Origin of the sequence: Mesorhizobium sp. M1182, from assembly GCF_040318335.1 — a bacterium.
Classification (GTDB): Bacteria; Pseudomonadota; Alphaproteobacteria; order Rhizobiales; family Rhizobiaceae; genus Mesorhizobium.
Genome location: NZ_JAMYMD010000022.1, coordinates 1 through 57,671, shown reverse-complemented (window position 1 = coordinate 57,671; position 57,671 = coordinate 1). Strand labels below are relative to the sequence as shown.

The window sequence follows — 57,671 nt, the reverse complement described above, 5'->3', positions numbered from 1 at the left end:
TTACCGCGCCCGTGTCGACTTCGTGAAGATCCCCAGCGTCATCAAGCTGCGCAACGGCGAATACACCTCACTGGAAAAGGACATCGATCTGCATGAGACGCTAAGGATGCGCCAGTCGATCATCCGCCATACAGCTGAGACCTTCCGGCCCGATATCTTCATCGTCGACAAGGAACCGCTCGGCCTGCGCGGTGAGATTGAGGACACGCTGTCCTACCTCAAGACGCGGGGCACCACGCTGGTGCTTGGCCTGCGCGAGGTGATGGATGCGCCGCATCTGCTCGAAGCAGAGTGGGCGCGCAGAGACGTGATGCGCAAGATAGGCGTCTTCTACGACAAGGTCTGGGCCTATGGTCCGCCGGATTTCTACGATCCGTTGACGGGCTTGGATGTGCCCCCGGCTGTCAGGGCAAAGATGAGGTTCGTCGGGTTCCTGCAACGGAGCCTGCAGCGGAACGAGTTGCCCGGCCACCGGCCCGAGGGCGACTATATCCTCGTTACTACCGGTGGCGGCGGTGACGGCGCCGATCTGATCCACGACGTCATCGATGCCTATCAGCAGGATCCGCAATTGCAGCATAGAGCCCTGATCGTGCTTGGGCCTTACATGCCGGCGCGCAAGCGCAACAAGCTGCTCAAGAAGGGGTCCAAGATCCCTTACATCAAGATCATCGAGTTCGACAACCGCATGGAAGACCTGATTGCCGGCGCCAAGGCGGTAGTGGCGATGGGCGGCTACAACACCTATTGCGAGATACTGTCTTTCGACAAGCCGGCGCTGATCGTGCCGCGCGTCGAGCCCCGCCGGGAACAACTGATCCGCGCACGGCGCGCAGCCGAACTCGGCCTCATCGAGATGCTTTTGCCGGAAGAAGCCGAGGACTCCCGGCGGTTTGCCGATGCACTGAAGGTGCTGCCGGACCGGCCCCGCCCATCGCAGAGCAATCCGCATCTGACGCTCGAAGGGCTGCCTCATATTTCCGAAATCGTCGCGGAACTGCTCGACCGGCGGGCCGGCCATCACCTTTCGGTCATTGAAGGAATGACCTGAGTTGCAACATCGCAAGATCGTCGTGGTTCTGAAGGGTTATCCGCGGCTGTCCGAAACCTTCATCGCGCAGGAACTGCTCGGTCTTGAGCGTGCGGGGTTCGACCTGATACTCGTCGCGCTCAGGCGGCCGACCGACGAAAAACGCCACCCCGTGCATGACGAGATCAAAGCCCCCGTCCATTATTTGCCGGAATATCTGCATGAAGAGCCGCTGCGCGTGCTTCGCTCGCTGTTTGCCTGTCTGCTGCGTCCGGGCTTCTGGCGCGCGCTCGGATCGCTGGCTGCCGATATGCCCCGCGACTTTACGCGCAATCGCGCACGGCGCTTCGGGCAAGCGCTCGTGCTGGCGGCCGAATGGCCGGAAAACGCGGGCTGGCTGCATGCACATTTCGCGCACACGCCTGCATCGGTGACGCGCTATGCCAGCCAGCTTCGTGGCCAGCCCTGGACCTGCTCGGCCCATGCCAAGGACATCTGGACTTCGGCGGACTGGGATCTGGCCGGCAAGCTTTCCTCGGCGCGCTGGACGGTCACCTGCACGAAAACCGGCTTCGACCGTCTGAAAAAACTCGCTAACGGCAACTCGTCTGTGCATCTGAGCTATCATGGGCTCGACCTTGATCGCTTCGGCAGTTTCGGCGAGGCGCGAAAGCAGCATGACGGCTCGGCTCCGGACGAACCGGTTGTCGTTCTGAGTGTTGGGCGCGCCGTTGAAAAGAAAGGTTACGATACGTTGCTGGAGGCCCTTGCCCTGCTGCCCGGCGATTTGGCGTGGCGTTTCGAGCATATCGGCGGCGGCGAAGAACTGGAACGGTTCAAGGCGCTGGCGCAAAAGCTCGGCCTGGATGGTCGCGTCTCTTGGAAAGGCGCGCTTGCGCAGGAGGAGGTGCTTGAGCACTACCGCCGCGCCGACATCTTCGCCCTGGCCTGCAGGATCACCGCAAATGGCGACCGCGACGGTCTGCCGAACGTTCTGGTGGAGGCGGCTAGCCAGCGGCTTGCCTGCGTGTCGACCGATATTTCCGGCGTGCCGGAGCTTTTATCGCCGGATGAAACCGGGTTGCTGGTTCCGACGGAAGACCCGATTGCCCTGGCACAGGCGCTGGAGCGCCTGATCCGAGATCCCGTGCTCCGCGACCGCCTCGGCGACGCCGCAGAGCGGCGCGTGCGCGCCAATTTCGATCACATGGCAAGCATTGGACAGCTCAAGGAACTGTTCGAGCGGGAGTGGCGGGCCGCCGAATGAAGCGGCTGCGCGCTTTCTTCTATGTCCAGCACTTGCTCGGCATCGGCCATCTCGCGCGCGCCAGCCGCATTGCGGCGGCTCTGGTCGATGACGGGTTTGACGTTACCGTCGTGACCGGCGGAGCGCCGATCGCCGGGTTTCCGGGACTGGGTGTACAATCTGTAACCCTGCCACCTGTCACCTCCGGTGATGAAGGATTTTCGGGACTTGTCGACCTGCAAGGCAACCCGATCGACGATGATTTCAAGAAATGGCGTTCAGAGATGCTGCTGCAGGCATTCCGGGATTGCAGGCCTGATATCGTCATTGTCGAGGCGTTTCCATTTGGACGCCGGCAGATGCGTTTCGAACTCTTGCCGCTGATCGAGGCCATCGACGCGACGTCGCCCAGACCGCTGCTGGCGACGTCCGTCCGTGATATCCTCCAGGAGCGCGTCAAGCTGGGCCGAAACGAGGAAACGGTCGATCTCATCAACGGGCATTTCGATCTTGTTATGGTCCACGGCGATCCGGCTTTCGCAACCATCGACAAGACATTTCCACTGGCTGGGGCGATCAGGGCCGAGGTCACCTACACGGGGCTCGTTGCCGCGCCGCCGTCGCCCGCGGCCTCCGAGCGCTTCGACGTTCTGGTGTCGGTTGGCGGCGGGGCTGCCGGAAAGAGCCTTGTCAGATCCACCATCGCAGCGGCGCGGAATGCCAACAACGCTTGGAAATGGTGCTTGATCACCGGCCCAAACCTGCCGAAAGACGAGTTTGACGCGATCGCACGCGATGCCACGCCGGGCCTGTCCATCTTCCGGTTCCGCGAGGATTTCGCCAGCCTGCTGACCGGCGCCCGCCTGTCAGTCTCGCAGGCGGGTTACAACACGGTCTGCGATGTCCTGCGCGCGCGTTGTCGCTCCCTGCTCGTCCCATTTGCAGCCGGCGGGGAAACCGAACAGACGGTTCGCGCCCTGATGCTCGAAGAACTCGGTCTTGCAACGGTGCTTATGGAAGAGGACCTGACGCCTGAAGGTTTGGCGCAAGCGATCGAACAAGCGCTTGTGGAACCGACGCCATCCGCGCATCGTCTCGATCTGGAAGGCGCGCGTCGCTCCGCGCAAATCCTGCGTGAGCGGCATCGAACATGGTCCCTAAATGTGGGGCCCGGTTTCGGAAAAGTTCATGATTAAACAGACGATAGATCCTAGAGCGGTTCATCGTTTCACGCAGAACCGCTCTGTCTCTTTGTTTTGACGCAATTCCGGACGGAAAGCCGTTTCCACACTTTCCTGCAAATGCTCTAACGCGCGTCGCGCCTGGTGAGATTCGTGCGACGCGCTTCAAGTCCTGTTTTTATGCGTGTCGTTGTCCCAAACCGCTACGCGCTTTTGGGCGAAATGCATTAAACAGTTCCAATCAGCATGAAGCGCGTATAATTTTTTGTCGGCAGTTCGCCGGAGAACCGCACCTCCCGTAGCGCCGCCATTTCCTCGAAGGCTGCAAGCGAAGCCACGCAGTTGATGTGCGTCGGCTCGCTGAAATAATCGTTCGATTGCAGCAGTACATTCGTGCCCGGCGGAAGCAGAGCAAGCCAGGCGCGCAGATCGGCTATGTGTTCGCAGCTCGTATTGATCATCAGATCGGGCCGCCCGGCCGCATAGTCGAGTGCGTACATATCTGCCGTCAGCGCCCGGAACCGGTCGCCGGCTTCCCGGTTGAGGGTCCGGGCGACCGGCGCGACTTCGGGATCGATGTCGATACTATCGACCGCCGCGATGTCGAAGCGGGCGTCGTTGAAAAGCATTGCCGGCAATACGCCGTACCATCCACCCAGAACCCATATGCGTCCGAAGCGGCCGCCGCCGCTTTCGAACAGCCTGTCGAGCGCCCACATCTTGCAGGCGACCTGCTTGGGGTTGAAGGCGTTGGCGATATCGGCCTTCGGATGCTTTGCGACGACCCGCGCCAGCCCTGCCACGAGAGGGCAGTTGACATAAGCAGCAATTCCCCGCGTGAGGTCTAAGGCTTGCTCGTGCCAGTCCATGGCATTGCGTGGTTGCGTGACATCCATCATAATTCGTCTTGTATGTTGGGATTTTGGGCGACACAACGCAATCTTGCCTCCCGCAAGACTGTTTGATTCCGCGGACGTGATCATGCTGCAAGCCGCTTGGCTATTGCCCGGTGCCGGAGAGAGCCTGTTGCATCTGTCCGGATCATCGGCGTCCATCCGCCAGCACCAGCCGCGCAGCTGCGGCCTCGTGCCGCTCGGCTGTTCGCCAAAGCCCTACGAAAGCCGCGGACCGTTTGGCCAGCCGCTGTCTTCGCCGATCAACAATCGCCATGTCGATGCCATCGACCATGCGTCGGAACTGGATCGCGCCGCCTCGCAGGTTTCTTGCATCGTTGAGCGCAGGACAATGTCCGTGCACAGCAGCTTCGAGCTTGTCGTTGGCGATGAAGAAATTGCCGATACGCCATTCGCCGGCAGGTGCTTTTACATCCTGCATCCTTCCAACTGAAGGGTCCACAGTCGCATATGGAAGCCAGCCTAGCCCGCTATATCTGGACGCACACCAAGAAGCAGCAACTCTGGATATTGATGATCGTCGTGCTTTCGATGATCCCGTATTTCATGTCCTTCGACCTGCCGAAGCTGATCGTCAACGGACCGATCCAAGGTCGCGGCTTCGAGCAACCGGGCGCGACCCAGCCATTCATGAGGCTACACTATAACCTGCCGTTCGTTGGAGAGGTCCAGTTCTTCTCCGGTTTTCAGCTCGACCGCAAGGAGACCCTGTTTGCCCTGAGCCTTGTGTTCCTCTTGCTAGTCGTCATCAACGGCCTGTTCAAATTCTACATCAACACCTACAAGGGCCGCCTCGGCGAACGCATGCTGCGGCGTATCCGCTTCGATCTGGTCGACCGTGTGCTGCGTTTTCCGCCGGTTTATTTCAAGCGGGTGAAATCCGCCGAAGTGGCGACCATGGTGAAGGACGAGGTGGAGCCGCTGGGCGGCTTCATCGGCGACGCCTTCCTGCAGCCGGTACTGCTCGGCGGCCAAGCGCTGACGGCCATGCTGTTCATCATGATCCAGAACGTCTGGCTCGGAATGATAGCGGTCGTGATCGTGGCGATCCAGATCGTGCTCATCCCGCGAATGCGGCGGCGGCTGATCGTGCTCGGGCGCCAACGGCAGTTGACCGCGCGCGCGCTTTCGGGCCGGGTTGGCGAAATCGTCGACGGCATCGGCGCGGTTCACGTCCACGATACATCAAACTACGAGCGCGCCGACATAGCTGCCCGGCTCGGGCTCATCTTCAAGATCCGCTTCGATCTTTACCAATGGAAATTCATGGTGAAGTTCCTCAACAATTTTCTCGCGCAGCTCACGCCCTTTCTGTTCTACATGATCGGCGGGTATCTGGTCCTCGAGGGGCGGCTGGACGTCGGCCAGCTCGTGGCCGTGATCGGCGCCTACAAGGACCTGCCCGGACCGATGAAGGAACTGATCGACTGGGATCAGGATCGGCAGGATGTCCAGGTCAAATATCAACAGGTCGTTGAACAGTTCACCGTCGAGGGTCTCATCGCGCCGAAAATCGGGGCATTGACGATCGACGATCCCGATCCGATGACCAAGCCGCTGTCGGCGATCAATCTGTCCGTAGCAGACGATGGCGGTGCAATGCTCCTCAACCGTATCTCCCTCCAGGTCAAGCCGGGTGAGACGGTGGCACTGGTCAGTACCGCAACAGGTGGAGCGGAGGCGCTTGCAGAAGCCTTCGCGCGGCTGACCTGGCCGGACAGCGGAAGGGTCGCTTCGGGCACCGACGACCTGCTTGAACTCCCCGAAGCAGTAACCGGCCGGCGCATGTCGTATGCCTCGTCGGATGTTTTCCTGTTCCAGGCAAGCCTCCGCGACAACCTGCTCTACGGGTTGAAGCATGCGCCGCTGACATCGGTGCCTTATGACGGTGCTGCGGCAGATCAGCAACGCTGGAACATTCACGAGGCGCGCCGGTCGGGCAATCCGGATCTTGATATCCACAGCGACTGGATCAACTATGCTTCCGCTGGCGCTACCGGCCCGCACGACCTCTTTGAAGCCGTGCGCCGGGTGCTCGACGCGGTTGTTCTGTCGCGTGACATTCTGGATCTCGGCTTGCGCTCTTCGGCCGACCTCACGCGTCACACGGAGCTTGCCAGGCGGATCGTCGAACTGCGTGCGGCGCTGCGGACCCGGCTGGAACAAGAGGGGCTGAGCGGACTGGTGGTTCCTTTCGAACCGGGCGCCTACAACAAGGAAGCAACGATCGGCCAAAACCTGCTCTTCGGCGCTGCCGCCGGCCCTGAACTGGCCGACAGGGCCCTGGCGGCCAATCCCTATTTTGCTTCCGTGCTGAGGCAAGCCGGCCTCGACCGAACGCTCTACGAAATGGGCTTGGAGATCGCCAAACAGGCGATCGAGCTGTTTGCCGACCTGCCGCCCGATCACCAGTTCTTCCAGCAGCTCGCCTTCATGAGCGCGGAGGAGATACCCGCCTACGAAACCTTGCTGCAACGGCTCAAGAACCGTCCCTACGAGGCGGTTTCGGAAAACGATCGCGCCATGATCGTTACCTTGAGCTTTGCCTACATCGAGCCCCGGCACCGCTTCGGCCTGCTGAGCGACGAGCTGATGAGCAAGATCGTCGCTGCACGCAACCGGTTCTATGAAGACCTGCCGCCCGAGCTGCACAATGCGGTCGAACGGTATGATCCTGCCAAATACATTGCCGCGGCCACCGTCATGGATAATGTCCTGTTCGGGCGTGTGGGCAACAATCATCCCGACGCGCCCGACCGCATACGCTCCATCGTCTATGACATTCTTGACGAACTGGGGCTTTATGGCGAACTTCTGGATGTCGGCCTGGACTTCAACGTCGGCTCCGGCGGCAGGCGGCTGACCGGTGGACAGCGACAGAAGCTCGATGTTGCCCGAGCCTTGCTCAAGCGTCCCGATTTTCTCATTCTCAACCGGCCGCTATCGGCGCTCGACCAGCGCATGCAGGATAAGGTGCTGCGAAATGTGCTCGAGGAAGCCAGGCGCGACGGCCATTCGCCGGCAATTGTGTGGGTCGTGACGAGTCCGGCAATGGCGATGATGTTTGATCGCGTTATCGTCTTCGACTCGGGTCAATTGGCGGAAGACGGAACACACGAGACACTTTTGGCAGGGAACGGTATCTTCAAGGAACTGTTGTCATAGAGCAACGGATATTCAGCTGGGATCATTCTGCCGGTGCACGACATCGGGCTCGCCACCTTTCGCGTGGTTTGTCTCGCCATCCCGGAAAGAGAATTGATTCCATCGGGGCGTCCGTTGCTCTAGTCTGGCAAACGCGAATTTTGGAAGGTTTGCGACAATGCTGCTCAAGGATGAAGTTGGAATGCTGCAACGCGTTCCCTTGTTCTCTGCCATCGAGCCGACAAAGCTCAAGCTGCTTGCGTTCACATCCGATCGTGTGAGCTACAGCGCCGGCCAGATCCTTTTCCGGCAGGGCGACGAGGGAGACGCCGCCTATGTCATCCTTTCAGGCAGAGCGGATATTCTTGTCGATTCCGACAGCGGACCGATAAAAGTTGCCGAACTGGAGCCAAATTCGATCGTTGGCGAGATCGCCATATTGTGCAACAGCTCCCGCACTGCCACCGTCAGAGCGGCAAGTCCGCTGGAAGCCCTGAGAATCCGCAAGGATCATTTCCTGAGGCTTATGAGGGAGTTCCCGGAAATGACCATCGAGATATTGCGGGTTCTTGCCGATCGCCTAAGCCATACGACCGCGGATCTGATCGACGCACGAAGCGCCAAATAACGAAGGACGTGCGCTCGATCCTCGCAGTCGTGGCGGCACTGTCCTCTCGCTGAGAAGATCACCCGGAGAAAGCCTGTCTGTCTCGCCTAGCAGCAGTTGTTTGGATATGATGGGCGAAGGGGTAGCATGGACGACAACGTTTTCCTGGTCAGGTTTTGGGGTGTCCGCGGCAGCATTTCGGTATCAGGGCCAGAATTCTCTCGCTATGGCGGCAACTCAATCTGCGTCGAGATGCGATGCGGCAAGCACACGCTTCTGTTCGACGCAGGCTCTGGCCTACGGCCTGCCGGCGCGGCGCTTCAGGCGTTGGGCGTGACCGATTTCGACCTGCTTTTCACCCATTGCCATTACGATCACATCATCGGGCTGCCGTCTTTTGCGCCGATCTATGACCGGGGCGCCAAGGTTACGCTTTGGTCCGGGCATCTTGCAGGACACATGACGACCCGGCAGATGGTCGATGAGTTCATGCGGCCGCCGTGGTTTCCGGTGAAATTGGAGGCCTGCAAGGCAAGCCTCGACTATCGCGATTTCGTATCCGGAAACGTGCTTCGCCCGCGCGAAGGGGTGGTGGTCCGAACCGGCAGTCTTATGCATCCGGGCGGCTGCATAGGCTACCGGGTCGAATGGGGTGGCGGCGTCGTGGCGGTGATCACAGACACTGAGCACGACCCGGACAAACTCGATCAGACGGTGCTCGGCCTGATCGAAGATGCCGACCTTGTCATCTACGATTGCACCTACACCGAGGAGGAAATGGAACGCCGCCGCGGTTACGGGCACTCGACGTGGCAACAGGGCGTCAAACTCTGTGAGGCGGCAGGTGCGCGGAGGCTTGCGCTGTTTCACCACGATCCGACACGCACCGACAAGGAACTGGACAAGATCCAGAAACTGGCCAAGGACAGGTTTACCGGCGCTTTTGCCGCGCGGGATGGCCAGACGCTCAACATTCCAGTCTCATTGCGCAAAAAGCGCTGAGCTATTTTCCTCTATCTCTTTGTCTTGACGCAATTCCGGACGGAAACCGTTCACACTTTCCTGGAATTGTTCCACCGGCGCTGCGCCCGATCAATGTCCTGATCGGAAGCCATGCGCAGGCTTCAGTCTTTGCGGTGACTGTGAACAGCCGTTCGAGGAAGAGCCAGGCCGATTCATCATGTACGAGATGGTGGGTGAGCAGGCCCACCGGTTCGCCCCTATCGAATGCATGCTGCAAGTGCGCGATGATAGCCTGAACCAATAGGCCATGATCGCGGCAGCCGTGCGTGCCATGCCAATCCATGATGTCGACATTGCTGTTGATGACCGCAAGTGAAGCCGGCCTTGGCGGCCCATAGACCGACAATGCCGAAAATCCTATCGATCCAAGGTCGGATACCAAGCCGGCGTCGATCCTGTTCCAGGGTGGTACCAGCATCGGAACAGCACGTGCGCCGTGCAGGCCGGTTACGTGCGCCAGCCCGCGAGCCAGATCATCGAGCACCGCCTCGCGTGGCCGATGCGCGCCGAGCTCCTGCTTCTTCTGGTCCTCGGGCGCATGATTTCGGTGCGCCCAGCCATGGATGGCGACCGTGGCATGCGGCGCCTCGTCAAGCCGAACGACAAGCTTCTCGTCAGTCAGGGCGGGAATGACGGCCAGAGTCACCGGAACCGCGAATTCACCGGTGAGGTCGAGCAACCGATCAAGCGCAGGCGTCGGATCCACGGCGTCATCGTCGCGCAGCCAGAACTCTGCCTTACGGTCCGCCCGTTGCCGGCTCGCCAGTTCCTCCACCAAGGGTTGCCAGATCTGATCGGATGTCATGAGACCGGGATCTTTGCAAGAAGTTCGGCCAGACGCGCCGCCGCAGCACCGATAGAACGTTCTTCGAGGATGAAACGTCTGGCTTCTGCGGCCATGATGGATCTTTCGTCGTTACGGGCCAGAAGCCTTTCAACGGCAGAAGCGAACGCCGCCACATCGCCCGGCGGGGTGAGAAACCCGGCCTGGCCATCCCGCACGACCTCCGGCACGCCGGCGATGTCCTGAGCCACAACCGGAAGGCCGGCGGCCTGTGCTTCAAGATAGGCAACGCCATAGGCCTCGCCGAAACCCGGCCAGACGTAAATTCCCCCACTGTAGAGGACATCCGGCACGGCGGCTGGCTCAATCGCGCCAAGCCATTCGATACGGTCGGCGGGCAAGCCGGCGAATTGCGCTTTGATCTCCTCGCGGGCAGGTCCGTCCCCGACGACCGACATCGTCCAGGGCAGGTGACCGATCGAACCGAGCGCCTGCGCCAGCATGCCATAGCTTTCGACTTTGTCGCCCGGGCGCATCATGGCGACGGTAACGAGGCGCGACGGACAACCCCGCGCCGGCGTTTCCCGGAATAGCGATGTGTCGATGAAGGGCGAAAGCATGCCGAAAGCGGCGTCGGGTACCGCATCTGCCAGTCCCTGACGATCCCTTTGCGTGAAGCAGATGTTCAGCGCCGCCTGTTCGACGGCTCGCGCCACCAACGCTTGCGTATCGGCCCACAAACCGGTGTTGCGCCGCCTCGAATAGGAGGCTTCCGCTGTCACATAGGGGACACCAAAGGCCAACGCCAGTTCGGGCCCGATCAGGTCGGGTGCCTTGTAATAGGGATGATAGGTGAACCACAGATCGGGCTTGCCGTCACGATCCCAAAGCCTTGCCAGCCGCGCGGCTTCCTCCCGGGCCTCGATCTTGAGCGCATCGAAACTTTTCGAATCCGGTTCGCGTAGATAGAAGCGCAATTCGGATGCCAATTCGACGCTATGCCTTCCATGCTCCAGTGCCTTGACCAGCATCCGTGCCATCTGGCGGTCGCCGGAGGCAACGGGATGATTGGGCGACTTCAGCGGCGCATAGAAGGCAATTCGCATCGCCGGACCCTATCATCGGAAAGCCTGCGCAAGTCAAATTCGAAGCATGATCGACTTCACCCTCAAGCACTGGAATGTGCTATCTGATACTCATGGAAACAGCTGCCGCGTCCGATCCGTTTGTTGCTTCTCTGCCGGTCTTCGCAAAGTTCGAAAGCGTTGCCGATATCGATAACTATCGGCCTCTCCCCGATGGCTGGGCGCTGGCCACCGCAGACATCGTCGGCTCGACCAAGGCGATCGAGGCGGGGCGCTATAAAACCGTCAATATGGCCGGTGCCAGCGTCATTTCGGCGCTGCTCAATGCGCTGGGTAGGCAAGATCTTCCCTTTGTCTTCGGCGGCGACGGTGCGCTCGTGGCGTTTCCCGGCTCGGCGCTGGAGATCACCCGCAACGCGCTGGCGGCTGTCCAGAGATGGGTGGCGGACGAACTGGACCTGACCTTGCGTGCCGCAATCGTGCCGATAAAGGATATAAGAGCGCAAGGCCTCGACGTTCGCGTGGCGAGGTTCCAGGCCTCCGATGCGGTCTTCTATGCCATGTTCGCCGGAGGTGGCGGCAGTTGGGCGGAAGCCGAGATGAAAGCGGGGCGCTACCGCATCGATCCTGCGCCGGCCGGCGCGCGGCCGGACCTGACCGGCCTCTCGTGTCGCTGGAACCCGATCGAAGCCCGGCATGGCGAAATCGTCTCGATCATAGCCATACCGGGGGCGTCGCGCGACTTGCGCGGTTTTCAGTTTCTGGTTTCCGACATCATCGCCCTTGCCGGCAGGCAGGAACGCGATGGCCACCCGGTGCCGGTGAACGGGCCGGACTACAGTTTGCTGCCCGCCGGCCTCGATATCGAGGCGCGGGCCACGGCGCCGGCAGGACGGCGGTGGCTGTCGAAGCTGTGGATAGTGTTCCTGATGACGCTTACGGCTGTTACGGATAGATATGGCTGGACGATCGGCAGATTCGATCCGAAGATCTACAAACGCGAAGTGGCCAGCAATTCGGATTTCCGGAAGTTCGACGATGGCTTGAAGATGACCATCGACGTTGACGCGGATGTGTTGCAACGGATCGAGGACCGGCTGAAACAGGCGGAAGAGGCGGGCATCTGCAACTATGGCCTGCACCGCCAGAAATCGGCCTTGATGACATGCCTCGTCGCATCGCCGCTGCAGCGCGATCACGTTCATTTCATCGATGGCGCCGCCGGCGGCTATGCGATGGCTGCCGCAAGCCTTAAGGCGAAGGTGCCGGCCTGACGCTTGCGGACATCGATTTTCCGCAATATGCCTCGGGGCTCTTGTGAGCGGTGAACCTCACCATGGAAGCGGACGGCCTGTCCGAATTAACAGAAAGCAGATTGTTGGACGCCTCACGATCGATATATGACCGTCTTCTGACCCGGATTTCGACGCGCGCCGCGCAAGTCGGCGTGATCGGACTGGGCTATGTCGGGTTGCCGCTGGCGGTTGCGATCGCACGCGCCGGCTTCCCGGTTTCCGGCTTCGACATCGAAGGCCAGAAGGTCGAGAGCCTGAACAACGGCCAATCCTACATCGAGGCGGTGACGTCGACAGCTCTTGCCGGCCAGGTGGCAAGCGGACGGTTCCGCGCCACTGCGGATTTTGCCGAACTGGCCGTCTGCGATGTCATCATCATCTGCGTTCCGACACCACTGACGAAACACCGCGAGCCGGATCTCTCCTTTGTCAGGAACACCGCAGGCACCATCGCGAAGCATCTGCGTTTCGGCCAGCTGATCGTGCTGGAATCGACCACCTATCCCGGCACCACCGACGACGTGATCAAGCCCATCCTGGAAAAAACCGGCTTGCAGTCGAGAATAGATTTCTTCCTCGGCTTCTCGCCCGAACGCGAGGATCCCGGCAACCGCAGCTTTGAAGTCGCGACGATCCCCAAGGTCGTGGCAGGTGACGGCATTGAAGCGGCGACGCTCGTGCAGGCTTTCTACCATGGCGTGGTCAAGACCGTCGTTCCGGTTTCCACCACGGCGACCGCCGAGGCGGTCAAGCTGACGGAAAACATCTTCCGCTCGGTCAACGTAGCCCTCGTCAACGAGTTGAAGATCGTGCTCGGTGCGATGGGAATCGACATCTGGGAGGTGATCGAGGCGGCAAAGACCAAGCCCTTCGGCTACATGCCTTTCTATCCCGGCCCTGGACTTGGCGGGCACTGCGTTCCGATCGATCCCTTCTACCTGACGTGGAAGGCTCGCGAATACGAACTGCCGACCCGCTTCATCGAGCTGGCGGCAGAGATCAACACGGCCATGCCGCGTCATGTGGTCGATGAACTGGCGAAGGCGCTGGACCGGCGCTGCGGCAAGGCGCTCAGCCGCTCGAGCATTCTCATCATCGGGCTCGCCTATAAGAAGAATGTGCCCGACATCCGCGAAAGCCCCTCATTGCGGCTCATTGAACTCATCGAGGAATGGGGCGGCAAGGCGGAATTCCACGATCCGCATGTTGCCGAAATCCCGGCCACACGGGAGCATATGGCGATCAAGGGGCGTCGCTCGGTCGAATTGACCGAGGCGGCCTTGAAGGATTTCGACGCTGTCGTCGTTGCAACCGACCACGACGCGATCGACTATCAGGCGATCGCGGATCACGCTCTACTGATCGTCGACACACGCAATGTTTTTGGCCGCCTCGGGCTAGCCCGAGAGACGGTGGTGAAGGCCTGACGGCGTCCGAGCCGGCGAATTTGTGGCAGATCAAGGAGATTTCGAGATAGCATGAGCACAGCGCAAGCAGAAATTTCTGCCATTCTCATGGATAAGGTTGCCGATTGGCTGACCCAATCGGCGTTGGCGGGCAACGACCTGGAAACATTGGTAAGGGGCTTTTGTGAACGGCTGGCTGCTGCCGGCCTGCCGTTGAAGCGGGTGCATTTGAGCTTTTCGATGCTTCATCCGCTTTATGACGCGCTCGGCTTCACCTGGCTCCGCGGCCAAGGCCTGGAAGTGGAAGGCTTCCGCAAGGAGAACGGCGTTCATTCCGACAGATTCCTGACCAGCCCATACTACCATCTGCTCAGCCACAAGCTGGACCATCTGCGGCGCCGGCTCGACCCGTCGGTGCCGTCGGAATTTCCTGTTTTCGATGACCTCAAGCTGATGGGCGTCACCGATTACATGGCTTTTGTCCATCCCTTCAGCGGCAACACCAGTCAGGGCATGATCGGGTCTTGGTCCACCGACAGTGCTGCAGGCTTCAGCGACAGCATGATTTCGGCGCTGCTGCGCATCCAGAACCATCTCGCTATCGCAACCAAGATGGCGGTGCTCACCAAGCTTGCCGACAACATGATGACCACTTATCTCGGCGGCGACGCCGGCAGGCGCGTGCTCGAAGGCCAGATCAAGCGCGGCGAGGGTGATACAATCCGGGCGGCACTGGTCATGGGCGACATGCGCGGGTCGTCAAGACTTGCCGAAACCTCCGGCCGCGAAGTCTATATCGATACGCTGAACCAGTTTTTCGACGCCGCTGCTGCACCTTTCAATCGCAAGGGCGGGCAGATCATGAGTTTCATAGGGGATGGCTTCATTGCCGTCTACCCTTGCGCAAGGCACCGTTCGCAGTCCGAGATCGCCTGCCAGGCTGCTCTTGCGGCAGCGCACAAGGCCACCGCGCGCATGATGGATCTCAATCTGCGCAGAAAGCAGCAGGGATTGAGCGACATAAACTATGGTATCGGCCTGCATGTCGGCAATGTGATGTTCGGCAATGTCGGGCTTACCGACCGGCTCACATTCTCTGTCTTCGGCTCGGCTGTAAACGAGGTCCAGCGCCTCCAGACCCTGACCAAGAAATATCCGCACAGCGTTCTCGCCAGCAAAGACTTCGCCAGCTATTGCGGCGCCAACAACTGGCTGGCGCTCGGCATGGAGGAACTGGCGGGCATCAGGCAGAAGCTAACGGTGCTTTCACCCGATTTGTCGGGTGCTCTCGCACTCGATGAAGACGGTGCGCTGGAGCCGATTTACGACCGAATATCGGACGCCGAGCAGGTCATGCTGCTTCATCGCAATGCCGCGCGGCCGTCCGCGGGCGACCCGAGGAAGCTCCAGTAACCGCCACGATCTGATCCGAACGCGTTTGGTATGCAGTTCGGTCGCCGGTTCCGCCAGGGAACTGGCGACTGTTCGAATCCAAGTTGCTCTAGGCTGGCAATGCGTTAGTCTCGCCTTCTGGACGTGCCAGAGTGGGGGCTGGTGTGAGAATGAATTTGGGCGTTGATCTGCTGCGGATCGAGGATGTTGGCATCTCTTTTGCCATTATAGGGGGACCGTTGCATGCTGTCAGGCGTGCAAATCTTCGCGTCCTGCCCGGCAAGGTTACCGCGCTTGTGGGCGAGTCCGGCTCCGGAAAATCGGTTCTCAGCCAGGCAGTGATGGGCATTTTGCCGAACACAGCCCATGTTCGCGGCCGTATCCTGTTTTCCGATCCAAAAAAGCCCGGTACGACGCAGGATATCCTGCAGATGCCGCGTGACGGAACCGAAATCCGGGCGTTGAGAGGCAGCCGCATCGGCAAGATATTTCAGGAGCCGATGACATCGCTGTCGCCGCTGCATACGATCGGCAATCAGGTCAGCGAATCACTGCAGATTCATACGCCCATGGCCCGGGTGGAGCGCAAGGCGCGGACCGAGGAAATGCTCGGCCTTGTCGGCTTTCCCAACCCCAAGCGCGCCTATGACATGTATCCCTTTGAACTTTCGGGAGGATTGCGTCAACGCGCCATGATCGCCATGGCGCTTATCTGCCGGCCCGCCCTGTTGATCGCCGACGAGCCGACGACGGCGTTGGACGTGACCATCCAGGCGCAAATCCTGCAATTGCTGCGCGAGCTTCAGACGAAGCTGAACATGGCGATGCTGCTGATCACGCACGACCTTGGCGTAGTCGCCAATGTCGCCGACGAGGTGGTGGTCATGTACCATGGCGAGATCATGGAAGCGGGACCCGTGGAGGCGATATTCCGCCGGCCGGGCCACCCTTACCTGAAGGGCCTGATGGCAGCCGTTCCGCATTTCGACCTGAAGCCCGGCGAAAGGCTAAAGGCGCTCCGCGAGGTGCCGGTGAATGTCGGGAACCTGCTCGGCAAGCAGACGGCGCCGGCATCGAAGGGGCCGAACGACCTCCTGCTATCGGTCAGCGATCTGACAAAGACCTTCACGATCCGCAAGTCCGGATGGTTCGGCGGAGATCATCAAACCTCTGTTCGCGCCGTGGACGGCGTGAGCTTTGATATCAGGCGGGGTGAGTGCCTGGGTCTTGTCGGCGAAAGCGGCTCCGGCAAAACCACCGTCAGCAAGATCCTCATGCGGGCTGTCACCCCTACCGGCGGCTCTGTGATCTTCAATGGCCGCGATGGTCCGATCGACGTCTTGGAAGCCGAGGGAGACGCCCTGCGCATGCTGCGCGCGAAAATCCAGATGGTATTCCAGGATCCGGTTTCGTCGCTTTCACCCCGCATGACGGTGGAGAACATTTTGAGCGAGCCGCTGGAAATCCATCGACGTGGCAATGCCGCGTCCCGACTCGCCACGGTCAAGAGCCTGATGCAGGCAATCGGGCTCGACCCGCGCTTCATAAAGCGTTATCCGCATAGTTTCTCCGGCGGGCAGCGTCAGCGTATCGGCATCGCGCGCGCGTTGGCGCTGGGGCCTGAACTCCTGATCTGCGACGAGCCGGTTTCGGCACTCGATGTCTCTGTCCAGGCGCAGATCCTGAACCTTCTGAAGGACCTGCAGAAGGAACTGGGCCTGACCTACCTGTTCATATCCCACAACCTCGCGGTGGTGGACTACATGGCAGACCGTATCGCGGTGATGTGCGGCGGGCGTATCGTCGAGCTCGCGCCGCGCGAAATTCTGCTTAGGAAACCGGTCCACCCCTACACGCGCTCATTGGTCGCCGCAGTACCTTTCCCCGATCTCGACAGGCCGATGGATTTCAAGACGCTGAAACTCAGCGGCGCTTCCGACACCAGCGCATGGGGACCGCAATTCCGCGACGAGGGCGACGAGGATATGCTGTCGCCGCTCGATCTTGGCGGCGGCCACCTCGTGCTGGCCCGACGTTCGGCCGATTTCAGCGAGCTACGCCATTGATCAGCCGGCGCACCGTCCTTGGACTCATGGCTTCGGCATTTCTGCCGGGCACGTTGCGCGCCGGCGATCTGGAGCCGGAATTTCTTGAGCCGCAGCTGAAGGCCAGAGCGCTGCCGGCACTCGCCGAACGCCTGCCCAAGCGCCCTCGCGCGTTGAATCTCGCCGCGATGGGCCGGCAGCCCGGCCAATATGGCGGCACGCTGCGCACGATCATCGGCAGCCAGAAAGACATCCGGATGATGACAATCTACGGGTACGCTCGCCTGGTCGGCTATGACGAAAAGCTTAACCTGCAAGCCGACATTCTCGAAAGTTTCGATGTAGCGGATGATCGTGTCTTCACTTTCAAGATACGAGAAGGACATAAATGGTCTGACGGTAGCCTGCTGACGTCGGAGGATTTTCGCTATTGCTGGGAAGATGTCTGGCTTAACGATGAGCTTTCGCAAGGCGGGCTCGCCCCGGCCCTGCTGGCGGACGGCAAGCCGCCACGCTTCGAGATCGTCGATCCGTTGACGGTCCGCTATAGTTGGGATGCGCCCAATCCCGACTTCCTGCCCAAGCTCGCCGCTGCTTCGCCCCTATCGCTTGTTCTGCCGGCCGCCTATCTCAAGCAGTTCCACAAGAAATACCAAGATCCATTCCGGCTCGCCGGCCTAATGAAGGAGAACCGGGCCCAGAAATGGACGCTCTTGCATATCCGCATGTCGCGGCAGTATCGCCCGGAGAACCCGGAACTGCCGACGCTCGATCCCTGGCAGAACCGGACCAAGCCGCCGGCTGAGCAGTTCGTCTTCGAGCGGAACCCGTTCTTTCATCGAATAGACGAGAATGGCCGGCAACTGCCTTATGTCGACCGGATTGTCATGAATGTCAGCTCGTCGGCGATCATTTCCGCCAAGACCGGTGCGGGCGAGAGCGACCTGCAAGGCATGGGAATTGACTTCACCGATTACTCCTTCCTGAAGGATGCGGAGAAGCGCTACCCGGTGAAGATGCATCTCTGGAAACGCACACAAGGTTCGCGGCTGGCGCTGCTGCCCAATCTGAATTGTGCCGACCAGGTGTGGCGTGGCCTTTTTCGTGACGTGCGCGTGCGCCGCGCACTTTCGCTCGCTGTGGACAGGCGCGAGATCAATTTGGCTGTGTTCTACGGATTGGCGCAGGAAAGTGCCGATACGGTCCTGCCGGAGAGCCCGCTCTACCGGCCGGAATTCGCGAAAGCCTGGGTCGCCCATGATCCCGACCAGGCCAATGCCCTGCTCGACGAGGTCGGGCTTCAGGCGCGTGACGATGACGGCCTGCGGATACTCCCCGACGGACGCCCGGCGCAGCTCGTAGTGGAAACGGCCGGCGAAAGCACGCTGGAAACCGACGCGCTCGAGCTCATCACCGATCACTGGCGCAAGATCGGCATCGCCCTGTTCATCCGGACTTCGCAGCGCGACATCTTCCGCAGCCGCGCGCTTGGTGGCCAGATCATGATGTCGATGTGGTCGGGCATCGACAATGGCGTGCCGACCGCCGACATGAACCCCTACCAACTCGCCCCCACCGTCGATGACCAGCTGCAATGGCCGCTCTGGGGTGCTCACTACTTGTCCCGTGGCAAGGTCGGCGAAGCGCCCGATCTTCCGCCCGTGGTCGAGTTGATGGCTTTACTCAAGCGCTGGAACGCATCGACCGAAGCCACGGAGCGCGCCGAGATCTGGAATTCAATGCTTTCGATCTATACCGATCAGGTGTTTTCGATCGGCACGGTAAACGGAACGCATCAGCCGATTCTGGCATCCTCGCGGCTGCGCAATCTGCCTGACAAGGCGCTCTACGGCTACGACCCGACCGCCTATTTCGGTGTCTATATGCCGGATACATTCTGGCTTGGAGAGTCCTGAGCGTGCTTCGATATTTTGTCTGGCGTATCGCCGTGATGGTTCCAACGCTGCTGGTCATATCGGCACTGGTGTTCACGATCATCGAACTTCCCCCAGGCGACTATTTCGACAGCTATGTTGCCGAGCTTCGGGCTCAGGGCGAAGCGGTGGATTCCGATCGCATCGAGATGATGCGCAAGGAATATGGTTTCGACAAGCCACCGGTCATTCGCTACTTCTACTGGGTCGGCGGGATGCTGCACGGCGATTTCGGCTATTCCTTCGAATATGAGCTGCCGGTTCGCGACGTCGTCGGGGACCGAATGTGGCTGACGGTGCTGGTTTCCTTCGTCACGATCATCTTTACCTGGCTCATCGCCTTTCCGATCGGCATGTACTCCGCCACGCATCAATACAGCTGGGGCGACTACGGCCTGACTTTCTTCGGCCTTCTCGGCCTTGCGATTCCGAACTTCATGCTGGCGCTGATCCTGATGTATTTCGCCAACATCTGGTTCGGAACGTCTATCGGCCATCTCATGGACCAGCAATATCTCGGCGAGCCGATGAGCTGGGCCAAGGCGAAATCGATCCTCGCCCATCTCTGGATTCCGGTCTTGATCATCGGCACCGGGGGCACGGCAAGCATGATCCGGCGGCTGCGCGCCAATCTGCTCGATGAGCTACATAAGCAATATGTCGTGACCGCGCACGCCAAAGGCCTTCATCCCTTCAGGGCGCTGGTCAAATATCCGCTGCGCATGGCGCTCAATTTCTTCATTTCGGATATCGGCTCTATCCTGCCGGCCATCATCTCCGGTGCCGAAATCACGGCGATCGTGCTGTCTTTGGAAACGACCGGGCCGATGCTGATCAAGGCGCTGCAAAGCCAGGACATGTATCTCGCAGGGTCGTTCCTGATGTTCCTCGCCTTCCTGACGGTCATCGGCGTCCTGATTTCCGACCTGGCGCTGGCGCTACTTGATCCGCGAATTCGTTTGCAAGGCGGCAGCACCAAATGAACACGCAATCGCCGCTGCCCGCTCCGGGTGCCCCACTGCAACACTACGTTTCCATCGAGCCCTTTGACCTGCAGTCGGTCGAGGCGATGACGCCGGAGCAGGAGAAGGTCTTTCAGGCGTCGCAGTTGCGGCTGATGTGGTGGAAATTCCGTCGGCACCGGCTTGCCCTTGTATCCGGCATATTCCTGGCAGCGCTTTATTTCGGGATACTGATCTGCGAGTTCCTGGCGCCCTACGATCTGCACACGCGCAACATGGACTACATCTATTCGCCGCCGCAGCGGGTGCACCTGTTCCACAACGGCGAGTTCGTCGGGCCGTTCGTCTATGGCCGCCAGATGACGCTGGATATGGACACGCTCAAGCGGAACTACATCGAGAAACAGGATGATGTTCAGCGGATCCGTTTCTTCTGCAAGGGCGATAAGTACCGGTTCTGGGGCCTGATCGAAGGTGACAGGCATTTTGTCTGCCCCGCCGAAAACGGCCAGCTCTTTCTGGCCGGCACTGACAGGCTGGGGCGCGATGTGCTCTCGCGCATCATCTATGGCGCCCGCATTTCACTGACAATCGGCCTCGTCGGCATCAGTTTCAGCTTCCTGCTCGGCATTGTCATCGGCGGACTGGCCGGCTATCACGGCGGTATCTTCGACCTGATCGTCCAACGGATAATCGAAGTTCTGCAATCGATCCCCAGCATTCCGCTATGGCTGGCTCTGGCGGCGATCATGCCGATAACCTGGAGTCCGATCCTGATCTATTTCGGCATCACCGTCATCCTCGGGCTGCTCGACTGGACCGGACTGGCGCGGGCCGTGCGTTCAAAGCTTCTAGCTTTGCGCGAGGAGGATTACGTTCTGGCCGCGCAATTGATGGGCGCCAGAAGCAGCCGCATCATCGGGCGGCATCTCATTCCTGGCTTCATGTCGCATCTGATCGCGACGGCGACGATCTCCATACCCGGCATGATCCTGGGCGAGACGGCGCTGAGCTTCCTCGGGCTCGGCCTGAGGGCACCGATAACCAGCTGGGGCATCCTGCTCACCGAGGCGCGCAGCGTCAGCGTGATCGCGTTCTATCCATGGCTGCTTTTGCCGATGCTCCCCGTCGTTCTCGTCATCTTGGCGTTCAACTTCCTCGGCGACGGGTTGCGGGACGCCGCGGACCCCTACAAATGACATCGCTGTTCCGCCGCGCGCTGCGCCGCCGATTCCACCCGGTATGATCCTTGTCGGCAGCCTGTTCGCTTGTTGCAGTGTTCATCGTTCGCCTCTACACGCGGCAAGACTCGATCGGGGTTTAGCTCGTCGGCTTGGGTTTCAGCCGCGAAACGCTCTGGTCGGGGGCAGTTGATTTCGTGAACTGGTTCTGGACATACAATCGCACATGAGTCGCCTTGACAGTTTCATCCGGAGGATGACCGCACAGCGCGACATACTCGATCATGTCTGCGCCGAGGTTGCGAAGATGGAGGGGCCCGTGCTCGAGCTCGGCCTCGGCAATGGCCGGACGTTCCACCATCTGCGCGAGCGCCTGCCCGGACGCCGGATCGTAGCGTTCGATCGCGCACTTGCCGCACACGCCAGCTCAATTCCCGAAGCTGAAAACCTCGTGCTCGGCGAAATACGCGAGACGGCGAGCAGGTTCATTGGCATCGACGCCGCTCTTGTTCATGCCGACATCGGCACCGGCTATGAAGATCGCGATGCAGTGACCTCTACCTGGCTTCCCGATCTGACCGCGCGCCTGCTTCGCGTCGGCGGCATCGCGGTCAGCGGCACGCCGCTCGATCACCCGCAGTTGCAACGCCTCTCGCCGCCACCTTCGATTGCCGCCGATCGTTATTTTATCTGTAGGCGCGTGTGAGGGGCCGGGACGAGCCAACTCTTCAGGGGCCAAGCCTTCAGGGGATCGTGTATACTGCTATCTCCCGGTCAATGCCGCGCAGCGAGACCTCGTGGGGCACGGGCGTCAGCGCGTTCCTATGTAAGAGATCGGCGGTGAGATTGTCGTCGACCACCGCTCGAGTGGCGAAGATCGCCTGTGCGTTGGCAAGGTTCTGCACCCGCGAAGCAATGTTGACCGTCTGGCCGAAATAGTCCTGTCGCTCATTCATCGACACGGCGATGCAGGGGCCGGCATGGACTCCGATCTTGAGCAGCAGATCCTCGCGGCCGCTCTTGTCGTTGAGCGTACGCATGGCATCGCGCATCCTGAGGGCTGCAGCAATCGCACGATCAGGCGTCGCGAAGGTCGCCATCACCGCATCACCGATCGTCTTCACCACCGCGCCTGCCTCCGCCGTGACGATCTCGTGCAGAACCTGGAAATGCTCGCGCACGAGATCGAAGGCTGAAAGGTCGCCCACCCGCTCGTAAAGCTCGGTCGATCCGCGCAGGTCGGTGAACAGGAACGTCAGGCTGGTGATCTTCAGGCGCTGGTTGATGTCGAGTGTATCCGTGCGATAGAGATCGCGGAACGTCTGGTTGGTGAGCAGGCGCTTGGCGGTCAGGAAGGGCCGGCGTTTTCCCAGGAAATCATGCAATGTCTGGCCGGCGATGAAGACTGTCGGCAGCACGCGGGTGTCGGTCCGGTTTTCCAGCGAAATGCGCAACGGGCCGGGTTGCATCTCCAGCGTCTGGTTCTGGACATGGTCGCGGTCGAAGGCCAAAGAGAGGCTCCGGCGCTCCTTTGTTGGTTCGCCCTTCCCGTCGATGAACTGCGCTGAATGGGTGACCGGCTCGAAGACGATGATGAATTCAGACGGAAGCTGTATGGTCAGAACCGCCTTTTCACCGGGCGCAAGCTCGATATCCTCCAGCGAGAACGCTTCCAGCTTTTTCACGAAATCCTCTTCCGGCAGATCGACGCCGGACGCCCAGTAGATCTGGCGGAAATATTCCGCCACCGGCAGTTCGTGTGGATTGTGTGCGGCAATCCTGCGCACGCGGGGACTGACGGTGAATGTCACCTCGACCATCTCGTCGAGAGTCGGTGAATAGCCCTCGGAGCACAGCGTGCAGGTGTATTCGTCCTTTTGCAGGGTTTTCAGCGTGGCGTTGGTGTCGAGCACGCCGCCGCAGCCGGGGCACAGAACATTCCAGGAAATGTCGAAGATGCCCACCCGCGCCGCATGGAGAAAGGCGCCTATTACGCGCTCCTCGTCGAGGCCATGCTTGCTGGCGAAGGCTGGCGCATTGATGCGGCAAAGTTCGCGGTCCTCGCCCTCCGCGATGGTTCGCTTGATCGCGTCGATCGCCCGCGGATCGACATCGGCCGATTGTCGCAGAAGTGAGAATAGATCCTGAGCTTCGTTCATCGTGCAGGCTCCGGAAAATGCACCTCGAGGCGTTTTGACCGGACCGATCTTTGTCCGAGTATTCCATCTTACTTCGAAACGGACCGTACGGCCATTCGAATGGACAAGCCTGGTGACCATTCAATTTCCATTCGGCGGATTTCAACCGGCCGCAAGCAGCACTATGATGGTCCATGGAGCATTCATCTTTGGGATTTTCTCCCATGCCGACATCAGACAATCCGCCATTTCCCGCGGTCCTGCGCCTTTTTTCTGCGGGGGTCATCGTCGTCCTGATCGTAGGCGCCGGCCTGTTTTTCATGCCTGCGCTGGTGAAATCGGGCTGGCCTTGGGCCGTCACGCCGTTCAATGCGCGCTTCCTCGGTGGCTTCTACACCGCCGAAATGGTCGTGATGGCGGCACTGCTGGTCTGGAATCGCTGGTCGCCCGGCAGGCTCGTGCTCGTCATGGCCTTCATCTTCACCGTCATCGTGTCGGTGGCTTCGTTCATCAATCTCGGCTATTTCAACTTCGAGCGCAAAGCGCCCTGGCTGTGGTTTTTGGTCTATCTTGCTTCGGCCGCGGTATCCGGGCTGTTCCTGTGGCGGGCCAGGGCCCGTCCTTCTGCAAAAGGCGTGACCTTAAATCCCGCATGGCGCGGCTACATGCCGGCGGAATCCGCGATCCTTGGGCTCTATGGCGTCGGCCTGTTGCTGTCCCCCCTGACATTCAGTGGCATCTGGCCATGGCCGATCGATGCCTTCCACGCTCAGGTCTACAGCGCCATCTTCCTCGCCGGTGCGGGCGGTATATATCTCGTCTGGAGAAGCGCGCCGCGCGAGGAACTGCTGGTGCTCGGGTTGGCGCAGTTTCTGGTTGGCCTGCTTGCCATCCTCGGCGTCGTCATCACCGACGCTGCGGTGCACCGGATCGACTGGACGGCGACCGGGACATTGTGCTGGCTCGCCCTTTTCGGCTGGATAGGCATCAGCGACGTGTTCAAACTCTACGCTGCCTCCCGGTATTTTTAGCCCGCAATCGGTATCATAGGTCAGAGACGGCTGGATTTTCAGGTGGCGTCCGGTGCATCGTACCGGGCCGATTGCCTTCGCCGGGAACGCCATGACCAGCACGACCTCGCCACCCGTCGAGAAAATCCAGCCGCTGCTGCGGTCCGTCCGGTCAAGCGATGCGGAGGCGCTTTGCGCTATCTTCAACATGCCGGGCTTCCGCTGGGGCACGCTCAGGATGCCTTTCGAGATGGTGGAGCAGGTGGCGCGGCGCATTGCCAAGTCCGGCCCGGAAACCACCTGGATCGTTGCCGAGCTGGACGGCAAGGTCGTCGGCCATGGCAGCCTGGTCGTGCAAGGTTCACCGCGCCGTTCGCACATCGGCGAGATCAATATCGGCCTTGACGATGCCTTTGTCGGCAAAGGTATCGGCTCTGCCATACTTGGCGCGCTGCTTGACGTGGCCGACAACTGGCGCGCCCTGAAGCGAGTCGAATTGACCGTCTATGCCGACAACGAAGCGGCCCTCCGTCTCTATAAGAGCCACGGCTTTGAGATCGAAGGCCGGCATGTGAAGGCCGGCTTTACCGACGGGCAGTACCACGACCTCCTGAGCATGGCCCGGCTGCGGTTCTAAGATCCGCTGTTTGCCTTAGCTGTTTGGCCAATCGAGTCAGCGAACAGGGGATTGCTCAAGGAGAACTGCGTAGGATGCGGTCATTTCGTCTCACACCACCTTGATCGAATTGACGATCTATGTGGGCCGGCCGCATCCAGCAAGTCTGGTCTCGCTTGGCGTTTACACCGCAAGCGGCTAGACGGGACCAATGACCGCCGTCTTTGATCCAACCCCTACCCCTCCGCGGGAAATTCTGGCTGTGCTGTCGCTGCTCTGCCCGGAGGTCGTGCGCGACATCGAGCAGAACTGGAATGCACCGGTTTCCGATTACGCCCGCCATCTGTGGCGGCCGGTGGCAAGGCCTGCATCGGGCCCGGCGATCGCCGCCCGCTCGATCCTGCGCGAAGTCCTGCATCAGCGCCTCGGTAGGATCATGCAGCCTGAGGAGATCGGCAAAGCCCTCGACGAGTTCGAGCACAGACCGGTGATTCAGTCCGGCCTGCACTGCCTGCTTCTGATGGACCGGATCACCTTCGATGCCCTTCTGCTTGCCTGGCTCGGCGCGGTCGAAAACGGGCTGTCGGCCTTCGTCGGCTTCATGGGAACGACGATGACCATGGAGACAGTTGGCCGGGAGGGGCCGGGATGGCTCGATGTCGGCGACGACAAGGTCAACCTGTTTGGCATGGGACGCCACAAACTGTGCCGCAAAAGCGCCTGCGTGGCCGGTCCCGTCTCCCTCAACAAGCGCGCGCTCGAAGCGGTGGGCGATGAAACGGATGGCAGCCGCTGGCTGGGCACACTGCTTGCCAGCCGGGACAAGGTGTTTGAAACCGCCGCCGATGCGCTGACTGAACTGAATGAGGATCTGGTCGCCAATTGGGATCGTGCCAGCATGGCCCTGCCGGTTTTCGTCGATGATCGGGTCGCCGCGGCTGCCATGGCGCGGCATCTAGAATATGACGGCAGCCTTCTTTCCAGGCTGCTGATTGAACCCGCAAGACGCCAGCGTCTCGAACATGCCTGGCAAGAGGCCGCATCGAGCCCGTTTGGCAGATTCCTGCCCAATGCCACGGACTATTTCTGGGGCATCCGCGAGGAGCGTGTGCGCAAGCTCGTTCTCGAGAACGGGCACCTGATCGAGCCCGACAGGCCGCAAGGTCTTTCCATCCCGTTCGAGCGGCCGTATCTCAGGCAGGCGCTGCTGGACGGCGTGCTGCTGCCGAACTTGTTCCTGACGTTCCTCGTCCTTGCCATATTGCCGCGCGTGCGGGTCGTGGGCGGCCTGAGACAGATTGGCTATGTAGCGCTTTTCCACTCGATCCTTCTGGCCGTGCTGGACGAAAACGTGCCGGAAGAGCGCGATCTGGCCGCGGAACTGCAGGTTCGGGAAAATGCCTGGGGCATGCGGGTCATCGATGAAAAGATCTCAGTCCGCGAGCAGCTTGCCGTCCTGCCGGAAGGAGCGCTCTTCCCGGACCTGCTCCGGCAATACCGATTGCGGACATTTGCCGAGACGACCGACGACCTGAAACTGGTTCGCGAAAACGCCAGATGGCGCAAGATCGGCCAGGCAGAGATCAAGCCGACCTGAGCCTAATTCGCAACCGCAAGCGACGGCGATCCATCGGGGAGCCTCTGGCGTCTGACCCCGCCGCACAGGCCTCACCTGTCATTGCACCACACCGCCCTTGCGGAGCCCATCCACCACGTGTTCGAAATCGACCGGTTCTTGTGGCAGACCAAGACTTTGTAGCGGTATCCAGCGAATAGTCGCGATTGACGCGAAGCACCTCCTGCCATGGCGCGCGGGCCTCGGCGAAGCGGCCCAGATAACCGTAGCTGGCGGCCAGAAACGCGCGCGAGACGTCGGTGACAGCGTTTGCGAGCCAGCCGTTGCATCAGAGGTCATGGGTAGCGGTCTGCCACCGGACCCACACGGATCGCCCGCTGCCGCTTGCCCGCCGACGGCTATCGGTGCATCCTTGTGAATAGCCTGGCCGTGAAGTGCGAGCGAGATCACGCCGTCACGGCCACTAGTGAGGTCTTGTTCGATGGACTGCTCGGGCTGCGGTTTCGAGATTGAGGGCGGTTACGCCTTCTGTCCGAGGTGTGGCAGGCGGCAGCCCGTGCCATGCGCCAGTTGCGGCTACACCTGCGCACCTGATTTCGAGTTCTGTCCGAAATGCGGGGCAAGCGTCGGTGCGCCCGCAAAAGCCGTCGAACGGCCTGCTCCGGCACCAAGCCGGACCATTGTGTCGCCTTCTCGAACTCCGTCGCTGCTTCCGAACATCGAAAGCGAAGAAGGGCTGCATCCCGTCTCTGACGCCGATCGCCGGACGGTAACGGTCCTGTTCGCCGACCTTTGCGGCTTTACGACACTCAGCGAGCAGCTCGACCCCGAGGTCATGCAAGCGCTGCAGAACAAACTGTTCAAGGAATTGACGGCGGCCGTGCGAAACTTTGGTGGGTTCGTCGACAAATTCATCGGCGATGCGCTGCTCGCTTTGTTCGGTGCGCCGGTCGCGCATGAGGACGATCCGGAACGCGCGCTTCGTGCCGCTCTCGACATGATCGCCCGGACGGCGCGGCTCGGCGAAAGCACCCCCCACTCCGGCTCGCCTCTGTTACTCCACATCGGCATAAACACTGGTCCGGTCGTTACTGGCGGATTGGGCATCGGCACCGCCAGATCCTATTCCGTGACCGGCGACACAGTGAATACGGCGCAACGCCTGCAATCGCTGGCCGCACCGGGTGAGGTGCTGGTAGGCGAGCTCACTCACAGGCTGACCCGGCATGCCTTCTCTTATGAGTCGCTGGGTGATGTCGTGTTTCGCGGCAAGGCTGGCAGCGTGCTCGTTCATCGACTGGACGCACCGCTAGCGGTGCCGCGTGCAGCGCGCGGGCTCGAGGCGCTCGGCCTCAGTGCGCCGCTAATAGGTCGTGGTGCGGAGCTCAATAGAATGATGGCGAGCCTTGACCAGGCGTGCGGCGGCTCGGCCCAACTTGTCCGCCTCGTCGGAGAAGCCGGCATCGGGAAATCGCGGCTGGTGAGTGAGTTCGTCGCCCGCGTCGGCGACGACGAGCGTTTTCGCAACGTCGCCGTGCGGCAGGCCACGTGCTCACCGCTGGGTGAACAATCTTTTGGCGCCTTGGGCGCAGTGGTGCGCAGCGCTGCCGGGATGATGCAAAACGACAATGGGGACGAAATGCGGGGGAAGCTCGCAGGCTTGCTTGCCGATCTCGGCCTGCAGGGCGAGGAGGCGAAGCGGCTGATGCCTTTGCTCTACCATGTGCTTGGCCTTGGCGACCCCGATGCCACCTTGCAGCATGTCGAGCCCGAGCAGCTGCGGCGGCAAATTCTCTACGCAGTCCGCACAATCATCGAACGGCGGCTTGCGTTGTCGCCGCTATTGATTGTCGTCGAAGACCTGCACTGGGCCGACGCCGTGTCGCTCGAGGCACTACGTTTCGTGATGGACAGGTTGGAACGCACGCGGTTGATGTTGCTGGTCACGCATCGTCCGGCGCCGGACAACGACCAGCTCGACTCAAGTCGGGTCAGTCACACAGCGCTCAGGCTTCCGCCACTCAACAATGATGACGGACGCAGCCTGCTGGCAGCGCTTTTCGGCGAGAGCTGGGTAAGCTCCGCGGGAGGGCTTCTCGACCAGATCCTCGAGCGCGCGGGCGGCAACCCCCTTTTTGTAGAGGAAATCGTTCGCGGCCTTATCGATCGCGGTGTACTGGTGCGAGAGGGCCAGCGATGGCGGACTGTGGCAGGCGAAGTCGCAACCGGCATCCCCGCCACTATCCAGGCAATGTTGCTTGCCCGCGTCGACCGGCTGCCCCAAGAGGTGCGCCGGTTGGCCCAGGAGGCCGCGGTAATCGGCCCGCGCTTCGATGCCACACTTCTGAAAACCGTGACAGCCGACCCCGGCCGGCTCGAAGCCGGCTGCGAACTGCTTTGCGATGCGGAAATCATCGAGGAAGTTGCCGGATCAGGCTCGGTCTCGTCTCAAAGCTACCGCTTTACGCAAACATTGCTGCAGGACGTGATCTACCAGAATCTGCTCCTGCAACGCCGGACCGAAATCCACGGGCGGATCGGTGCTGCCTTGGAGCAACTGTGCGGCGACGAGCCGGAACGGCTCGAGGATTTGACCGTGCTGGGTCATCATTTTGCACAGAGCGCCGAGCGGGAGAAGGGCGCGCATTACCTGCAGGCGGCAGGCGATCGCGCTCGCATGATATATGCCAACGACGACGCCCTTCGTTTCTACGAGCGAGCACTGACTGCGTTGGGCGCGATCGGGCAAACACCGCTCAAACTGGCAATTGCAGAGCGCATTGCCGATTTGAGCGGCCCGGCAGGCCGCCGTGAGATCGCGCACCACCACTACGAGACGGTGTTGCAGGCATACCGCGAGTCAGCCAATCGCGTCGCCTCGGCGCGAGTTTTGCGTAAGATCGGTCGGCTACTCTGGGATGTCGGCAAGCGGGACAAGGCAGAACCCCGCTATGCCGAGGCGGCAGCGCTCCTCGATGGAGCGGATGCCCCGATCGAGCAGGCGCATCTGTGGCAAGAACGTGGCCGACAGGCGTTCCGTAGCGGAGATCACGCTCTCGCGGCAAAATGGGCAGACGCGGCGCTGGATTGCGTAGGCACACTGACAACGGAGCATGTCTCCGAGGTAAGGTGTGATGCCACTCTTGTGACCGCCGAGGCACTCAATACCAAGGCTGTCGCGCTGGCTCGCCTTGGGCGAAACCGTGAGGCCGTGCGTCAGGTTGAGCGTAGCATTGAATTGGCCGAAGCCGCCGGTCTGCTGGGCGCGGCCTGCCGCGGCTACACCAATCTCGGCGTGCTTTACACGACCATCGATCCCGCAAAGGCAATGGAGGTCTGTCGGCGCGGTCTTGAAGTGGCGCGCCGTATTGGTGATTTGGGTTTCCAGGCGCGCCTCCTCGCCAATCTGGCGGTCGCTTGTTGTACTTTCACGGATCGCTGTCCAACGGAGGGCGTACCCGCTGCCGAGAAGGCCATTGAGATCGACCGTGCGCTCGACCAGCGCGAGCACCTGCCGGTGCCTTTGATCGTGCTTGGGCAAATCCACCAGTGCAACGGCCGCCCGGACCTGGCGGTTGGGTTGTTCCACGAAGCACTGGACGTAGCTCGCGAAACGGGCGAACCCCAACTGCTGTTTCCGTGTTATGATGGTCTCGCAACGCTTAATCTCGATCTCGACAATCTGGCCGAGGCCGAACGCTACTTTTCCCTGGCGCAGGGTATATGCGCCCAGCACGGGCTCGACCCGGAAGCGCTTGTGGTGCTGCCTTTTCTCGACTAGCCGGGGTTGGAGGTTGGAAATGTCCGCGCGTAGTGACTTGGTGCCGCTTCAACCGGGCGACCGTGCGCCAAACGTGGTACTCGACGCCATTACCCAGGAAGGCAAGATCGCGCTTGACGATTTTCGCGGCCAAAAACCGGTGCTGGTCGGCCTGTTTCGAGGTCTGCATTGCGCGTTTTGCCGGCGCCATATCGCCGCCCAGGCGCGGCTTGATCCGGAGCTGCGCGAAAGGGGCGTGGAGAGCCTGACGGTGGTCAACACGCCGATCGAACGGGCGCGTCTCTATTTCCGCTACCATCCGATGCCGAATCTGCTTGCGGCCTCCGATCCTGAACGCGCTTCACATCGTGCTTTTGGACTGCCCAATCTCGAATTCACCCAAAACGAGACGAACTGGCCGTACAAGGTCTCGATGGCAGCGGCAAAGGATATGCGGGTCGACATACCAGGCGAGTTGCCCGGTCCTATGGATCCTCTTGCGGCCAGTGAAATGCTCAACAAGAGGGACCATTACGAGCTGACCGAAGCCGACGAGCAGATGCTAGCAACGGGACACGGACAATTGGTCGGTCAGTTCCTGCTGGACCGGCAGGGGATCGTCCGCTGGAGCTTCACGGAGGTTCCAGAGGGTGGGCGATACATGTTTGGGGCGCCAAGCCCGCAGGAGCTGATGTCAGCCGTATCGCAAGTCGCCCAATAGACTTGCGAACGAGGTAAGCGGGCGGGACACGGAATAAAAAGCGGAACCAATTTGTTACGAATCTAGACACTGACAAGTTCACGGTTCATGCGAGCACGGCCTCGACAACGGCAACAAAGTCATCGAGCGAACGATCCCCACGAATCTCGATGCGCGGAAGGTCGATGGGATCGCAATCGAGGTCCGCCGGTCCGTGTCTGCCGCCGAAGCCGATTCGATAGCCGCACTCCTTGGCCAGCCTGCCAAGCCGTCGGTCGGTGACAGAGAAGGGTGCCGCGAACGCCGCGGTTGGCCGACCGGTCCACCGTTCGATGAACATACGAGAGCGCAGGAGCTCGGCGGCCAAGTCAGAGCTCGACAGACCATCGATCGCGCGATGCGTCGCCAGATGGCTTCCGAAGAACGCACCTTCGCCGGCGAGGCGTCGCACCGTCCCGGCGTCCATAAGCTGCGTCGGCGGGCCGCTGTAGGCGTCCCACTGTGCACTTTCACCCACCAAGTCCGTCACCAGGAACACTTCCGCGGTCAGGTCGTTCGCGCGCAAGGCCGGCCAGGCATGGTCGGCAAAGTTCTGGAAGCCGTCATCGAAGGTGATGAGCACTGGGCGGCCAACGAAAGGCTGACGGTTGGCGATGAACCATTCCAGCTGCTCGGAGCTAATCGCGTGAAAGCCATTGGCGCGCAGCCATGTCATTTGGCTGGCGAATGCGGCGGGCGCGAGCCGAAAACGGGCGAGCGCGGCCGGACCTTCATCGGAGACACTGTGATACATGAGGACAGGGATACGCTGCCGCCGCTCGCTATGTGCGACGTCGCGGCGCAAGGCCCGCGCCCCGCCCCAGACGATATTTCGCGCGACTCCGATTTCGATGGGGGCGCGGATTGGCACATGATCTATCGTCGGTTCCGTCGCCACGTCGCCTGGTGACAGGCGGCGGAAGCGGTCTATGCGGTAGAGCTCGGTCTGGATCGATTGCTCGAGAACGAGGCCGTGGGTCGCTGCCAGCGTCTCTGAGATCGCTTGTGCACCGAATGTGTTCCAGTCGAAGCCCGTCCTTTCAACATTGTCTCGTAGCACGAATGCGTGTGCGCTGATGAAACTGCCACCAGGCGCCAACGCCTCAACAAGTTTTTTGGCGATGCGCCGCAACTCGGTGAGATCGTCCAGGTAGTAGAGCACTTCCGAACAGACGATCAGATCCATCTCGCCCGGCAGCGTGTCCGCAGAAAAATCCAGTACGCCGAACTCAACGTTCGGCTGATCACTGCATCGCGCGCCCGCCCGCCCGACGGCTACGGCGGAGATGTCAGTTGCGGTCAAATGGCCCACGCGCGGCGCCAGCTGCCGCGTGAAGTGGCCCTCCGCGCAGGCCAGCTCAAGCGCCCGTCCGATGGGACCGGCAGGCAGAATTTCGAGCTGCCGCTCATATTTTTCCTGCTCATAGGGCGAACCGTAGTTCCAGGGATCCTCGATCGCAAAATGGCGATTCCAGAAAGATGTGCGGTCATTGTCGCGCCCATCCGCGGCCCGTGCACGGCGCGGCGCTGCAAAAGGCTCTTTAGTTTCGGCGCTCGACCGAACCAGCGCCTGCGCTTCCGCGGCCAATCCCGCAAGTTTGCCGAAATGGCTGTCCTGATCAGACCGGCGTCCCGCCATGGACAACAATGCCTCGGCTGCAGACATGTTTGACTTGTCGGCACCGGCGCCCTTTTGCGGTGCATCTACAGGCGATCGCCTCGCAAGTCGCGCGGCACTGTGCATAGGCCGCTCAGAGGGCAGGAAATTCAGGATCAATTCAATCCAATGACGCCTCGTCACTCTCCCGAGTACGCCGAACTGCACGAGAGCCTCGATCTGGCCATCCATCATCAGATGGGCATAGATTTGATCGATTCCTTTCGGTACTTCGATCGAGGCCGGATTTCGCACGTCGACACGAATTCCAAGTGTCCGCGCCAGCCTGCGCGGCGCGGCAAGATCGTCGACATCGAGCAGCATTTGCTCAAAGTGATACTGCACGCGGCGAGCCGCGTCCGGATTATTCCAGACCTTGCCGAGTTCGAGGATCAACTCGGTGAGGGAAGCGCCGAACCTGTCCCACCTGGCAGCCAATTGCGCTGGCACCGACAGGCTTCCTACCATAAGGCCATCGACGGCCACCTTGGCGATCTCACGCGCCCACTTACGTCCTGCTGGGAGCGCGCGCAGGGACTGCGGGTTGATCGAGCGCGAGCCGCAGCCGCAATCCGATGCGGCGTTCCACAACGCGAACCACGCGAGTGCTTCTGAAGCGGTGTGGCCGTTCGCGTCGGTCGCTCCATTGGCGTGAGCCGATGCCGGGTGTTTGACCCTGGGATCGGCGGAAAAGCCGCGAGCGATCACGACTTCGCCATCTGCCAGCATCTGCGCCGAATTGCGGCTGAGCGCGTTGGGGCTGGCCCGATAGAAAGCGAGCGGCTCGTCGACCATCACCCAATTTTTGCCTAGACGTGCGAGGCGCTGCCACAGATCCCAGTCCTCGCAGGTGCGCAGCGACACGTCGAAACCGCCCAACTCGACAATTATCTCCCGATCGACCAGCAGCGCGTGAGTGCGGACGGCACACCGGCGGGCGAACGTTTCGAAGGGTTGAATCGCAACCTCCGTTGCGATGCTCGACGCCGTGAGTTCGCCATCGGGCATCACGCGTCGGGAACCGCAATAGGCAGCCACTGCATCGGGAGCGGATTTCAGTGCGGCCAGCATTTTGGCAAGGAAGCTGGCATCCACCCAATCGTCCGCATCCAGAAACATGAGCCAGTGGCCGCGCGCCTTCGAAATCCCGCTATTGCGCGCGCCGGCGGGGCTATGCGCGCAAGAGCTCAACATCCGAAATCGGGCATCGTGCTCTACATAACCGGCGATGATCGCAGGGGTGCGGTCCGTGGAGGCGTCGTCGACGATGATCGCCTCCCAATCCATTATTTCCTGATCAAGAAGGCAATCGAGTGAGCGCGCCAGCGTTACCTCCGCGTTGTGCGCAGGAACCACGATTGAAACCAAGGGATCATGCGCCACGCCGTCTTACCCGCGCCTGGTTCGAGGTAGAACAAGATGTGTTGATCTTTCTCGGCGCAGTCCGTCGACCCATCGTCCATCACCACTATATCCAGTATCTGGCAGGTCTGCCGGCGGATGCCGGCACGCATTGTGCCGACGGTTTGCTCGGCATTGAGCATCGGTACCACACCGCCCTGCGGTAGCATCCTGGATCATCGAGCTTTCGTTTTCTTCGGCAAGAGTTGGCAAATGTCAAAACCGGATGACGGCATCGGCTGGCAGCACTGCCCTGTCAAGATAAGGGCGAATTGGAGGCGGGCAAAAAAGACTTGAACACAGGCTGAATGGCAGCGCGCATGCCCGACGGCTTGGAGCTGGGGTCGATGCGCCAGGGCATCTCCGCTCTCGCATTTCATCTGCATAAAGATGATCGCGGGCGAAGACGCGAGCGCGAGCTGATCCGGATCGAGCCGCATGTCGAAATCTACCCGAATGGGGACGTTCGAACCGACTTAAGCCGCGAAGATTCCGGCTTGCGGGTCGACAATTTTACTGGCAAGTTTATCAGTTGCTAAATTAGCGCTGTGGCAATGTTCAAAAGAAGGGGCATGGGATGGCCAAGGAATCTTCGAGTACCGCTTCTTCGGCAAATAAAGCGGACGCAAATCTGATAAGTAATGCAGACGGAAGCGGGCTGACCTTCATGGCGGGCCAGGCTCGCGAGAGCGGAGCCCCCGGCGACGCTGTAGGTGTCGACAAGATACGTGATCTGCTGTTCGGCAACCAGATGCAGGACTATGACCGCCGCTTTTCCAAGCTTGAAGAACGGGTCTTGCAGCGCTTCAAGGATGTCGAATCCGAGGCCAAGCGCAATCTTGAAATGTACGAGTCAAATGCAAAGAAGCAGGTTGACTCGCTTGCGGCGCAATTGCGGAACGAAAAAGACGCGCGAGCCGACGCCGATAAGGAGATTGATCGGAATCTTCGCGAGCAAAATCAGGCGCTCGAAAAGCAGGTGCGCGCGTTGTCGGATCAGTTGAGCGAGCTTGAGCGGGAAGTTGCGGACCGGATAAATCGAAACGATCATTTGCTGCGTGAGGAAATCAAGCAAAAGAATGAAAGCATTCAGATGCTGATGGAGAAAATGTTTTCCGATCTTGGCAATGTCAAGACCGACCGAAATCTTTTGGCTGGCCTGTTTGTTGAGGTTGCAAAATGTCTAAATCAGGATCCCGTCGGCAGCAAGAACAACTCGGAGCGTACCTGGAAAGTGAGTTGATCGGAACTTGACGTCGACTGTCGACCCAATCAGCCTCCCTCAAAGAGCAGCTTCGAACGATACAGAGATTGATCGCGAGGCGCTGGCTCGCCTTTTGATCGAAATTGCCCGGAACGTTGATCCGGACTATCGTGCGCGTCTCGACGGAATCCCAACCGCCGACCCTCGCATGGAAACGCTGCGCCAGTTGCTGGTCGGCCGCGAAATTTCGGAGCTTTCACGAGTTACGCACCTGCTCGACGAACCCGAGCAGCTTGCGGCTGCAGTGGGGAGCGTTCTCCCCAGTGCAGCCGCACGTGCGCCTCATGCGCAACTCGGAGAGGCCCTTGCGCCAGCTGTCGAGAGGGCCGTGCAACGGTCCATCCAGAAGAGCCCGCGTACGCTGACGGATATATTGTACCCGGTGTTTCTGCCGGCTATTCGCAAGTCGATCGGCGAAAAGATCGACCAGACCTTTCAATCGTTGAATGAAACTTTAAGACATATATTTACCTGGCACGGGCTCAAGTGGAGACTTGAAGCGTGGAGAACAGGAGCAAGCTTCTCAGAAGTTGTTCTTAAGCATTCTCTTGTTTATCGTGTAGAACACGTCTTTCTAATCAATCGCAATTCCGGGCTTTTGATAGCGCATGTAACTGCCGATAACGCAACTAGCGAAGATCCTCAACTCATTTCTTCTATGCTTAGTGCAATTCAAGATTTTGTAAAAGACTCATTCAACGAGAAAGAACAGAGCGGCCTGGATACCATTCGTTTCGGAGAGCTTCGTCTCTGGTCGGAAGTTGGACCGTTTGCGACCTTGGTTGCGGTGATCCGGGGAAATCCGCCGGAGGAATTACATGAAATAATTCGCGATGTATTGCTTCGCATCCATGATGAATGCTCACAGGCTCTAGAGCAGTTTGACGGCGACAGTTCGCAGTTGGCCGGCGTAGAGACGCAGTTGCAGACCTGCGTTGAACTGAAGCAGGAGGAATCAAACCAGGGATTTCCGTGGCTGGTCGTGGCTGCAGTCCTGCTGGTTTTGATTCCGGCAGGCGGTTGGTTCTTTCTTTCCTGGCAATCCGTGCAGCGCTGGCAGACCTATGTGTCGCGACTGGGGACCCAGCCGGGCATCATCGTTGCCGAACAAAAGGTGCGTGATGGCCAATTCTATATTGCCGGTCTGAGAGACCCGCTTGCCGCCGACCCGCAGTCGCTGTTGGCCGGAACGCAGGTCGATCCCGCCCGCGTTCATTCACAGTGGCAATTCTATCAGAGTCTTGATCCGGAGTTCGTATTGAAGCGGCTAACGGCGTCGCTGGTTCCGCCGGATTCAGTACGACTTTCGATCGTCAATGGTCGCATCGTTGCCGAGGGTGAGGCTCCCAACACCTGGATAGATCGGGCGCGCGCAGCGGCCCAACAACTTTCGGCAGGCGGACCGGAATTCGACATCTCCAGGGTTCGTGATGTGAGCCCCGAAGCACGCGCGGCGGAGCACTGGCAGACTTATGTGTCGCGACTGGAGGCCCAAGCGGGAATCATCGTCGCCCAACAAAAGGTGCGTGATGGCCAATTCTATATTGCCGGCCTGAGAGACCCGCTTGCCGCCGACCCGCAGGCTCTGCTGTCCGGAACGGAGGTAGATCCCGCCCGCGTTCATTCGCAGTGGCAATTCTATCAGAGCCTTGATCCGAAGTTCGTCCTGAAGCGGCTGATGGTATCGCTGACCCCGCCGGATTCAGTACGGCTTTCGATCGTCAAGGATCGCATCATTGCCGAGGGTGAGGCTCCCGACATCTGGATAGACCGCGCACGCGCAGCGGCCCGACAGCTCTCGGCAGGCGGACCGGAATTCGACATCTCCAAGGTTCGTGATGTGAGCCCCGAGGCACGCGCGGCGGAGCACTGGCAGACTTATGTGTCGCGACTGGAGGCCCAAGCGGGAATCATCGTCGCCCAACAAACGGCGAGGGGGGGACATTTCTATATTTCCGGCCTGAGAGACCCGCAGGCCGCCGACCCGAAGGCTCTGCTGTCCGGAACAGGGGTCGATCCTGCTCGCGTTCATTCACAGTGGCAATTCTATCAAAGCCTTGATCCGAAGTTCGTGGTGAAGCGGCTGATGGCGTCGCTGACTCCGCCGGATTCAGTACGGCTTTCGATCATCAAGGATCGCATCGTTGCCCAGGGTGAAGCTCCTGCCGCCTGGATAGATCGGGCGCGGGTCGCCGCCCAACAGCTGTCCGCGGACGGACTCTCTCTAGAACTCTCCGAGCTGCGTGAGTTGACCCCTCCGCAACTCACTCATTTGAGGGAGGCTATTCAAGCGGTCAACATTTTCTTCGATTCTGGCAAGGCTGTACCGGGACCAGAGCAACTGCCGGTTCTCGACAAATTGGCGAATCAGTTGAAGGAATTGGCCGAGGACGCCCGCAAGGCAGGCGTAACAGCACAGTTCATGTTGACCGGCCATTCGGACGAGACGGGCCGTGAAACGGCCAAGTTGTCGATCAGCGCCGCGCGCGCGGAGACAGTTCGTGCGCTTCTCAAGAAGCGCGGCGTCGATCCGGAGTTGCTCTTGGTTCGCGGCGCGGGCACCTTTGAGCCAGCGGAGATTGAAAATAGCCGAACCGGGAACTCCGCCAACCGCAGAGTTTCGGTTACGGTAAACTTCCACTAGGCGGAGCCCAGGATATTGCAAAAGAAGATCTGTATGTTGGGCGGGTTCGCTGTCGGAAAGACGAGTCTGGTTCGCAGGTTTGTGCAAAGCATCTTTTCAGAAACCTACTTGACCACGGTGGGAGTGAAAATCGACAAGAAGAGTGTCGCATTCCCGGACAAAACCGTGGATCTGATTTTGTGGGATTTGGCCGGCGAAGACGATATCGGCTCATTCCGCGTCAGCTATGTGCGAGGTGCGAGTGGGCTCGTGCTTGTCGTCGATGGAACACGCGCTGCTACTCTTGCCGTTGCGCTCACGTTGCGCGAGCGGGCCGAGGCTGAATTCGGCGCTATGCCGTTTGTATTGCTGTTCAACAAATCCGATCTGGCCGATCGATGGGCAATATCGGATAGTGAAATTGACGAACTGAGGCAACTTGGATGGCAAATCTATCTGACAAGTGCGCTTTCGGGCGAACATGTTGATGATGCGTTTCGTCAACTTGCTTCGATGGTCAGCAAATAAACCATGGATGTCTTGCCAAGAGAAGTTAGAAGCTGGATTTACGATTTCTTCTACAAGGAGCGCTCGGTCGCATATCTGAAAATCGACGCCCAGCTTTGCATAGCTGCGAAGGGCGGTAACGTTAACCATTACGGACTCTCGTCAGTTCGCATAGGTAAGCCTGTTGCCGAGCAGCTTGAATTCATGGAAGGTTTATTGCCTTGCCCGGAGCTTCCATATGATATGGCCATGGTCGAACTGCCCAGCGGGCGTGTCGCGGACCTCCATCTTTTTGCTGACAATGCCTGCGTGTGGCTGCTCTTTCTTGACGCCACTGCCGAACGCGACAATAGGCAGCGGCTTCAACAGAAGGCTTATGAAATGACGCTTCTGCAAGAGAGGGAGCGTCAACTCAACGAGAAATTACAATCGACAAACGAGGCGTTGAGGGCGAGCCAAGAGGGATTGTCGCGTGAATACCAGCGCGCCGAAGCCCTACTCCTCAACATTCTTCCGGCGTCGATCGCGGAGCGGCTAAAAGCGCACGAACAAATTGCAGACAACCATGCGGAGGTGAGTGTGCTTTTTGCCGACATCGTCGGCTTTACGGAAAGAGCGCGGAGCGTCGGAGCCGTGACGACGCTCGCTATTTTAAATTACTTCTTCAAGGCGGCGGATCTGCTCTCGGAGCGATACGGCTGCGAAAAGATCAAGACAATCGGCGATTGTGTGATGGTGGTCGCTGGCCTGCCTACCGCGCGATCCGATCATGCGGAAGCCCTTGCGCACTATGCACTTGAACTGCGGAAGGCGGTTAAGCGCGAACGCTTCGCAGGAGAACCGATAAGACTCAGAATTGGAATTCACTCAGGACCAATCGTGGCGGGCGTCATAGGCAAAAGGCGGTTTGCCTATGACCTATGGGGCGACACCGTTAATCTCGCCGCACGTATCCAAACGTCCGCGGAGCCCGATGAAATCCGCATTTCGGATGCAACTCATCAACTGCTTGGACCAAATTTTGCTTGCGACCCACTCCAGGAAACGGAATTGCGTGGTACAGGTCGTGTGCGAATGTGGCGGCTCCCGGCCTGATTTGCCGCATGGCAGTGCCGACCCGGAAGCGCATTGCATCTCAAGCAACATCATGGTTTCGAATGTCCGCAGCGGTGCGCGAAGCAGTTGACCACCGAGTGACCGCCAAAGGTCTGTCCTGGTCATCTCAGGAAATCAGTTCCTGAGATTTAACGTCGATGCCCAGTTCATAGAACGGCCGGAGGCCTGGGCCGAGGTCGGAATGCCCTGCCCCCGGCGGCTAAATAAACACCGCCACGTACCCGGCACAGCGGTCTGGCTCGGAACGGTGACGTCTTGCACCGCAACATCGGTTTCTTCAAGGTAGGGCAACAACGGACATAGATGTCGTTGCTCGCCGATCTGATCGGAAGGTTAACAGCACGATGCCACTCATGACTCGACGATTTGGAGCCAGGAACCTGGCGCGCCCGGCACGGCGTCTCGGAGACCTGACTGCGATGTTTGCCCTGATTGCCAGGCCGCTCGTCTTTGGGATCGCCCTTTTGTTGGCTGGTCAGGCGCAAGCGCAGGCGCCGGCGACCGTCCCGCCTGAAAGGGTCAAACAATTGTTCGAGCTTCTCGACGATCCGTCAGTGAAGGCCTGGGTGGCCGAACAGCGAAATCAGGACGCCGGGTCAACGGGAGCGCCCGCCGAGAGAGGGGCTTCGCCGACCGACGCATCGTCCGGCGCCGTGGCCGCACCAGGCCAGATGAATACGATGGCATCCTCGACGCTCGATGGGATCAGGCATCATATCGAAAGAATCGTGCGAACTTTGCCCTTGCTGCCAGGCCAGTTCGCGCGCGTTCGGGCAGAGACGATGGAGGATATGTCCAGCAGGGGGCCCGCCGGCGTATTTGTGCTGATTGCAATGTTCATCGCTGCCGGCCTGGCACTCACTTGGGCAACGTTCAAGCTCACCCGTCCATTTCGTCTTTGGATTATCGCGCAACCGAAGGATACGCCCGTTGGGCGAGCCAAGAAGATTGGTGGCCGCCTGCTTTATTCCAGCATGCTGATAGTCTCTTTCGCACTGGGCAGCGCCGGCGCGTTCATGTTGTTCGACTGGCCGATGCTTATCCGCGAGATTGTACTGACATTTCTGATGGCGGCAGTCGTTACATGGGGTGTGCGCATGTACGTCATGGCGACGCTCGTCCCTTCCTTCATGAACGTCGAGAACGCCGTCGAGGTTCGTGCTTTGCCGATCACCAACGAAGCGGCTGACCATTGGTCCTATTGGCTACCCCGGATCGTCGGCGTCTTCGCCTTCTTCGGCGCCGCGTTTATCCTCTTGCCAGGTCTCGGCATCGATCAGGACGGAATGACGGTCCTGTCACTGGTCGCCGATTTCGTGCTGCTGCTGCTCCTGCTGCTCGCCATTTGGCGTCGGCCAAGAACGCAGCGAGACGGTGCGCGCCACATCGGTCACACGGAAGCGACATGGCTATTGACTGCTTATTTCGTCGTCCTGTTCCTGCAGCGTATCGCCGGCCTTTATACATACTTCTGGTTCACCTTCGCCGCATTCTTCCTGCCTTTGGCAATCGTGGTGACGCAGCGCGGGGTTAATTTCGTTCTGCGGCCAGGTTCGGAAGATGTCGGCCGGCCCACGATCCCGGCGGTGACGATCGCTGTCATCGATCGCGGAATCCGAATGATTTTCATCCTGGCGGCGGCTTACCTTCTCGCACGTGTCTGGGGTCTGGACATGCAATCCATGCGGGACAGCGATACGACGACAACATTCATATTGCGCGGCTTGATCAATGTCGTGGTCATTGCCCTTGCCGCCGACTTCGGCTGGTCGATCATCAAAGCTTTGATCGAACGAAAGCTGGGCATCGAAACACCGCACCCTGTGATCAGCGACGAGGACGTCCCGATCCTCGATCCGCAGCAGGCGCGGCTGCATACGCTCTTGCCGATCCTCCAGAATATTCTGCTCGCATCGATCATCGTGATGGCGGTGCTTATGATGCTCGCCTCGCTGGGTATCCAGATCGGCCCATTGATCGCCGGCGCTGGCGTCGTCGGCGTCGCCGTGGGCTTTGGGGCACAAACCATTGTCAAGGACGTCATTTCAGGCGTGTTTTTTCTGCTCGATGATGCGTTCCGTGTTGGCGAATACATTTCATCGGGCAATTACAAGGGTACTGTGGAAAGCTTTTCGCTGCGCTCGGTGAAGCTGCGCCACCATCGTGGTCCGCTGTTCACAATACCTTTCGGTGAACTCGGGGCAGTCCAGAACCAGAGCCGTGACTGGGTTATCGACAAATTCAACATCACCGTTGGTTATGACACCGATATCGACTTCGCTCGCAAGCTGATCAAGCGGATCGGCCTCGAACTGGCGGAAGATCCCGAGTTCAAACACTGGGTGCTCGACCCGATCAAGATGCAGGGCGTACAGGAGTTCGGCGAATACGGCATCGTATTGAGGGTCAAGGCCACAACCAAGCCGGGAGGTGCCTTCGGTATGAAACGCAAATTTTATGTACGCCTCCGCCAGGTCTTCAAGGAACAGGGCATCGAACTCCCATTTCCGACCGTCCAGGTCCAGGGGCTACAGAACCAACATGGGGCAGAGAATGCACCGTTGGAGATCACGCCCGAGTTGAAAATGGCCGTCGCGCAGTCGCACACTATTCGGCGCAGAAAAAAAGCTAGCACAACGGAATAGAAGAGCTGTGACACCTGCTGGTCACAGTGCGGCTTTCCGCGCATCGCTCATGGCAGGGACACTCTTTTCGCCACGTAAGCAAAAGGCGCCCCGAAAGGCGCCTCTTAATCGCTTGGTTCCCCTCAAGGAAACTGGAGCGGGTGAAGCGATTCGAACGCTCGACCCCAACCTTGGCAAGGTTGTGCTCTACCCCTGAGCTACACCCGCTCGCGCGGCTTTTGGGCCGCAAGCCGCGCCTATATGGCTGAAGAGCGCGGCGATTGCAACAGGGAATTCGCAGGCTTTTTGCTTCGTCGACAATGCGGACAAGCCTCCTGCGAGACGTCGCAAGGCAATCGCCCCCGCGTTGCGCGACGGGCTTGTCTTGGCAGCATCATTGGCCGTAAACGGCGTTAGTCGAACAAGCAGTTGAAAGCGGGCCATCAGAAGAAAGACCGATGCCGAAGACCGAAGCCGAACTTTTCGCCTTTCTCGCCGGACTCGGGATCGAGGTATCGACGCGGCGGCATCCGCCGCTGTTCACGGTCGCCGATTCGCAGGCGCTGCGCGGCGAGATTGCCGGCGGCCATACCAAGAACCTGTTCCTCAAGGACAAGAAGGACAATTTCTTCCTGGTCAGCGTCGGCGAGGAGGCGGTGGTCGATCTCAAGCATATACACCATCTGATCGGCGCTGGCGGGCGCGTGTCCTTCGGCCGGCCGGAGATGCTGATGGAGCTTCTCGGCGTCGTCCCGGGCGCGGTGACGGTGTTCGGGCTGATCAACGACACCGAGCGAAGGATCAAGGTCGTGTTGGACGAGGAGCTGATGAGCCATGCGGTGGTCAATGCCCACCCGCTGACCAACGAAGCGACGACTTCCATCGCTGCCGCGGACCTGGTCAAGTTCGTCGAGGCAACCGGACATGATGCTGTTATCTTGAAAGTCTCGGCATGATCGCCACATGGGTGACTGAAACCGGGTTCTAAAGAAGGATGTTGCGCCCGTCCCTTGGCCGGCGGCGCGACCGAAAGGCGACGAGATGAGTGATAGCAACCCCTTTGGCGGCCCATTTGGCAGCAATGGCGGCCGGTATGCCACCACCGTGCAATATGGTGGCACCGATGCCGCGCGTGAGAAGGTCGCGCTTGCGGAGGCGCCGGCCGACGTCATCAAGGACACAACGACCGCTGGATTTGCCGCCGACGTGATCCAGGAATCGCGTCACCAGCCGGTGCTGGTCGATTTCTGGGCGCCGTGGTGCGGCCCTTGCAAGCAATTGACGCCGCTGCTGGAGAAGGCGGTGAAAGCCGCCGGTGGCAAGGTCAAGCTGGTCAAGATGAATATCGACGACCATCCATCGATCGCCGGCCAGCTTGGCATCCAGTCGATACCGGCGGTCATTGCCTTCAAGGACGGCCAGCCGGTCGACGGCTTCATGGGCGCCATTCCCGAGAGTCAGATCACGCAATTCATCCAGAAGGTCGGCGGCAAGAACGGCGGTGCGCCGCAAGTTGCCGAGGCGCTGGCCGCGGCCGCCGAAGCGCGCGACGCCGGGGACGTGCAGACGGCGGCCGACATTTACGATGCCATCCTGGAACAGGCGCCGGAGACAATCGAGGCGATCGCTGGCTTGGGCGATCTGCTGTTCGAGGCCGGCGATGCCGAAGGTGCCGAGGCGGTGCTGGCGCGGGCGCCGGAAGCAAAGAAGGATGCGCCCCAGCTCGCCGCGCTGCGGGCCAAGATGGCGCTCGCCGCGCAAGCAGCAGTGCTCGGCAATCCGGCGGAACTGGAACGGCGGCTGGCCGAAAATCCCGGGGATCACCAGGCACGGTTCGAGCTTGCCATGATCCAGAACGCCAAGGGTGATCGCATGGCGGCGGCCGACAATCTGCTGGCGATCATCAAGGCCGACCGCTCGTGGAACGACGACGGCGCCAGAACCCAGTTGCTGCAGCTCTTCGAGGCATGGGGCATGACCGACGAAGCAACGCTGTCGGCACGGCGCAAACTGTCGTCGCTGCTGTTTTCCTGAGCCGGCGCAGACTGTTTTGTCGCGCGGGCTTGCGGTAGGCCGCGGCTGCGCCAGATTAGGTTTTCGGACGGCGTTCGATTTCAGGTTTCCGGTGTTGCGCCTTGTGCCGGCCGGGAGGAGACGGATTTTGTGCGCTTCCTGACAAAGCGATCGGAGGATTGAGGTGCAGGCGGGAAACGCGCATTACCGGCTCGCTGCGGACTTACCGTCGACCATGCCGATCTTTCCGCTTGAGGGCGCATTGCTGCTCCCGGGAGGCCGCATGCCGCTCAACATCTTCGAGCCGCGCTATCTGCAGATGGTCGACGAGGCGATCGCCGGGCCGCGGCTGATCGGCATGATCCAGCCCAGCCTTAACGGTGCGCTGCGTCCCGACGGCGAGCCGGAGCTCTGCAATGTCGGCTGCGCCGGGCGCATCATTGCGCTGTCCGAGAGCGGCGACGGCCGTTACCTGATTTCGCTGCAGGGCGTGTGCCGGTTCCGTATTGTCCAGGAGCTCACGGTCAAAACACCGTTCCGGCAGTGCCGGTTGGCACCCTTTCTCGCCGATCTCGACGAGGAGCAGGCAGACGCCGAGATCGACCGGCCGGCGCTGCTCAAAGCGTTTCGCGCCTATCTGCAGGCTAACGATCTGGAGGCCGACTGGGAAAGCGTCAGCCGCGCCGAAAACGCCATGCTGGTCAACGCACTGTCGATGATGGCGCCCTACGGGCCGGCCGAGAAACAGGCGCTGCTCGAAGCGGCCGATCTGAAGACACGCGCCGAGACCCTGATCGCCATCACCGAAATGGCGCTGGCGCGCGACAATGAGGATTTCGGTTCGAGTTTGCAGTAGGTTCTTGCCTTCTCCCACAAGGGGGAGAAGGGGAAGTCCGCGCTCGAAACCTTAACCGATTGCCTTGTGGAAAGGATGGATCGAATGGCGGATGGACGTGACGGGAACAGGACCGTCGACCCCAAACTGCTGGAACTCTTGGCCTGCCCGCTGACCAAGGGGCCGCTCGCCTGGGATCCGGAGCGCGGCGAGCTTATCTCGCGGGTGGCAAAGCTTGCCTATCCGGTGCGGGACGGCATTCCGATCATGCTGCCATCGGAAGCGCGTGTCATCACCATAGATGATGCCATGCCACCGCCGCCGCGCCTTGGTGGAACGCCCTGAGTGCTGCGGTTCAGAGCCGCTCCGTCGCGATCTTTCGCGCCTCTATTGAAAATTGCGCCCTTTGGGCATGACCTTCTCCGCCTTTCCCAATAGTTCCGTTTGCGCGATGGTGTCAGGCTGAGCCTCGTCTACACTGCTCGACAGTCTGTCCGCGGGCCTTGCCTGTTCAAGCAGCACCGACAGCCACGGCGTCAGATCCTCGACCTTCTCGGCGACGATATGGATGACGTCAGATTCCGATTGCAGCTTGCCGGTGATGCGGATGAGACGCGCGCCCATGACGATGGGGCGGAAGCGGTCAAAAGTCCTTTCCCAGAAAATGATGTTGGCGACCGCATTCTCGTCTTCCAGCGTCAGGAAAATCGCCTTGCCATTGCCCGGCCGCTGCCGCACCAGCACGAGGCCGGCGACCGAAACGCGCCGGCCGTCCCGCACCTGGCCGAGCCGCACATTGGGCGTGACGCCGGAACGATCCAGCCTTTGACGCAGGAAGGCGACCGGGTGCGCCTTCAGCGACAGGCCAAGCGAGCGGTAGTCGTGGACGACGTGCTCGCCGAGCGGCATTGTCGGGAGCCTGGTTGCAGGCTCCAGATCGCGCAAGCGGATCGCCGGCTGGTCGAACAGCGGCAGCTTTTCGGCGGCACTCTTGCCGTCGAGCGCGCGGACCGCCCATAGAGCGTCGCGACGGTTCAATCCAAGCGACCGGAAAGCGTCGGCCTGCGCCAGTTTTTCGATCTCGTCGACGTTGAGGCCCGAGCGCAGCCAGACGTCGCGTACGGATGCATAGCCGGCGCCGCGCCTCGACACAAACGCTTCCATGCGCTCCTTCGACAGGCCCTTGACCTGCCGAAAGCCGAGCCGGACGGCATGGCTGGTCCGGATGACGCCGCGCATCTGGGCATGGCGGTCAAGGATACGATCCGGATCGAAAGGCGATTTCTCCAAGGCGCAATCCCAGCCGGAAAAATTGACGTCGACCTCGCGGATCTCGACGCCGTGGTCATGCGCGTCGCGGACAAGCTGGGCCGGCTGGTAAAACCCCATCGGCTGGGAATTCAGGATCGCGGCGCAGAACACGTCGGGATAGAAGGTCTTGAACCAGCAGGAGGCATAGACCAGCAGGGCGAAGGAGGCGGCGTGGCTCTCGGGAAAGCCGTATTCGCCAAAACCCTCGATCTGCTTGAAGCAGCGCTCTGCGAAGTCTTTTTCGTAGCCCTTGGCGACCATGCCGTCGACCATTCTCTTGCGGTAATTGCCGATCGTGCCGGTGCGCTTGAATGTCGCCATGGCGCGGCGCAGTTCATCGGCCTCGCCCGGCCTGAAGCCGCCAGCAACGATGGCGATCTTCATCGCCTGCTCCTGGAACAGCGGCACGCCCAGCGTCCTGCCGAGTATTTTTTCCAGTTCCGGCTTGGGATATTCGGGTTTCTCCTTGCCTTGCCGGCGGCGCAGGTAAGGGTGGACCATGTCGCCCTGGATCGGGCCGGGCCGCACGATCGCCACCTCGATGACGAGGTCGTAAAAGCTTTTCGGCCGCAGCCGCGGCAGCATCGACATCTGCGCGCGCGATTCGATCTGGAAGACGCCGATCGTGTCGGCACGGCAGATCATGTCGTAGACATGCTTGTCCTCGGCAGGCAGAGTGGCCAGCACATAGGGCAGGCCGTACTCGTCCCGCGCCTGCGGATAATGATCCTGGAGCAGGGTGAAGGCGCGCTGCAGGCAGGTCAGCATGCCGAGCGCCAGCACGTCCACTTTAAGGATTTTCACCGCGTCGAGATCGTCCTTGTCCCACTCGACCATCTTGCGCTCGTCCATCGCCGTCTTGACGATGGGCACGATCTCGTCGAGCCGGTCCCGGGTGATGACAAAACCGCCGACATGCTGCGACAAATGACGGGGAAAGCCCATGATCTCGTTGGCGCATTCTATCACATGCCTTGTCGATGGATCGGTCCGATCGAGGCCGCCGGCCTTTGTCTCCTTTTCGCCGAGCTCCGAGGTCGACCAGCCCCAGATCGAACTGGACAGCGCGCCCCGGACGTCGTCCGACAGGCCCATCGCCTTGGCCACTTCCCGCATCGCCGAGCGGCCCCGGTAGCTGACGACGGCGGCGGCCAGCGCGGTGCGCTTGGTGCTGTATTTGGAATAGATGTACTGGATGACCTCCTCGCGCTTTTCATGCTCGAAATCGACGTCGATGTCGGGCGGCTCGTTTCTTTCCTCGGAAATGAAGCGCTCGAAAAGCGTTTCGATCTTGTCCGGGCCGACTTCGGTGATGCCAATGCAGAAGCAGACGATCGAGTTGGCGGCAGAGCCGCGCCCCTGGCAGAGAATGTTCTGGCTGCGGGCGAATTTGACGATGTCGTGGACAGTCAGGAAATAGCGCGCGTAGTTCAGACGCTCGATCAGAGCGAGCTCCTCCTCGATGCGCTGCGTCACAAAAGCGGGCACGCCCGAGGGGTAGCGGATGGCGGCTCCCTCCTTGGCCAGCCTTTCCAGTTCGGCCTGCGGCCCAAGACCCGATTCCGTCGGCTCGTCGGGATAGTTGTATTGCAGGTCACTGAGCGAGAAGGTCAGCTCGCCGGCAAAACGCAGCGTTTCCGCCAGCGCTTGCGGATGCCTGCGGAAAAGCCGTGCCATCTCCAGCGGCGGCTTTAAGTGACGCTCGGCATTGGCCGCCAGCTCCAGCCCCACCTCGGCGACGGGCACATTGAGGCGGATCGCCGTCAGCACGTCCTGCAGCGGGCGCCGTTCCGACGTATGGTAGAGAACATCGTTGGTCGCCATCAACGGGATGCCGGCCAGATCCGCCATCGCCGCCGCCTGCTCGATACGGAAGCGGTCGTTGCCGCGGTAATCCGGCGAAACCGCAAGCCGCAGGTTTTCACCGAAACGATCCCTGAGCCGGCTAAGGAGTGCGAGGCTGGTTTCCGCGTCCGCCGACACATCTGGCAGTATGGCGAGCGACAGGAGATCGCCCCATTCGAGAAGATCGCTCTGTTTGAGGAGCGTCGCCCCTTTTTCGTTCTCGTCACGCAGATTGGCCTGCGTCAGCATGCGGCAGAGATGACCCCAACCCTTGCGATCCTGCGGGTAGGCGAGGATGTCCGGCGTGCCGTCGCAAAAAACCAGGCGGCAGCCGGGATGATAGGAAACACCCTCCACCTTGGCCTGCTGCCAGGCGCGCACCACGCCCGCCACCGTGTTGCGGTCGGCGAGACCGATCCCCGAAAACCCCAGGAATTTTGCCGCGACCACCAGCTCCTCCGGTTTCGAGGCACCGCGCAGAAACGAGAAGTTCGACTGGATGCCGAATTCGGCATAGGGGTTGGCCGTCAGCGCATTCATGCGAAGATCCCATGCATGAACCAGCGCGGCGAGGGCTGCGAGGCGCCGTAAAGCCCCTGGCGATAGAGCCAGTAACGGCGGCCGTCGGCATCCTCGATGCGGAAATAATCCCGGGTCGGGGCATCTTCTCGTCCCGCCGCCCCTCGCCACCATTCCGGCGCGATGCGCTCCGGCCCTTCGGCGCGCGCGACCCGATAGAGCGCGCGCCGCCAGCGGAAGTTCAAAGGCGGGCCTTCCGGCATTTCGGTGGCCGGCACCTCGATCGGCTCGGGCGAACGGAAAAGCCGGATCGGCCGTTCCGGCTGGAAGACGGTCGTGGGAGCGTCCTTCGCCTTGTCCGGCTGCTTCGGCGGCGAGCTTCTCTGCGGCACCTCCGTGAAGGGAAGGGTGGCGACGGCGCGCTCCGGCAAATGGCTCTCGACGGCGACCGGCTTCAAGACCGCGCCTTCGCCGAGCCGGGCGCGAATGCGGTCGGCAAAAAGCGCGATATCGGCACCGTCGTCGCTCGTCTCGCCGGCAAGGTCGGCCTGCTGCATGTCGAAGGCGGCGGCGGTCAGCACCGAAAGGCGCACGAGATCGAAGCCATAGCCGGCGTCGATATCCTGTTCGAGCGCGGCAAGCCTTTCGTGGAACAATTTCTGGATCAGCCGCGGCTCGCGCAGAGGCCGCGAGGTGCCGACGGCGATGCGGCTGACGCCGCCATCGACGCGGAAAAGCAGCAGCGCCAGCCGCCTTGCGCCCTCGCCGCGACGCTCGAGGTCGCTCTTCAAGGTGGTCGCCAGCATGCCGGTCAGCCGCTCGATGTCCTCGGTCAGCATGATCGGCTCGGCAAGGTGACGCTCGACCGAAAGCGGTGCCACCGGCAGGCGCGGCGACACGGCCTCCTCGAGGCGGCCAAGCGCATGGTCGAGGCGCAAGAGCAGCGATGCGCCGAAGCGGCGGGCCAGCGGCGCGCGCGGTGCCGCCATGACGGCGCCCGCCGTGCGCAGGCCGACGCTTTCGAGGCTGGCGCGTACCTCCGGGTCGATGCGCAGCGCCGCCAGCGGCAAGGGCGCGAGAAGCGCTTCCTCCCCACCATCGGGCACGATGCGGTCGCCAGCAAACCGCGCCGCCGCCCAGGCAGCACCAGGCGTGGCGGCAAGCCCGGCGCGGACATCGAAGCCCTGATGGAAAAAACGCGACAGGATATCATCCAGCATCGAGCGTTCGCCGCCGAAAAGATGGGTGCAGCCGGTGACGTCGAGATAGAGGCCGTCGGTCCCGTCAAGCGCCACCAGCGGGGTGTAGCGGTCGCACCAGTCGGCGAGGCCTTCGAGCAGGCGCCGGTCGGCCTCCGGATCGGCCTCCACGATGTCGATCGAGGGATGCATGGCGCGTGCGTCGGCTATGCCCATGCCGCGCTTCAGATTAAGCGCCTCGGCCCGTTCGTCGAGGGCGGCGATGCGCTGGGTGTTCCCTTGGCGATGGCTGATCACCAGCGGCAGGTGATCCGACGGCCGGGAACGCCAGGACCGCCCCAGACGCTGCCGCAGGATCCTCTCGGCGGCGAGATGCGGAAACCACAAGGATAGGATTCTTTGGCCGTTCTGGGGCCCATTCCTGAGACCTTCCTTGCTCGCCCCGTCTTTCTTCGAATATGCGTTCATCGGGGTTCCACTCCAGTGTGAATTTTCCGGGCAAAGCCGTGCGGCTCTTGCCGATGGCGACGGTGAAGGCGGGCCGGCCGATCGAGCCGGCGAGCGGCCCGGCAAGCGTCTTACGCGTTGCCGCCGGTGCCGCCGACAGGATGAGGCGGACGGGCGCTGCCGTCGGTTCGGGCTCGCCGGCCTGGCGCAGCAGGAACAGCGGCCGGCCCGCACTCTGCGCGCGGGCGTGCAGCCGCCGCGTCGCGGTGAGGTCAAGCCGCTGCGGGCTGCCGCGGATTTCGAGGATGACGGCGGCCAGCGCCGTCATCCGGGCAGCCTCCTCGGCGATCCACAGCGCATCGAGCAGCCTTGGCGCCTCGGAAAACAGCAATTGCTCCGGCTCGATGCCGAAGAAGGCGTGAAGCCCCCTGGCATAGGGAAAGCCGGCCTCGCGGAAAACCTCGGATGTGCCGATCCACAGCACCGGCAATTGCGGCCCCTGGCTGAGGATCAGGCTGACGAGCGACAAGGCAAAACCGGCAACGGCCCCGGCATCGCGGGTCGCGGCGCCATGAAACTCGCTCACCGCCGCCTTCGGCAGGCCGCCGCTCAGCGCGGCATCGAGGCGCTCGGCGCCGGTGCGCAAAAACGCATCGGGCGGCGCCACGGCAAGGCCGCGCCGGACAATGGTCAGATTCCGAGCGGGTGTCGGATGCCGAGAGGGTGTCAGACTCTGACGAGGGACATCCGCGTCAAACGACGAACTGGCCGGCGCCTCCAGGCGCTCGGGCAAGGTCCCTTCGATCTTCGCGATCTGGCGGCGCAGGGCAAAAACAGTCTCCCGCGCCACGGCGCTTGTCGCCATGACGGTCAGCTTCCACTCACACTTGTTCCTGTTATGTTCTCTAGGATTCCAGAGGTCGCCCGAAGAGTCAAGCGGAGTCATGGGGAATTTATTCCTGTAGTGGGGGCATGGCACGGGCACTCCAGCCCGACCATTTGCCGAGTCCGGCCTGAAAGCCTATATGCCGGGATCAAAGGACAAAGCATGGCTCGCATCTACCAAACACGCATCTGGCACGACCAGCTTTCGCCAACGATGGAGGAAATCGAGCTCCTGGCGCTGGAGGCCTATGCCCATCTGCCGGAGGACTTTCGCAAGTTGACCGGCGAGATCGTCATTCAGATCGCCGAATTCCCGACCGACGAGATCATGGACGACCTTTCGCTGGAAACGCCCTTCGACCTGCTCGGCCTGTTCGAGGGGCGCGGCATCGCCGAGCGCTGGAATCCGCAGACCGGCGAGGGGCCGAACCGCATCACCCTCTATCGTCGCGCCATCCTCGACTACTGGGCCGAGAACGAGGAAACGCTGGGCGACATCGTCACCCACGTGCTGATCCACGAGATCGGCCACCATTTCGGCCTGTCGGACGACGACATGGAGAAGATCGAGGAAGCAGCAGAGTGAGCGACCCCGCTCCTCGTCATCCTGGGGCGGAGCAAGGAGCGAAGCGACGCGGCGCAGACCCCAGGATCCATGCCGTGATAGTGATGCAGTGCGCCGGCGGCGCAGAACCGACCGCTCATCATCCCGTTCTGGGTAACGGGGCTATCCCGATCGGTGGTAGCTCACACTAATCCTGATCCGCCGTGCCCTTCGGCAGAGGTAACGGCATGGGTCCTAGGGTACTCCGCGACGTCGCTTCGCGACTGCTACGCCCTAGGATGACGAAGGACGAGCGCTTCAGCGAACCTCCCTACCAGTCGCTGAGCTTGGTGTCGGGGCCGTATTCCTGGCCCTCGATGTCCTTCACCACGGCCTGGCCGCAGCGCATGGTCTTGGCTTCCTGGTCATAGGCATAGGTCGGCGAGCCGAACAGGTGCCAGCCCTTGTTCAACGCCGCCGTCACCTTGTGGCAGAAGCTGGAATCGTCCGGACCGGACAGAAAACGGTAGAGTTTCATTCTTCAATCCTGTCGTCAGTTGCGTTAGTCATGCGCGAACAGCGGCGGCCTTCGCCAGCAGTTTTTCGGCCTGCGCCAGATGCAGCCGCTCGACCATCTTGCCGTTCAGCGCAACTACCGCCCTACCGGTATTTTGGGCGAGCGCGAAGGCATCCTTGACCGCGCGCGCTTCGGCTATTGCTTCGGGCGACGGTGCAAAGGCGCGGTTCGCGGCTTCGATCTGAGCCGGATGGATTAGCGACTTGCCGTCAAAACCCATGGCGGCCGCTTCCGTGCACTCGCGCGCAAACCCGTCCATATCGCGAAAATCATTGAAGACGCCATCGAGCAGGTCGAGGCCGCCGGCACGCGCCACGAGCACCATCTGCATCAGCCATGGAACGAGATAACGCCGGTCGGGCGTGGCGAGAATGCCGGTGTCCTTGACCAGGTCGTTCGTTCCGGCAACGAAACAAACCAGGCGAGAGCCCGGATCGCGGCCGAGCTCGGCAATCGGCCCGATGTTGAGCAGCGCCTTGGGCGTCTCGATCATCGCCCATAGCTTGACTTCGTCGGCGATAAAATTGTCGTCGAGCACGTCGCCGGCCTCGAGAATGTCGCGCGGCGTGTCGACCTTGGGCAGCAGGATGGCGTCGGGCGAGCATTTTGCCGCGGCCAGCAGGTCGGCGCCGCCCCACTCGCTCGACAGCGCATTGATGCGCACGACCATCTCGCAGCGCCGGTTGGAATGGCCGGCGAAAATCGCCACCAGCTTTTCGCGCGCGGAAGGCTTGTCGGCCGGGGCGACGGCGTCCTCGAGATCGATGACGACGGTATCGCAGGCCAGCGATTGGATCTTGGCCAGCGCCTTGTCGTTCGAAGCCGGGACGTAAAGCACCGAGCGGCGCGGGCGGTAGCTTTCGGTGGTCATCTCCGATCTATGCCGTCTGCAGCCGGCCGAGGCAAGCCGTGCATAAAAACTGCACGCAACTTCGGAAAATCTCCTCGTCTCCGCCCCGCTTGCCACCCGACCGGATGCGACAAGGGCGGCATGCAAGAGCAAACGAACTCCCGTTGGTCCCTGCCGTACCGGCTTCGCCGCGAAAGCTGGTGGCTCGTCGATCCGCCCCGGACTTCGGTAAACCTCCTCCCTTTCGTCCGGAAATCCCCGCCCACCGGCCGCATCAAAGCCGCCGAGAAAGCCCGATCATGATAGTATTCCTCCCGGCGGCGCCGAGCTATTGCAACCGCTTCGGCGTTGCCGTCCTGCTCGTCGCGCTGGCCGATTTTTTCTTCTATGGCCAACCGGCGGGCATCACGCTTTTCCTGTTCGGCGTTGCGATTGCCGCGGCGAGCATGGCTCTCCATCCTCTCGGCTCCTTCAACGATGGCAAATTCTGGTTCAAGCCGGTTGCGCTGCTCATGGCGCTGCTGCCGCTTGTGGAAAATGTCAGCGCACTGTCCGTCTCGATCGCGCTGGCGGGGCTGGCCATCTTCGCGCTTTCACTGGCCGGACGGTTGCGGCGCGGCCTTGCCCGTATTGCCGGCCAACTCTCGCTGTTCCTGGTTGCAACGCCATTTCGGCTCGGTCTTGATTTCTTCCGCTGGCGCACGGCGGCGCGGCGGCTTGGCCGGCGGCGCGTGCGCCTTGCGGCGATCGCCGTCTGGGTCATCCCGCTGGGCCTCGGCGCAGTGTTCCTCGCGCTGTTCGGCGCCGCCAATCCCGTCATCGAATACTGGTTTTCGCTGATTGATCTCTTCGCCCTGCTCAACCTCATGCAGTTGCCGCGTCTTGCCTTCTGGCTATTCGCGCTCGCCGGCGTATGGGCCTTTCTGCGGCCGCGCCTGCCGCGGCTTCTCCGGCATATTCCCCGGTTGGGAACGCCTGCCAGCACACCGACGAGGCCAGCCATAAGTCCCACGATCGAAGACATCGTCTTCGGCAAGGCCGCTATCCTCCGCGCGCTCGTCGTCTTCAACATCCTGTTCGCGGTGCAGAGCGCACTCGACGCCACCTATCTGTGGGGCGGCATCGCGCTTCCCGACGGGCTGACCTATGCCGCCTACGCGCATCGCGGCGCCTATCCGCTGATCGTCACGGCGCTGCTGGCCGCCGGCTTCGTGCTGGCGGCGCTGCGGCCGGGAAGCGCGACCTCCGGCGATCCGCTCATCCGCCGGCTGGTTTATGCCTGGGTGGCGCAGAACATCCTCCTGGTGATCTCGTCGATCCTGCGGCTCGATCTCTATATCGGTATCTATGCGCTGACCTATTGGCGTGTCGCTGCGTTCGTCTGGATGGGGCTGGTGGCGGCGGGCCTTGTCCTGATCATGGCCCGCATCGCGCGCGAAAAGTCCAACGAATGGCTGCTTGCCGCCAATCTTCTGACGCTATCGGCGACGCTCTATGCTTGCTCGTTCATCAACTTTGCCGCGCTGATCGCCAACTACAATGTCGACCATTGCTTCGAAATGACCGGCCAAGGCACCCAGCTCGACGTCTGGTACTTGCGCTCGCTCGGGCCCGGCGCCTTGCCGGCGCTCGATCGCTTCGTCCAGCACCAGAGCAGGACGGTTTCCGCGGAGGATGCCTCCATCCGCGAACTCGCCGGCTGGTATGCACAGGACGAAGCACGCTTCCGCGCCGGCCAGGAGAACTGGCGGGGCTGGAGCTTTCGTGACTGGCGGCTCAACCGCGCCCTCGACAGGCGTGGCCCGTTCGTGGTTCCTCCGATGTCCGAACCCTTCATGCCGGGCCGCTGATTTGATGCCGCACCACATACTGGTCGCCGACGACGACCCGCACATTCGCGAAATCATCTTCTTCGCGCTGGAAAAGGCCGGCATGAAAACGCTGGCGGTGCAGGACGGCGCGGCTGCCTTGCAGGCGATAGAGCGCCATGCGCCCGATCTCGTCGTGCTCGACATCGGCATGCCGGAAATGGACGGGCTGGAAGTGTGCCGGCGGCTGCGCCACACATCCGACCTGCCGGTGCTGTTCCTGTCCGCGCGGGATGAAGAGATCGACCGCGTGCTCGGGCTGGAGATGGGCGGCGATGATTATGTCACCAAGCCGTTCAGCCCGCGCGAGCTGGTCGCCCGCGTCAACGTCATTCTGCGCCGCGCTCGGCCCACGCCGGAACCAGCCGACGACCGGCAATTCTCGCATGGCAGACTGTTGCTGGTTCCGGCAAGCCATACAGCCAGCTTCGACGGCAAGCCGCTGGCGCTGACGTCGATCGAATTCGCGATCCTGAAAGGCTTTTTGGCGCGGCCGGCGCATGTGCTTGGCCGCGACATGGTGATGGCCAACGCCTATGCGGCCAATATCCATGTCGCAGACCGCACCGTCGACAGCCATATCCGCAATATCCGCGCCAAGCTGGCGGCCGTCGGCTGCGTCGATGCGATCGAGACGGTGCATGGCGTCGGTTTTCGGCTGGGTAAATGCGGGAGTTGAGCGCCCAAAAATGGGTTGGCAGCAAATGGCGGCCACGGCTTGCCACGGTCGTCATTGCCATCCTGATCATGGTGATGGCGCTGCCGCTGGCCGGCCTGTTTTTCTTCCGGCTCTACGAGAACCAGCTGATCAGGCAGACCGAGGCCGAGCTGATCGCCCAAGGCGCCGCCCTTGGCGCGATCTATGCGCAAGAGGTCCGTGAGGCCGGCCTTGCCCCGGAAAAGCTCGGCGCACCCGTGCCTTCACCCAGCACCAGCGATCGGGCCTCTCCCTACCAGCCAATCGAACCGCGCCTCGATCTTGCGTCCGACGGGATCCTGCCGACCCGGCCCGCGGCCACCGCGGCCAGCGCCGATCCCGCCTTCGCTGCAATCGGCGCACGCCTGTCGGGCATTCTTGCCGAGACACAGAAGACCACGCTCGCCGGCTTCCGGCTGCTCGATCCCAGAGGCGTGGTCATCGCCGGCCGTGAGGAGGCCGGCCTGTCGCTCGCCGCTGTCGACGAGGTTCGCGCAGCGCTTGCCGGCCGCTACGCCAGCGCGCTCAGGCTGCGGGTTCCCGACCAGCCGTCGCCGCCGCTCTATTCGGTCAGCCGCGGCACCAAGGTTCGCGTCTTTGTCGCCATGCCGGTTGCGGTCTCCGGCAAGGTCGCCGGCGTCGTCTATCTGTCGCGGACGCCGAACAACATCGTCAAGCATCTCTATGGCGAGCGCGGCAAGGTGGCGCTGGCGGCAATCGCCATCCTCGGCGGCGCGCTGCTGATCGGGCTGGTCTTCCTGCGCGCCGTCAGCCGTCCGATCTATGCGCTGATGGAACGCACGAAACGCATCGCCGCCGGCGACCGCGCGGCGATCAGGCCGCTCGATCACCACGGCACGCGCGAAATGGGTGAACTCTCTGCTGCTTTCCTCGACATGGCCGAAAAGCTGCACGCACGCTCCGACGGCATCCAGACCTTTGCCACCCACGTCTCGCACGAGCTCAAATCGCCGCTGACGGCGATCCAGGGGGCCGCCGAACTGCTGCGCGATTCGGGCAGCGCGATGGACGAGGCCGAGCGGCGGCGTTTTTCGGACAATATCGTCACCGATGCCGGCCGGCTCAACCTTCTGGTGCGCCGCCTGCTCGACCTGGCGCGCGCCGAAAATCTCGAACCGAGCGGCGAAAACACGTCGCTCACTGCTGCACTGGCGCTGCTGCCGGCCGACCACAGGCTGGCGCTGCGCCTCGAGGCGGGCGCCCAGATCGGTCTGCGCATATCGGCCGAAAACGCGGCGATCGTGCTGGCCAATCTCATCGACAATTCGGCGCGGCACGGCGCAACGCTGGTTTCGATCACGGCCGCAAGCGCGGACGGCAAGGCCACCATTGTGGTGGACGACGACGGCGCCGGCATTTCGCCCAGCAACCGAGGCCGCATCTTCGAGCCGTTCTTCACCACGCGCCGCGATTCCGGCGGCACCGGCATGGGCCTCGGCATCGTGCTGGCCCTCCTGAAAGCGCATGATGGCACGATCCGGCTGGTTGACTCGGCGAGCGGCACGCGCTTCGAGATCATCCTGCCGGCGGCGTGACGCGGCGGTTCAGATCGGAAGGGCCAAAAGGTGCATTACGACATCGTCATCATCGGCGGAGCCATCGTCGGCTCCTCGGTCGCCTATTATCTGCGCGAGGAAGGGTTTTCGGGCTCGATCGCGCTTGTCGAGCGCGACCCGCAATTTTCCCGCGCCGCGACCACGCTGTCCTGCGCCTCAATCCGCCAGCAGTTCTCGATCCCGGAAAACATCCGGCTGTCGCAATTCACGCTGAAACTGTTCCGGCGGCTCAGGGAAGAGTTTG

General features: G+C 61.3%; 45 protein-coding genes and 1 tRNA gene (1 of these 46 running past the window's edge). 35 read left to right on the top strand and 11 right to left on the bottom strand.

The genetic code is table 11. The features are described from left to right. The 3 genes in view from NKH33_RS22725 to NKH33_RS22715 are tightly spaced (at most 1 nt apart) and all read left to right on the top strand, a layout consistent with a single transcriptional unit that may run on beyond the window. Positions 1–1,051 carry the 3' portion of a glycosyltransferase family protein gene (locus NKH33_RS22725; RefSeq protein WP_352450264.1) on the top strand. Its footprint begins 164 nt before the window's first position, so the window shows 1,051 of its 1,215 coding nt (coding positions 165–1,215); its start codon lies beyond the left edge, outside the window; its stop codon occupies positions 1,049–1,051. Position 1,052: 1 nt separating this feature from the next. Continuing rightward, positions 1,053–2,297 carry a glycosyltransferase gene (locus NKH33_RS22720; RefSeq protein WP_352921601.1) on the top strand — a complete coding sequence of 415 codons (1,245 nt, stop codon included), beginning with the start codon at positions 1,053–1,055 and terminating at the stop codon, positions 2,295–2,297. Beyond that, the gene (locus NKH33_RS22715) at positions 2,294–3,472 is read left to right on the top strand and encodes a glycosyltransferase family protein (protein ID WP_352921599.1); all 1,179 of its coding nucleotides are present in this window, start codon (positions 2,294–2,296) and stop codon (positions 3,470–3,472) included. Before NKH33_RS22720 ends, NKH33_RS22715 begins: the two co-directional genes overlap by 4 nt. Before the next feature lie 212 nt (positions 3,473–3,684). Here NKH33_RS22715 and NKH33_RS22710 read toward each other — a convergent pair whose 3' ends face one another. Continuing rightward, positions 3,685–4,353, bottom strand: coding sequence for a class I SAM-dependent methyltransferase (locus NKH33_RS22710; protein ID WP_352684450.1), 669 nt, complete (start codon positions 4,351–4,353; stop codon positions 3,685–3,687). Between the two features lie 85 nt (positions 4,354–4,438). On the opposite strand from NKH33_RS22710, the gene NKH33_RS22705 reads away from it, so the two are divergent. From NKH33_RS22705 to NKH33_RS22690, 4 genes are all read left to right on the top strand, one after another. Then, entirely contained in the window at positions 4,439–4,804 is a 366-nt protein-coding gene (locus tag NKH33_RS22705; protein ID WP_352921598.1) for a hypothetical protein, read from the top strand. A gap of 17 nt (positions 4,805–4,821) precedes the next feature. Continuing rightward, positions 4,822–7,536, top strand: coding sequence for an ABC transporter transmembrane domain-containing protein (locus NKH33_RS22700; RefSeq protein ID WP_352500819.1), 2,715 nt, complete (start codon positions 4,822–4,824; stop codon positions 7,534–7,536). 157 nt (positions 7,537–7,693) lie between these two features. After that, positions 7,694–8,143, top strand: a complete 450-nt coding sequence (locus NKH33_RS22695) for a cyclic nucleotide-binding domain-containing protein (protein WP_023675957.1) — start codon at positions 7,694–7,696, stop codon at positions 8,141–8,143. Positions 8,144–8,269: 126 nt separating this feature from the next. Continuing rightward, positions 8,270–9,124, top strand: coding sequence for an MBL fold metallo-hydrolase (locus NKH33_RS22690; RefSeq protein ID WP_352921596.1), 855 nt, complete (start codon positions 8,270–8,272; stop codon positions 9,122–9,124). A gap of 1 nt (position 9,125) precedes the next feature. Here the strand turns inward: NKH33_RS22690 and NKH33_RS22685 are convergent, their stop codons facing one another. After that, positions 9,126–9,950 (bottom strand): polysaccharide deacetylase family protein, encoded by an 825-nt coding sequence (locus NKH33_RS22685; RefSeq protein ID WP_352820751.1) that lies wholly within the window; start codon positions 9,948–9,950, stop codon positions 9,126–9,128. Next, entirely contained in the window at positions 9,947–11,035 is a 1,089-nt protein-coding gene (locus NKH33_RS22680; protein ID WP_352921594.1) for a glycosyltransferase family 4 protein, read from the bottom strand. The genes NKH33_RS22685 and NKH33_RS22680 overlap by 4 nt, the downstream gene beginning before the upstream one ends. Positions 11,036–11,109: 74 nt before the next feature. Between NKH33_RS22680 and NKH33_RS22675 the strand changes: the two genes are divergently transcribed. From NKH33_RS22675 to NKH33_RS22640, 8 genes are all read left to right on the top strand, one after another. Beyond that, positions 11,110–12,288 carry a DUF3095 domain-containing protein gene (locus NKH33_RS22675; RefSeq protein ID WP_352921592.1) on the top strand — a complete coding sequence of 393 codons (1,179 nt, stop codon included), beginning with the start codon at positions 11,110–11,112 and terminating at the stop codon, positions 12,286–12,288. 104 nt (positions 12,289–12,392) lie between these two features. Beyond that, on the top strand, positions 12,393–13,736 hold the full coding sequence (locus tag NKH33_RS22670; RefSeq protein ID WP_352820746.1) for a nucleotide sugar dehydrogenase: 1,344 nt from the start codon (positions 12,393–12,395) through the stop codon (positions 13,734–13,736). Between the two features lie 51 nt (positions 13,737–13,787). After that, positions 13,788–15,128: an adenylate/guanylate cyclase domain-containing protein gene (locus NKH33_RS22665; protein WP_352684409.1), complete on the top strand. Its 1,341-nt coding sequence runs from the start codon at positions 13,788–13,790 to the stop codon at positions 15,126–15,128. A 149-nt stretch (positions 15,129–15,277) separates the two neighbouring features. Beyond that, positions 15,278–17,173 (top strand): ABC transporter ATP-binding protein, encoded by a 1,896-nt coding sequence (locus NKH33_RS22660; protein ID WP_352614644.1) that lies wholly within the window; start codon positions 15,278–15,280, stop codon positions 17,171–17,173. After that, entirely contained in the window at positions 17,170–19,068 is a 1,899-nt protein-coding gene (locus tag NKH33_RS22655; protein WP_023675965.1) for an ABC transporter substrate-binding protein, read from the top strand. Before NKH33_RS22660 ends, NKH33_RS22655 begins: the two co-directional genes overlap by 4 nt. Positions 19,069–19,070: 2 nt before the next feature. Next, complete coding sequence (locus NKH33_RS22650; protein WP_023675966.1) at positions 19,071–20,069, top strand: ABC transporter permease; 999 nt, start codon at positions 19,071–19,073, stop codon at positions 20,067–20,069. Further along, positions 20,066–21,247: an ABC transporter permease gene (locus NKH33_RS22645; RefSeq protein ID WP_352614641.1), complete on the top strand. Its 1,182-nt coding sequence runs from the start codon at positions 20,066–20,068 to the stop codon at positions 21,245–21,247. Before NKH33_RS22650 ends, NKH33_RS22645 begins: the two co-directional genes overlap by 4 nt. Positions 21,248–21,455: 208 nt before the next feature. Then, the gene (locus NKH33_RS22640; protein ID WP_352541938.1) at positions 21,456–21,935 is read left to right on the top strand and encodes a class I SAM-dependent methyltransferase; all 480 of its coding nucleotides are present in this window, start codon (positions 21,456–21,458) and stop codon (positions 21,933–21,935) included. Between the two features lie 37 nt (positions 21,936–21,972). Here the strand turns inward: NKH33_RS22640 and NKH33_RS22635 are convergent, their stop codons facing one another. Continuing rightward, positions 21,973–23,388 (bottom strand): adenylate/guanylate cyclase domain-containing protein, encoded by a 1,416-nt coding sequence (locus NKH33_RS22635; RefSeq protein WP_352921589.1) that lies wholly within the window; start codon positions 23,386–23,388, stop codon positions 21,973–21,975. 203 nt (positions 23,389–23,591) lie between these two features. On the opposite strand from NKH33_RS22635, the gene NKH33_RS22630 reads away from it, so the two are divergent. The 5 genes from NKH33_RS22630 (at position 23,592) to NKH33_RS22605 (ending at position 31,050) form a co-directional block, all read left to right on the top strand. After that, on the top strand, positions 23,592–24,398 hold the full coding sequence (locus NKH33_RS22630) for a hypothetical protein (RefSeq protein ID WP_352921587.1): 807 nt from the start codon (positions 23,592–23,594) through the stop codon (positions 24,396–24,398). Between the two features lie 91 nt (positions 24,399–24,489). After that, the gene (locus tag NKH33_RS22625) at positions 24,490–25,014 is read left to right on the top strand and encodes a GNAT family N-acetyltransferase (protein WP_352921585.1); all 525 of its coding nucleotides are present in this window, start codon (positions 24,490–24,492) and stop codon (positions 25,012–25,014) included. Positions 25,015–25,204: 190 nt separating this feature from the next. Beyond that, entirely contained in the window at positions 25,205–26,590 is a 1,386-nt protein-coding gene (locus NKH33_RS22620) for a hypothetical protein (protein ID WP_352921584.1), read from the top strand. Positions 26,591–27,050: 460 nt separating this feature from the next. Then, positions 27,051–30,350 carry an adenylate/guanylate cyclase domain-containing protein gene (locus NKH33_RS22610; protein ID WP_352541943.1) on the top strand — a complete coding sequence of 1,100 codons (3,300 nt, stop codon included), beginning with the start codon at positions 27,051–27,053 and terminating at the stop codon, positions 30,348–30,350. Between the two features lie 19 nt (positions 30,351–30,369). Beyond that, positions 30,370–31,050: a peroxiredoxin-like family protein gene (locus tag NKH33_RS22605; RefSeq protein WP_352470916.1), complete on the top strand. Its 681-nt coding sequence runs from the start codon at positions 30,370–30,372 to the stop codon at positions 31,048–31,050. A gap of 85 nt (positions 31,051–31,135) precedes the next feature. Here NKH33_RS22605 and NKH33_RS22600 read toward each other — a convergent pair whose 3' ends face one another. Next, a complete protein-coding gene (locus tag NKH33_RS22600) occupies positions 31,136–34,108 on the bottom strand; it encodes a trifunctional glycosyltransferase/class I SAM-dependent methyltransferase/polysaccharide deacetylase (protein ID WP_352770068.1) in 2,973 nt (990 codons plus the stop codon). A 338-nt stretch (positions 34,109–34,446) separates the two neighbouring features. Here NKH33_RS22600 and NKH33_RS22595 point away from each other — a divergent pair, with 338 nt between their 5' ends. The 6 genes from NKH33_RS22595 to NKH33_RS22570 all read left to right on the top strand — a co-directional run bounded on the left by NKH33_RS22595 (position 34,447) and on the right by NKH33_RS22570 (position 42,281). Further along, a complete protein-coding gene (locus NKH33_RS22595; protein ID WP_352921581.1) occupies positions 34,447–34,665 on the top strand; it encodes a hypothetical protein in 219 nt (72 codons plus the stop codon). Positions 34,666–34,703: 38 nt separating this feature from the next. Beyond that, complete coding sequence (locus tag NKH33_RS22590; RefSeq protein WP_352470876.1) at positions 34,704–35,369, top strand: DUF3450 domain-containing protein; 666 nt, start codon at positions 34,704–34,706, stop codon at positions 35,367–35,369. Positions 35,370–35,376: 7 nt separating this feature from the next. After that, positions 35,377–38,034 (top strand): OmpA family protein, encoded by a 2,658-nt coding sequence (locus tag NKH33_RS22585; protein WP_352921579.1) that lies wholly within the window; start codon positions 35,377–35,379, stop codon positions 38,032–38,034. Positions 38,035–38,049: 15 nt separating this feature from the next. Further along, positions 38,050–38,541 carry a Rab family GTPase gene (locus tag NKH33_RS22580; RefSeq protein ID WP_254818889.1) on the top strand — a complete coding sequence of 164 codons (492 nt, stop codon included), beginning with the start codon at positions 38,050–38,052 and terminating at the stop codon, positions 38,539–38,541. 3 nt (positions 38,542–38,544) lie between these two features. Then, positions 38,545–39,615, top strand: coding sequence for an adenylate/guanylate cyclase domain-containing protein (locus tag NKH33_RS22575; protein WP_352470874.1), 1,071 nt, complete (start codon positions 38,545–38,547; stop codon positions 39,613–39,615). 440 nt (positions 39,616–40,055) lie between these two features. Beyond that, entirely contained in the window at positions 40,056–42,281 is a 2,226-nt protein-coding gene (locus NKH33_RS22570; RefSeq protein WP_352921577.1) for a mechanosensitive ion channel family protein, read from the top strand. Between the two features lie 132 nt (positions 42,282–42,413). Here NKH33_RS22570 and NKH33_RS22565 read toward each other — a convergent pair. Further along, a tRNA-Gly gene (locus NKH33_RS22565) sits at positions 42,414–42,488 on the bottom strand. A 230-nt stretch (positions 42,489–42,718) separates the two neighbouring features. On the opposite strand from NKH33_RS22565, the gene NKH33_RS22560 reads away from it, so the two are divergent. From NKH33_RS22560 to NKH33_RS22545, 4 genes are all read left to right on the top strand, one after another. After that, positions 42,719–43,216, top strand: a complete 498-nt coding sequence (locus NKH33_RS22560) for a prolyl-tRNA synthetase associated domain-containing protein (RefSeq protein WP_352921575.1) — start codon at positions 42,719–42,721, stop codon at positions 43,214–43,216. Positions 43,217–43,301: 85 nt separating this feature from the next. After that, positions 43,302–44,294: a thioredoxin gene (gene trxA, locus NKH33_RS22555; RefSeq protein WP_352458335.1), complete on the top strand. Its 993-nt coding sequence runs from the start codon at positions 43,302–43,304 to the stop codon at positions 44,292–44,294. Positions 44,295–44,457: 163 nt separating this feature from the next. Beyond that, positions 44,458–45,129 carry an LON peptidase substrate-binding domain-containing protein gene (locus NKH33_RS22550; protein WP_352470870.1) on the top strand — a complete coding sequence of 224 codons (672 nt, stop codon included), beginning with the start codon at positions 44,458–44,460 and terminating at the stop codon, positions 45,127–45,129. Positions 45,130–45,213: 84 nt separating this feature from the next. Further along, a complete protein-coding gene (locus NKH33_RS22545; protein ID WP_023675986.1) occupies positions 45,214–45,453 on the top strand; it encodes a Trm112 family protein in 240 nt (79 codons plus the stop codon). Between the two features lie 42 nt (positions 45,454–45,495). Here NKH33_RS22545 and NKH33_RS22540 read toward each other — a convergent pair whose 3' ends face one another. Genes NKH33_RS22540 through NKH33_RS22530 form a run of 3 tightly spaced genes read right to left on the bottom strand, consistent with a single transcriptional unit; the run spans position 45,496 to position 51,294 of the window. Further along, positions 45,496–48,804: an error-prone DNA polymerase gene (locus tag NKH33_RS22540; protein WP_352921573.1), complete on the bottom strand. Its 3,309-nt coding sequence runs from the start codon at positions 48,802–48,804 to the stop codon at positions 45,496–45,498. Continuing rightward, a complete protein-coding gene (locus tag NKH33_RS22535) occupies positions 48,801–50,279 on the bottom strand; it encodes a DUF6504 family protein (protein ID WP_352921571.1) in 1,479 nt (492 codons plus the stop codon). The genes NKH33_RS22540 and NKH33_RS22535 overlap by 4 nt, the downstream gene beginning before the upstream one ends. Next, positions 50,212–51,294: an ImuA family protein gene (locus NKH33_RS22530; protein ID WP_352684438.1), complete on the bottom strand. Its 1,083-nt coding sequence runs from the start codon at positions 51,292–51,294 to the stop codon at positions 50,212–50,214. The genes NKH33_RS22535 and NKH33_RS22530 overlap by 68 nt, the downstream gene beginning before the upstream one ends. Positions 51,295–51,477: 183 nt before the next feature. On the opposite strand from NKH33_RS22530, the gene NKH33_RS22525 reads away from it, so the two are divergent. Then, the gene (locus NKH33_RS22525; protein WP_023680515.1) at positions 51,478–51,900 is read left to right on the top strand and encodes a metallopeptidase family protein; all 423 of its coding nucleotides are present in this window, start codon (positions 51,478–51,480) and stop codon (positions 51,898–51,900) included. Positions 51,901–52,189: 289 nt separating this feature from the next. Here NKH33_RS22525 and NKH33_RS22520 read toward each other — a convergent pair whose 3' ends face one another. Further along, on the bottom strand, positions 52,190–52,396 hold the full coding sequence (locus tag NKH33_RS22520) for a DUF1737 domain-containing protein (RefSeq protein WP_352470863.1): 207 nt from the start codon (positions 52,394–52,396) through the stop codon (positions 52,190–52,192). 28 nt (positions 52,397–52,424) lie between these two features. After that, entirely contained in the window at positions 52,425–53,306 is an 882-nt protein-coding gene (locus NKH33_RS22515; protein WP_352921569.1) for an HpcH/HpaI aldolase/citrate lyase family protein, read from the bottom strand. A 278-nt stretch (positions 53,307–53,584) separates the two neighbouring features. Between NKH33_RS22515 and NKH33_RS22510 the strand changes: the two genes are divergently transcribed. The 4 genes from NKH33_RS22510 to NKH33_RS22495 form a co-directional block, all read left to right on the top strand. Continuing rightward, positions 53,585–55,135 carry a DUF4153 domain-containing protein gene (locus tag NKH33_RS22510; RefSeq protein ID WP_352921567.1) on the top strand — a complete coding sequence of 517 codons (1,551 nt, stop codon included), beginning with the start codon at positions 53,585–53,587 and terminating at the stop codon, positions 55,133–55,135. Positions 55,136–55,139: 4 nt separating this feature from the next. Then, positions 55,140–55,832: a response regulator gene (locus tag NKH33_RS22505; protein ID WP_352921566.1), complete on the top strand. Its 693-nt coding sequence runs from the start codon at positions 55,140–55,142 to the stop codon at positions 55,830–55,832. Continuing rightward, positions 55,820–57,406 (top strand): ATP-binding protein, encoded by a 1,587-nt coding sequence (locus NKH33_RS22500; RefSeq protein WP_352921564.1) that lies wholly within the window; start codon positions 55,820–55,822, stop codon positions 57,404–57,406. Before NKH33_RS22505 ends, NKH33_RS22500 begins: the two co-directional genes overlap by 13 nt. 30 nt (positions 57,407–57,436) lie before the next feature. After that, positions 57,437–57,671: FAD-dependent oxidoreductase (locus NKH33_RS22495; RefSeq protein WP_352921562.1), on the top strand; the 235-nt coding region annotated here is incomplete at its 3' end.

Coding starts and splice junctions, on each gene's coding strand:
- NKH33_RS22605 (WP_352470916.1), top strand. CDS start 30,370: ATGTCCGCGCGTAGTGACTTGGTGCCGCTTCAACCGGGCGACCGTGCG.
- NKH33_RS22685 (WP_352820751.1), bottom strand. CDS start 9,950: ATGACATCCGATCAGATCTGGCAACCCTTGGTGGAGGAACTGGCGAGC.
- NKH33_RS22500 (WP_352921564.1), top strand. CDS start 55,820: ATGCGGGAGTTGAGCGCCCAAAAATGGGTTGGCAGCAAATGGCGGCCA.
- NKH33_RS22575 (WP_352470874.1), top strand. CDS start 38,545: ATGGATGTCTTGCCAAGAGAAGTTAGAAGCTGGATTTACGATTTCTTC.
- NKH33_RS22545 (WP_023675986.1), top strand. CDS start 45,214: ATGGCGGATGGACGTGACGGGAACAGGACCGTCGACCCCAAACTGCTG.
- NKH33_RS22505 (WP_352921566.1), top strand. CDS start 55,140: ATGCCGCACCACATACTGGTCGCCGACGACGACCCGCACATTCGCGAA.
- NKH33_RS22695 (WP_023675957.1), top strand. CDS start 7,694: ATGCTGCTCAAGGATGAAGTTGGAATGCTGCAACGCGTTCCCTTGTTC.
- NKH33_RS22590 (WP_352470876.1), top strand. CDS start 34,704: ATGGCCAAGGAATCTTCGAGTACCGCTTCTTCGGCAAATAAAGCGGAC.
- NKH33_RS22540 (WP_352921573.1), bottom strand. CDS start 48,804: ATGAATGCGCTGACGGCCAACCCCTATGCCGAATTCGGCATCCAGTCG.
- NKH33_RS22595 (WP_352921581.1), top strand. CDS start 34,447: ATGCCCGACGGCTTGGAGCTGGGGTCGATGCGCCAGGGCATCTCCGCT.
- NKH33_RS22560 (WP_352921575.1), top strand. CDS start 42,719: ATGCCGAAGACCGAAGCCGAACTTTTCGCCTTTCTCGCCGGACTCGGG.
- NKH33_RS22645 (WP_352614641.1), top strand. CDS start 20,066: ATGAACACGCAATCGCCGCTGCCCGCTCCGGGTGCCCCACTGCAACAC.
- NKH33_RS22690 (WP_352921596.1), top strand. CDS start 8,270: ATGGACGACAACGTTTTCCTGGTCAGGTTTTGGGGTGTCCGCGGCAGC.
- NKH33_RS22630 (WP_352921587.1), top strand. CDS start 23,592: ATGCCGACATCAGACAATCCGCCATTTCCCGCGGTCCTGCGCCTTTTT.
- NKH33_RS22620 (WP_352921584.1), top strand. CDS start 25,205: ATGACCGCCGTCTTTGATCCAACCCCTACCCCTCCGCGGGAAATTCTG.
- NKH33_RS22680 (WP_352921594.1), bottom strand. CDS start 11,035: ATGCGAATTGCCTTCTATGCGCCGCTGAAGTCGCCCAATCATCCCGTT.
- NKH33_RS22665 (WP_352684409.1), top strand. CDS start 13,788: ATGAGCACAGCGCAAGCAGAAATTTCTGCCATTCTCATGGATAAGGTT.
- NKH33_RS22510 (WP_352921567.1), top strand. CDS start 53,585: ATGATAGTATTCCTCCCGGCGGCGCCGAGCTATTGCAACCGCTTCGGC.
- NKH33_RS22530 (WP_352684438.1), bottom strand. CDS start 51,294: ATGGCGACAAGCGCCGTGGCGCGGGAGACTGTTTTTGCCCTGCGCCGC.
- NKH33_RS22515 (WP_352921569.1), bottom strand. CDS start 53,306: ATGACCACCGAAAGCTACCGCCCGCGCCGCTCGGTGCTTTACGTCCCG.
- NKH33_RS22520 (WP_352470863.1), bottom strand. CDS start 52,396: ATGAAACTCTACCGTTTTCTGTCCGGTCCGGACGATTCCAGCTTCTGC.
- NKH33_RS22710 (WP_352684450.1), bottom strand. CDS start 4,353: ATGGATGTCACGCAACCACGCAATGCCATGGACTGGCACGAGCAAGCC.
- NKH33_RS22660 (WP_352614644.1), top strand. CDS start 15,278: ATGAATTTGGGCGTTGATCTGCTGCGGATCGAGGATGTTGGCATCTCT.
- NKH33_RS22525 (WP_023680515.1), top strand. CDS start 51,478: ATGGCTCGCATCTACCAAACACGCATCTGGCACGACCAGCTTTCGCCA.
- NKH33_RS22635 (WP_352921589.1), bottom strand. CDS start 23,388: ATGAACGAAGCTCAGGATCTATTCTCACTTCTGCGACAATCGGCCGAT.
- trxA (WP_352458335.1), top strand. CDS start 43,302: ATGAGTGATAGCAACCCCTTTGGCGGCCCATTTGGCAGCAATGGCGGC.
- NKH33_RS22610 (WP_352541943.1), top strand. CDS start 27,051: ATGGACTGCTCGGGCTGCGGTTTCGAGATTGAGGGCGGTTACGCCTTC.
- NKH33_RS22715 (WP_352921599.1), top strand. CDS start 2,294: ATGAAGCGGCTGCGCGCTTTCTTCTATGTCCAGCACTTGCTCGGCATC.
- NKH33_RS22570 (WP_352921577.1), top strand. CDS start 40,056: ATGTTTGCCCTGATTGCCAGGCCGCTCGTCTTTGGGATCGCCCTTTTG.
- NKH33_RS22675 (WP_352921592.1), top strand. CDS start 11,110: ATGTGCTATCTGATACTCATGGAAACAGCTGCCGCGTCCGATCCGTTT.
- NKH33_RS22640 (WP_352541938.1), top strand. CDS start 21,456: ATGAGTCGCCTTGACAGTTTCATCCGGAGGATGACCGCACAGCGCGAC.
- NKH33_RS22705 (WP_352921598.1), top strand. CDS start 4,439: ATGCTGCAAGCCGCTTGGCTATTGCCCGGTGCCGGAGAGAGCCTGTTG.
- NKH33_RS22625 (WP_352921585.1), top strand. CDS start 24,490: ATGACCAGCACGACCTCGCCACCCGTCGAGAAAATCCAGCCGCTGCTG.
- NKH33_RS22700 (WP_352500819.1), top strand. CDS start 4,822: ATGGAAGCCAGCCTAGCCCGCTATATCTGGACGCACACCAAGAAGCAG.